Source organism: Pandoraea sp. XY-2, assembly GCF_004193915.1.
In the GTDB taxonomy this organism is placed as follows: domain Bacteria; phylum Pseudomonadota; class Gammaproteobacteria; order Burkholderiales; family Burkholderiaceae; genus Pandoraea; species Pandoraea cepalis.
The window spans coordinates 1-57671 of record NZ_CP030849.1 but is presented as its reverse complement, the minus strand read 5'-3'; the positions used below and the strand labels follow the sequence as shown (position 1 = coordinate 57671).

Genomic DNA, 57671 nt, shown 5'->3' with positions numbered 1-57671 from the left:
CGAAGATGTCGACAACGTGGTTGAAATCATTCGACGAAGGTTGGAAACAGTGGGGGCCGGGACACCTGCACGTTGATTTCCGCTTGCTGTCCAATCGGCGGAGCTTGGTGTGTCCCGAGATACTGCTGCCGAGCCAGTCTTGCAATGGTGGAGCTTTCGGCGCCAACGAGGCAAGGTTGCGGCAGCAATGGACCGTCAATGGCTTTTACTCGACCCGCAACGTGCCCTTCATGGTTCGGTGAAATCGACAGAAGTAGGGAAAGCTTCCCTTCCTTGTCGCCGTGAACCGCCATGACTCGCCTGGCGCTATGTCCTTCGAGTCGAAGCCCCCCGATTGCGCGCTGACCGTGTGGGGGTAGGGGTCATGGTTGACCCACATGACCGTCTCGCCCACCTTGACGGTCAAATCCGGCGGTGCGTATTGCATGCTGTCTATCGTGACGGTGTGGGCCGCCGGCTCGGCGCAAACGGTCTGCGCCGCGCTCACCGCCAAACCCAGGCTCAACGTCATCAGCAAAGCGATCGATGGGTATCGCATGGCCTAGTGATACGACTTGGTGGCCAGTTCGCTTTGGATATGTTTCGCGTGTTCCAAATGCGCGACGAAGGCCGGCCGAACCTTGACCAGCAGCGCCTTCAACTCATCATTCTTGGCGCTTGGAATGAGGGTTTTGTCCATCACGTCGATCACCGCCTCGTGATAGGCAACTTCGTGGTCTACGTAGGCGCGATCGAATGTCTTCCCCTTGAGTCCCTTCAGCGACTGGATGTTCTTGTCGCCGCCCGCCTTCAGGCTCTGGCTCGTGGGGTTGTCTTCAGGCGTGACCTTCAGCTTCTCGACAAGGGCCACGGCCGATTGATTGACACCGGTATGGTCGACGACCATCCGCTTGGCAAACGCCTTCACGTCTTTGCTTGCTGCCTTGGACTCGGCGAGTTTGCCGGCGTCGATATCGACCTGATTCGCCGTGACGACGATCGATGCAATCTGGGCATCGTTTGGCGCAGCATCCTGCGCCATGGCAGTTTGCGCCGCAACGGCGAACATGCCGGATAAGAGAATGCTTGCAATCTTCATGATATTGAACCTCCGTTTTCCTACCCGTGAAAAAGTCCCCTGTGATCCCGATCAGTGCGATCGAACCATCCCGCGCCGGCGAAGCGCGTCGAGAACGTGATGAACCACCGCGTCACAATCCGCCCCGGCAAAGCTGAAAGTACTTTGCAGGTAGGGTTTCACTTGCTCGGCCAGAGACTGACGCAGCATCGTGCGAGCGCGTAAGAACCGTGTCTTGACCACGTCGTCGCTGACGTCCAGGCAGTAGGCCGTTTGCGCGACGCTCATGTCCTCGACGGCGCGCAGGATGAACACGGACCGGTAGATGGCGGGCAGATTCTCGACCGCCGCCTGCAAAACGTCGCGCACTTGGCTGCGCTCGGCCATGACGTCGGGCGAGTCCCCGCTGGAGGTGCGCAAAGCCATGCTGTTCTCCGGTGAACGTTCGCTGGGCGAATCGTCGTAGTCGAGCGCCACTTCCCGCTGAGCAATCCGGCCTTGCTTGCGTTGCGCCGATAGCGCGGCGTTGATCGTGATACGCGCCAACCAGGTGCTCAATGCGGCCTCGCCGCGAAACGACTCAAGCCGAGTGAAGGCATGCAAGTAAGCTTCCTGCACGACGTCCCGGGCTTCCTCGTCGCTCGACACCACGCCACGCGCCGTGCGGAACAACAACCGGTTGTTGCGCCGCATGATGGCTTCGAAGGCGGCGCCGTCACCGGCGCGAGCACTGGCGACCAGTTCCGCGTCCGTTCTGGCATCAAAGGCCGGTGGCATAGGCAGACTCCGCTGAGGACGCAGTTGAAGAAATTGTTTGTTTTCGCCCATTAGACGCGCGCTGCGGCAAAAAAGTGACAACGAAAGCGGTGGAGGTCGGGGCCGGTCTTCGCCCGCCCCGCTGCCGCGACCCAATCCCCCAACCACGCAAGGCCCTCAAGTCTTATATAAGACATAAGACATAAGACGTTTGATCTTATTTGGCTTAAGGACTAAAATCACGGGAAACGCAGTCTTGGAACAAGCCTCGGAGGGCTGACCCCCTCCCCCCGAAACGAATTGCCAGCAGGTCTTCTCATGCTCGAAAACTATCGTGTTCACGTGGCCGCCCGCGCCGCGCTTGGTATTCCGCCCCTGCCGCTGACGGCACAGCAGACCGCTGAACTGGTCGAGCTGCTGACCAATCCGCCGGCGGGTGAAGCCGAAACGCTGCTCGAGCTCATCACGAACCGCGTCCCGGCCGGGGTGGACGAAGCCGCTCGCGTGAAGGCCGGCTTCCTCGCCGCCGTCGCCAAGGGTGAGACCGCCTGCTCGCTCATCTCGCGCGCCCGTGCGACCGAACTGCTCGGCACCATGCTGGGCGGCTACAACATCCAGCCGCTCATCGAGCTGCTGTCCGACGCCGAAGTCGGCACCGTCGCTGCCGAGGCCCTCAAGAAAACCCTCCTGATGTTCGATCAGTTCCATGACGTCAAGGAACTGGCCGACAAGGGCAATGCCAACGCCCGCGCCGTGCTGCAAAGCTGGGCCGACGCCGAATGGTTCACCAGCCGTCCGGAAGTGCCGCAGAGCCTGACCATCACCGTATTCAAGGTGACGGGCGAAACCAACACCGACGACCTCTCGCCGGCCCCGGACGCCACGACGCGCCCGGATATCCCGATGCACGCGCTGGCGATGCTCAAGAACGCGCGCCCCGGCATCACCCCGGAAGAAGACGGCAAGCGCGGCCCGATCAAGTTCATCGAATCGCTCAAGGAAAAGGGCCATCTCGTCGCCTATGTGGGCGACGTGGTCGGCACCGGCTCCTCGCGCAAGTCGGCCACCAACTCGGTGCTGTGGTTCACGGGCGAAGACATCCCCTTCATCCCGAACAAGCGTTTCGGCGGCGTGTGCCTGGGCAGCAAGATCGCCCCGATCTTCTACAACACGATGGAAGACGCCGGCGCACTGCCGATCGAACTCGACGTGTCGAAGATGGAAATGGGCGATGTGGTCGAACTGCGCCCGTACGAGGGCAAGGCCCTCAAGAACGGCGAAGTGATTGCCGAATTCCAGGTCAAGTCCGACGTGCTGTTCGACGAAGTGCGTGCCGGCGGCCGTATTCCGCTGATCATCGGCCGCGGCCTCACGGCCAAGGCACGTGAAGCGCTGGGCTTGCCCGCGTCGACTCTGTTCCGTCTGCCGCAGCAACCGGTCGACAACGGCCGCGGCTTCTCGCTGGCGCAAAAGATGGTTGGACGCGCCTGCGGCCTGCCTGAAGGCCAGGGGATCCGCCCGGGCACGTACTGCGAACCGAAGATGACCTCGGTCGGCTCGCAGGACACCACGGGGCCGATGACCCGCGACGAACTCAAGGATCTGGCATGCCTCGGCTTCTCGGCCGATCTCGTCATGCAATCGTTCTGCCACACGGCCGCGTATCCGAAGCCCGTGGACGTGAAGACGCACCAGACCCTGCCGAACTTCATCAGCACGCGCGGCGGCATTGCGCTGCGTCCGGGCGACGGCGTGATTCACTCGTGGCTCAACCGCATGTTGCTGCCGGACACCGTCGGCACGGGCGGCGACTCGCACACGCGCTTCCCGATCGGCATCAGCTTCCCGGCGGGCTCGGGTCTGGTCGCCTTCGCCGCTGCCACCGGCACGATGCCGCTGGACATGCCGGAATCGGTGCTCGTGCGCTTCAAGGGCAAGATGCAGCCGGGCGTCACGCTGCGCGATCTGGTCAACGCGATTCCGCTGTACGCCATCAAGCAAGGCTTGCTGACGGTGGCCAAGCAGGGCAAGAAGAACATCTTCTCCGGTCGTGTGCTCGAAATCGAAGGCCTGCCCGATCTGAAGGTCGAGCAAGCGTTCGAACTCTCGGATGCCTCCGCCGAACGTTCGGCCGCCGGTTGCACGGTGCACCTGAACAAGGAACCGATCATCGAGTACCTCAACAGCAACGTCACGCTGCTGAAGTGGATGATTGCGCAGGGCTACCAGGATCCGCGCAGCCTGCAACGCCGCATCGCGGCCATGGAGCAGTGGCTGGCCGATCCGCAACTGCTGTCGCCGGATGCCGACGCCGAGTACGCTGCCGTCATCGAAATCGATCTGGCCGACATCCACGAACCGATCGTGGCCTGCCCGAACGATCCGGACGACGTGAAGACGTTGTCGGACGTGGCTGGTGCGAAGATCGACGAAGTGTTTATCGGTTCGTGCATGACCAACATTGGTCACTTCCGTGCGGCATCGAAGCTGCTCGAAGGCAAGCGCGACATTCCGGTCAAGCTGTGGGTGGCGCCGCCGACGAAGATGGACCAGAAGCAGTTGACCGAAGAAGGTCACTACGGCGTGTTCGGTACGGCGGGTGCGCGCACGGAAATGCCGGGCTGTTCGCTGTGCATGGGTAACCAGGCACAGGTGCGCGAAGGTGCAACGGTCATGTCGACGTCGACCCGCAACTTCCCGAACCGTCTGGGCAAGAACACGAACGTGTATCTGGGCTCGGCGGAACTGGCGGCGATCTGCTCGCGCCTGGGCAAGATCCCGAGCAAAGAGGAGTACATGGCCGACATGGGCGTGCTCGCCACCGACGGCGACAAGATCTACAAGTATATGAACTTCGATCAGATCCAAGACTTCAAGGAAGTCGCCGACACGGTGCAGATGTAAGTTTGATGGCGCGTTACGGTACTTTGCTTGTGCCGTAATGCGATAAGCACGGCGAAATGGCGCCGCGAACTGAACGTTCGCGGCGCCATTTTTGCTTCAACTGCCGCATTTGCACTTGGAGCATTGGGTGCGATTGTGCGTGTGGTTGCACACGTAGCCGTTAGCGCGTTCACGTACCGCTCAGCACGTAAGTCTTGGTGCAGGACCGATCTATCACCGCTGGACGGGGCTGCAGCGAAGTTGGGTACCCAGCCGGGACTCAATGGAGGAAAACCCTGCCGGGCTCGAAAACGTTGACTTGGATTAATGATCGGCAGACCGCTGGCGCGTACAGTCCAGAAAAGGCGGACATATCGCGAGTCAAGGAGGGTTCAATGCAGCGGCATTCGACTGGCCTCACTCAAATCGTCTGGGTACTCGTATGCGTAATGACACTATGTTCCAGGTCAGCGGATGCAGTGCCCTCGTTCGCACGCCAGACGGGCATGTCCTGCGTGGCGTGTCACGTCAGCTTTCCCGAACTCACACCGTTCGGGCGATACTTCAAGATGACGGGATACACGCTGTCGAACTACGGCACAGTCCCGCTTTCGGCGATGTTGCAGGTTTCGCGTACCAACACGCAGACTATCGACCAAACGAACTACGATTTCGTCAGAAACGGGGGCTTGCGGTCCAGCAAGGCAGTATCTTCTATGCGGGACGCGTATACGACCATGTGGGCGCGTTTGCGCAATGGAGCTATGACGGTATAGGCCATCACAGCGCACTCGACAACACCGATATTCGAGCTGCCGGTCACTTCACTGCGGCGGATGTTGACTTCATCTACGGTATTACGATGAACAATAACCCGACCGTCTCCGATGTCTGGAACAGTACACCGGCTTTCGGCTTTCCCTATGCATCGTCCAGCGTAGGGGTGTCACCGTTGGCATCGACGCTAATCGATGGCAGTCTCGCGCAGCAGGTGGTTGGTGCGGCAGCCTATGCATTTTGGCAACGAAGCATTTACGTAGAGTTCGGCGCCTATCGAACTGCTGACCAGATTTTTTCCCTATTCCGCGCGGGCAGGACACCGCATCGCCTGGTGGCGTGGCGAGACTGAGTGGCGCGGCCCCGTACTGGCGGGTTGCCTACAATCGCGAGTGGGGCGGTCACTCATGGATGCTTGGAGCGATGGGATTGTCCGCCAACAAGTATCCCGACAATACGCTACCTGGCACCCCAACCGACCGTTTCCGTGATTATGCAATTGATACGCAGTATCAATTCCTGACACTGACTCACGCCGTGTCATTACAGTTCATGTGGATTCACGAACTGCAAGATTGGCGCGCAAGCTTTCCCGGCGGCGGTATCGGTGCCGGCCCCACGCCGGCCAATGCGGCCGACCATCTAGATACGATCAAGGCCAAGGCATCGTACATCTATCAGCGCAAGTACGGTGGCGCATTGGCCTACTTCTCGACAACTGGCAATCGCGATGTAGGCCTTTATGGGCCTACACCGGTGACGGGAAGCGCTAACGGGCTTCCCGATACACAGGGCGTCATCTTTGAACTCGACTATCTGCCGGTTCCACAGGTGAAATTCTCCGTGCAGTACACCGCTTTCCTCAAGTTCAACGGGGCGCGTTTCAACTACGACGGAAACGGTAGAAATGCCAGCGATAACAATACGCTTTACTTGCTAGGCTGGTTCATGTTCTGAGCACGCTTGCATCCATCCGAATGGGAGAGTCCTCATGAGCGCCAAACGTTTTACTCTCGGGGAATGGTCGTTGACGATTCTCGCGGTTTGTATGGCCGGGCTCAGCCAAACGGCCCTTGGGCAAAACGCAGAGAAGCTGGCGGCCCAACTGTGTGCCACATGCCATGGCGTGACCGGTCATAGCGAGTCGCCCATGTTTCCGCGACTGGATGGACAAACGCCCCAGTATCTTGAAGCCCAATTGAAGGGATTCCGGAATCATGCTCGGGGAGAGAGCGATGCCCGAGCGTATATGTGGGGTATCGCCTCACAATTGGACGACGGCACAATTTCGGCATTAGCCGAGTATTACGGACATCAAAACGCGCCTCCAGGCGCTGCCGGCGCTCCCGACCAGATGGCGATGGGCAAGGACATCTTCGAGCACGGCATTGCCGCGCAAGGGGTGCCCGCCTGCGCGGCGTGCCATGGCCCGCATGCCGAAGGTAACGGCACATTCCCTCGCTTGGCCGGGCAGCATCAGGCCTACCTGCTGCGGCAGATTGAGGTGTTCAAGGCCGGCACGCGAGCCAACGCACCCATGATGAGCGCAGTGGCGCACACGTTGACGGATGTACAAGCGACGGCAGTCGCGGCATACCTGCAGTCGCAGTAATGGCGCTATGACGATATGGCGTTCGTGGCCGCCCCAAGAAGTCGACCGACGTTTTTTCCAACGTGCGCATCATGGCAACACCTCCGAATGGATCTTGTCATTCCTTGGAGTGTTGCGTGCCGCGGACGCTAAAGCCGAGTGCCGCTCGAACCGGGGAGACGTCGTCGAGATATACGGCGAACAAGTCGCCTCTGTTTCAATGAGGCTTCCGGTTTGAGCTGCCAGGCGAGACGCATCGCAGCGCACTCATGCATTCAGTTCAGCGATGATGCGCTCCGCAAGAAAATCACAGGGCTGTCGGTTGGACGTGACACTTCGCGCAAGCACGATCTCGAGCGTGCCAATCTCCGGCAGACCATGCGCCGCCCCGAGCAAAGTAAAATCAGACGGCACGGCACATCGCGCTAGCGGCGTAATGGCGAGGCCGGCGCGCGCCATCGTCAGCAGGCCCAGCAGGCTCGGACTCTCATACGACGTTCGATAGGCGATCTTTGCGCGCTCCAGACTCCGAATCGCCTTCTCGCGCGCGACGCTTCCCGGCAAGAACACTGCGATGGGCAGTGGCCGCTCTCGCCAAATGTCGGTCGCGCCCGGGGCGGCCGCCCACACCATCGGCTCGTGCCGCAAGAACTCGCCGGTCAGTCCTTTGACCCGCGTTGCGCACACGAGGTCCACCGTACCGTCGCGCAGCATCGGCGCCAGTGCAACGCTGGGCAAGCCAATCACCTGGATTTCGACCTTGGGATAGCTCGCCGAGAATTTCTTGAGAATCGGCGGGAAGAGCGACGACGCGTAATCGTCCGGTACGCCGATCACCACGCGGCCCGTCACGTCCGGCCGCACGACCGCCGCCCAGGCCTCGTCGCGCAGCGCGATGATCCGCCGCGCGTATGCCAGAAGCACCTCGCCGTCTTGCGTCGGTACCACGCTGCGCGGCTTACGCACGAAGAGCGCTTTGCCCAGCGCCGATTCCAGCGCCTTGATCTGCATGCTCACCGCCGATTGCGAGCGGTGCACGAGATCGGCGGCTCGGCTGATCGTGCCCGTATCGGCCACGGCGACGATCATGGTGAGCACGCCAACGTCGAGGGCTTTCATCTCGGTACTCATGGGCACTGCCTCGCGTAGATGCATCAGAAAAACTGAAAGATTGCATCAATATTATGCGATTTTCTTTTCCATCGCGTTGGCGCAAAGTTTGGGAAAACGGAGTCTTGACCATGAATGCCCACACACCCCTGACGACGCTGGCCCTTGCCGGTGTGCAGCCGCAACCCAATTTTGCGGCCATTGCGTCAGGCGCCTCGGTGCCCTACGTGGAAGCCGGAAGCGGCGAGCCGATGGTCTTTGTGCATGGGTCGTTGTGCGATTACCGCTATTGGGATCCGCAGCTCGCCGCGTTGTCGGAGCACTTCCGGTGCTTCGCGCCGAGCCTGGGTCACTATTGGCCGGAAACGCACGCGTTCGGGCACGGTGACTTCAGTTGGGAGGCGCACGTGGTGGAGATGGCGGAGTTCATCGAGGCGTTGGGCCTTGGCGCCGTACATCTGGTCGGCCATTCACGTGGGGGCTGCGTGGCGTTTCATCTGGCGCGCCAATACCCCCACCTCGTGAAGACGCTCACGCTGGCCGACCCCGGCGGCCCGTTGCAGGTGACGCCGCAAGCGGACACCGGCAAATTGCCGCCCGCTACGCAATTGTTGAGAGCCACGGCGGCCGAGTTGATCGAGCAAGGCAAATTCGACGCCGGCCTGAACCTGTTCGTGGACTCGGTCACCCTGCCGGGATTCTGGAGCAAGAGCACCCAGAGCTTTCGCAGGATGGCGCTGGACAATGCGGTCACGCTGCCAAAGCAGTTGCGCGATCCGCTGCCCGCCTATACCCGTGAAGCGGCCCGTGAAATTCAGTGCCGAACACTGTTGATCGATGGGCAGAAGAGCCCGCGCATGTTCCGGAACACCGTCGAGAAACTTCACGAGTGGATCGGACATGCTGAACGTCAAACCATCGCGGGTGCCTCGCATGGGATGAACATCGCAAATCCTGGCGCGTTTAATCGGGCGCTTGTGCAACTGGCTGGGTAGTGGTTCTGTATGGGTTGTTGACAGTGGCACTGAACCGCCCCGGATTTGAAGCGCCCCCCAACACCTGAAATGGGTAGACTTACAACAGGCCGGCCGCCACCGTAGCGGCGAGCCGCCACCACGCGGCCAAGCCCTTTCCCATGATGTCCAACCCTTGAAGTCAAGCCCCCTCGTTCGTCATCACACCCGTGGCGCACGATCGCGCCCGGGGCATATGACGGTCTGCCCACATTCCTTATGCATACGTCGGCTTCCCGCCCGTGCGCCCCCGGTTCCTTCATTGTCAATCGTCCAGCGACTGATCGTTGGGCGATTGGAACACTGCTTTGAGCTTCTGGCTGAGCGGCAGATTCAGGTTGATGTTCTGCGGCGGAATCGGCGACATGAACCACTTCTGATAGAGCTTGTAGGCGTCGCCGCTCGTCTGCATGCGGGCAATCGTCCGGTCGACGATCGCCTTGAGCGCGGGGTCGTTCTTCGGCAGCATGCAGGCGATGGCCTCGAACGTCTGCGGCTCGCCGGTAACGATGTACTCGTCGGACTTGTTCGCCTTCGCCAGTTCGGCCGACAGAACGTCCGAGTCCATGAAGAACGCCGCCGCCCGGCCTTGCTGCACCATCATGAAGCCCTGCGCGTGATCTACGGCCGCCACGATCGCCACGTTCAGCTTGTTATCCGCGATGCGCTTGCGCAGATAGCGCTCCGACGTGGTGCCCGCGGTCACCGCGATCGTCTTGCCGTTGATATCGTTGAACGACTTGATCCCCGAGCTTTTCTTCGTGAGCAGACGCGTTTCCGTGATCGAGATGGTGTTCGAGAACTCGACCTGCTTGCGGCGCTCCGCATTGTTTGTGGTACCGCCGCATTCGAAGTTGATGGTGCCGTTCTGCACCAGTGCAATGCGGTTCTGCGCCGTAATCGGCATCATTCGTACTTGCAGATTGGGCGCGTCGATTTCCTTCCGGATCTCGTCGACGATCCGCATGGCAATGTCCTGCGAATAACCGATCACCTTCTGACCGTTGTCGTAGTACGAATACGGCACTGACGACTCCCGGTTGCCCAGCACGATCACATTGTTTTCCTTGATCGTCTTAAGCGACCCGGTGAGCGGCGTGGCGGCCTGGGTATTCGCCACGCTGCCCATCAACGCCAACAACACAACCCCGTAGTTCGTGAATTTCATCGTCTCGTCTCCACCCGCCTTCGACAGCGGTCACTTATGGTTATGGACCGACGGATTCGCCGGCCGGAATGCGCGTCACCGCATCACTTCAATGCGGCGCACGCGCGTGCGATGCGTGTGCACGCCTCGCGCAGGTTCTCCATCGACGTGGCAAACGAGAGCCGGAACGACGGCGATATGCCGAATGCCTCGCCCTGAATCACGGCCACGTCCTGCGTATCGAGCAGGTACAGAATGAAGTCGGTGTCGTTGGTGATGACCTTCCCTTCCGGCGTGGTCTTGCCGATCACGCCCGCGCACGACGGGTAGGCGTAGAACGCCCCGACCGGCTTCGCGCAGTGCAATCCCTCCACCGCATTGAGCTGATCAACGACCAGATCGCGGCGCGCCGTGTACTGTGCCTTCCAGTCGACGAGGAAGTCGCGCGTGCCGGTCATCGCGGCGAGCGCGCCTGCCTGACTGATCGCCGATGGGCTGCTGGTGCTCTGCGACTGCAACTTCGCAATCGCCTTGATGAGATCGCGCGGGCCGCCTGCGAAACCGATGCGCCATCCGGTCATCGCATACGCCTTCGAAACGCCGTTCACGGTAAGCGTGCGATCGAGCAGATGCGGGTTGACCTGTGCAAACGTCACGAACGCCTCGTCGTCGTAGACGAGGTACTCGTAAATGTCGTCCGTGAGCACCATCACGTTCGGATGGCGAGCGACCACGTCGCCCAGCCGTTGCAGTTCCTCACGCGTGTAGGTCGCACCCGTCGGGTTGCACGGCGAATTCAGGATGAGCCACTTGGTGCGCGGCGTAATCGCGCTTTCCAGTTGCGCGGCGGTGAGCTTGTAGCCGTTCTCGGCGAGGCAATCGACGATGACCGGCGTGCCGCCATTAAGCAGCGTCATGTCGGGATACGACACCCAGTAAGGTGCGGCGATGATGACTTCGTCCCCGTCGTCCACCGTGCTCGTGAGCGCGTTGAAGATGATCTGCTTGCCGCCATTGGCAACCGTCACCTGATCGACGCCGTAGTCGAGTCCGTTCTCGCGGCGGAATTTCTCGCAGATGGCCTGCTTGAGCTCCGGCGTGCCGTCGACGACGGTGTAGCGCGTCTTGCCCGCCTTCATGGCGGCGTAAGCGGCTTCGATAATGTGGTCTGGCGTGTCGAAGTCAGGCTCGCCGGCGGTCAGGCCGATGATGTTCCGGCCTTGCGCGCGCAGCGCCTTGACGCGTCCCGTCGCCATCGAACTGGGCGACGGCTTGATGCGGCCCATGCGGGTAGCCAACAAACTCATGATGTTTCGATTCCGTAGAAATGAGAGGCAGGGAAGCGGGGGACAGCGATCAGGCGATCACGCCGAGCTTGCGCAGACGTTCGTCGATCCACTCGCGCTTGTCCTTGCCCGCTCGGATGGCGATCTTGCGTTGATCTTCGCGAGCGGCCTGCTCGCGCGCCTTGCCGAGCACATAGGTCCACTGATCGGGAGGAACGGCCACGACGCCGTCTTCGTCGCCGACGATGAGATCCCCCGGGTTGATGACCAGCCCGCCGATGCTCACCGGCACGTTGACCTCGCCCGGGCCTTCTTTGAAAGGTCCCCGGTGTGTGTTGCCACGGGCGTAGCAGGGAAAGTCGGCCGCACGGAACGCGCCGATGTCGCGCACGGCGCCATCGATCACGAAACCGGCGATGCCGCGCACTTCGGCGTGGATCTGCATCAGTTCGCCGACCAGCGCCTGCGTCACGTCGCCGCTGGCGTCGACGACAATCACGTCGCCGGGCGCGGCCATGTCCATGGCCTTGTGAATCATCATGTTGTCGCCCGGCCGAACTTTCGCCGTAATCGCACGCCCCACGAGGCGCTTGCCTGCGTGATAGGGACGCAGCCCCTGCACACCGCAGATGCGCTGCATGCTGTCGCTGATGTGCGACGTGACGATGTTGGCGTAGGCATCGAGAATGTCGGCGGGGATCGGTGCGGGCATCGGCAACACGCGGAATCCGGCCTGATGGTGTTCGTTCATGGTGACCTCTTCGGAAATGGGAAAGACGTAGGGTGGATGCCGTCCGTCAGAGCGTGCGGTGTTCGCGCAGGTAAGGCACCAGCCCACCGGCGTTCAGAATCTGAAGAATCTCCGGCGCAATCTGTGCGCCAGGCAACGGGGTGGCGTCGTCGTTGATCCAGACTTCCGTGCGCTCGCCGAAGACGACGCGCACCGTATCGCCCTCACGAATGTGCGACGTGTCGCATTCGATCGCGTACAACCCGTTGTTGATGGCGTTGCGGAAATAGGTGCGCGCAAAGGTCTGCGCCAGCACCACGCGAATGCCTGCCCCGACGACAGCCGTCACGGCAACTTCCATGGCCGAGCCGCAACCGAAGTTCTTGCCCGCGACGATTACGTCGCCTGTCAGCACGCTCTGTGCGAACTCGGGATGCGTGGTTTCGAACAGGTATTGACGCAGCACTTGCGGGTCGAGCGAGTCGCGCTTTCGGCGCGAGGAGATGATGTAGTCGGTGTTGACGTCGTCGCCAAAACAGCGGGCGCGACCTTCAAGGGTTTGGGCGTGAGTTTGGGCTTGAGCGTTCATGAGCGATGGCGTATTGGATTCGGGAACGGGAACGTCACTCGCTCAGCGATGGCCGAGTTGCGACGGCGCCACGAGATAGCCGGCCACTGCACTGGCCGCGCACACCTGCGGCGAGGCCAGATAAATGTTTGCGGTGGCGTTGCCCATGCGGCCCTTGAAATTGCGGTTGGCGGTCGACACCACGTTAATGCCGTCGCCCGGGATCGCACCACCGGTGCCACAGCATGAGCCGCAGCCAGGCGTGACGACAATCGCGCCGAAAGCGAGGAAATCTGCCAGTTCGCCGCCACGCACGAGGTCTTCCATGACCTCACGCGATGCGGGCGTCACCACGAGCTGAACGCCCGGGGCCGGGCCGCCGTGCTCGCGCAGCACCGCGAGGGCTTCGCGGAAGTCCTTGACGCGTCCGCCCGTGCAGGTGCCGAGATACGCCATATGGATCGGCGTGTGCCCGAGTTCGGACACCGTCACCACGTTATCGACCTGATGCGGGCGCGCCACGTTGGGCTCGACCGTCGACAGATCGAGCATGAGCCGCGAGGCGTAATCGGCGTCGTCATCGGCGAACAGGTCTTCCAACTCGTCCGGATCGCCTTGCCACGGACGTTGCGCAAGATAGGCACGTGCGATGTCATCGACGGGAAACAGGGCGTTCTTCGCGCCCATTTCGATGACCATGTTCGCGATCACGAGCCGGTCGTCGAAATCGAGTGCAGCGATGCCGTCGCCGTGGAATTCGAGCGTCTGATAAGCGGCACCGTCAGCGCCGAGTCGCCGCGCCAGCGCGAGTGCAATGTCCTTGCCTCCCACGCCTGCGCCGGGTGCGCCGGTCAATTCGACGCGAATGCTCTCGGGCACCTTGAGCCAGACCTTGCCCGACATCATGACGCCTGCCAGATCGGACGATCCGATGCCGGTGGCAAAGCAACCGGTCGCGCCGTACATGACCGAGTGGCTGTCGGCGCCGACGAGCAGGCGGCCTGGTCGCGCGTAGCCATGTTCGACCATGAGCTGATGGCCGATGCCTGCCCCGACGTCAAAGACCTTCACGTCGTGCGCCGAGGCGAAGCGGCGGATGCGCGCCTGCAACAGTGCGGATTTCGCCGACGGCGCGGGCGCGTAGTGATCGAACGCGAAGATCAGTTGTTCGGGGCGCAGCGGCGCGGTGCCGCCCATGGCGTCGAAATAATCGAGCGCCATCGGCACGGACGCGTCCGTGCCCAGCGCGAAGTCGACCGTGCAGATGGCAATCTCGCCGGCGCGCACCGTCCGGCCCGCTTTACGGGAAAGCAACTTTTCGGAAAGCGTCTGACCTGCCATGTCCCCACTCCTTGCGACTCGTTTGCCGCACGTATGCTTCGTGCGTCTCTTGCAGACAAGTATGGGGATGACGCCGTTTTGAAACTAGCGAATAAAAGGCGTCTTCAAGCCGGAAAAATTTTCACGCTTCGCGCGCAGAGTGGCGGGAAGCCGCGCCGGGTCAGCTCGCAGAGGGGGAGGTAGGGGCCGACGGAGGCTGCGCGGGCTGGAAGGTCGGCTTGCGGAAATCGCACAGGCGCTGCGCCAGCGAGGCGATATCGGCGTTGAATGCCACCGGACCGTCGTTGCGATAGACGGCGTAGTACCGCACGGTCGGCAGCGGCTCGTCCGCGGGCATGCGCTTGAGCAGCCCCTGCTGCACCAGATCGTCGAAATACAGGTCGGGCAAGTAACTCACACCGAAACCGGCCACGGTGAGCGCACTGAGTGCATTCAGGCTGTTGCCCGCGTACATGCGGCGAATCGCCAGCCCTTTGGTCTGAAACCAGCGATCGAACACGGCGTCCACGCCGGAGGTGTCGATCTGCATCAGGATCGGATGTTGGGCGATTTCGTTCAGGGCAAGCGTGCGCGACGTGTCGACGAGCGAAGGGCTGCACATCCATTGCAGCGCCATCGTGTCGAGCGGCACGGCGGTGAAACCGGGACCGGTGGCCGTGAGCGGAATGATCGCCAGATCGATTTCGGCGCGCTGCAACTTCACCGTAAGCGCCGTGCTCAGATCGATCTCCGGCTCGATGGAGACGAGCGGATACGTTTCGCGCATCTCCTGCACCAGCTTCGGCAACCATGTCAGGCCGATCAGCTCCGTGACACCGATGCGATACCGGCGCACCACGTCCACCGGCTTGCCCATGCGCTCCAGCAGACGGTCGCGCAGTTGCAGGATCTCTTCGCCCAGTTCGAGCACCTCGCGCCCTTTCGCCGTGAGCTGCATGGTCCGGCCGCTGCGGTCGAACAACGTCGCCCCAAGAAACTCCTCGACCTCGGCAATGCGCTTCGACACGGCGGACTGCGTGGTGTGCAACCGCTCGGCGGCCGCAGCGTGGGTGCCGAGCTTGTTGGCCCAGTAGAGCGCTTCGATTTGCTTGAAGGTGATCATGATCGTTCGTCGGCGATAGGCGTCACGGCGAATTGCGCAACGCGCGCGGCAGCGCAATCTCGGGCAATCCCGTGAAGTTATCGCGTCATGATACGCAAACCGTCGCGGCGTCACCTACTGCGACGCTCACCACACGATCACATACGGTCCGGCTCGTCGTCGTCCACTGCCGACTTGTCGAGATACCCGTTTCACGGCTGCTTGGTCACAAAGCCCGTGGTTCCCTACAGATTGACGGCAGGGACTGATCCGCTCGGCCAAATTCGGATTAAAGAAGAAGTGATTGAAACGTGTCGTTGCGCTATTGCAATGACGTGGCGGGCTGATGAAATGTGTTACTTCGGCCATCGCCAGGTCGGTTCGCTCAGGTGCTCGGCAAAGTAGTCCGACAACGCGCTCACCTTCGCCGGCCGTGCCCTCGTCGACGGCGTCACGAAATACAGGCCGCCCTTCGTCAACGACCAGTCGGTGAGGATCGCATCGAGCCGTCCGTCGCTCAGATATTCGCCCGCGATGAACTCCGGCAGCTCTGCGATGCCGAGCCCCTCCAGCAGCATCGGCAGGAGCGCATCGGAATTGGTCACCCGCAGCGGGCCGGTCGGCAGGACATCGCCTCGGTCGCGGGCCTGAGATTAGTGCTTGGCCAATACCACCTTGAGGCGTCGGACGGACGCCACAGCTTCTTCAGCTGTTTCGAAGTTGGCGAACCCCATCAACAAACCTTGTTGCGGTGACTTGCGCATCCGCCAGTTGCTCAGTGCCTGAATGGCGAGCCCTTTAGCTTGAGCAGCCTCCGCCAATATCCGGTCATCCTGCCCGGTATTCAGGCTAGCCAAAACATGGATGCCGCCTGCTTGGGACTGGATATGCAAGAGTTCTCCCATCGTCTGACTCACTGCATCAACCAAATAGCTGCGGCGGGTCGCATACAAGGTTCGCATTTTACGTAGGTGCCTGCCAAAGTGCCCCTGTTCCATAAAATCTGCCACCATGGCCTGGAGAAGAATTGAGCCAGGGCCGGGACAGTGGTTCACAGTATCTCTAAACCTGCCAACTTGAGATGCGGGTACAACCAGATAGCCTAGCCGTAAGCCAGGGAACAGAACTTTGCTAAAAGTACCGGTATAAATTACCCGCCCATCACGATCCAGACTTTTCAACGCCGGCAAGGGGCGACCGTGATAACGGAACTCGCTGTCGTAATCGTCCTCGATAATCCATGCTTCGCTACGGCTCGCCCATTCTAGAAGTTCCAGTCGCCGCGGCAACGACAAGGCAACGCCCATCGGACTTTGGTGCGTAGGAGTAACCACGACGAAACGCGCATGAGCCGCACGTCGTTGACCGATTCTCACGTTCAAACCTTCCTCATCGACCGGCACAGGCTCTAAGCGCATTCCTGCGCGCTCCAAGAACTGTCGGGCGAAGATATATCCTGGCTCCTCGTACCAGCCCAAGTCTCCGGCCTTCAACAGCGCGTGGCACACTACTTCCAGTGCTCCTCGATAACCCGTCGTCACGAACACCTGCTCATGTGAACATGTAATGCCGCGTGAGATGCCCAAATAGGCGGCAATGGCGCGACGTAGGGGTTCATACCCCCCTGGATCGGGATAGGTCATAGCCATCGTCTCCAGAGCCCGCAGGCTTCGTCCAGCTAGACGCGACCAGGCCTTTCGCGGGAATGCATCTAATGCCGGCAAGCCGAGTTGAAACGGGAGCGCTTCACTAAATGCAGCCTGAGGGCGAGGCGACGCTGAGACAAGCGGCACTGACACCTTGGCGTGACTTGGTTCAGCCATGCTCCCAAGCCGGGGGGACACGACTGTTCCGGCAGCGCCGCGCGCTACGAAATAGCCTTCGTTCGCCAACATCTGATAGGCCAATTCGACGGTGCCACGCGCCAGGTTCAGCTCGCTGGCAAGGCTACGCACGGACGGCACGCGATCTCCGGGACGGAGCTTGCCGCTAGCAATCGCCTCTCGGTAGCGCCGATACAACTGCAGATAGATCGGCGCATCGCGCTCTTGGCTCGGTCTCAGGTGCTGCGAGTCCATACGAAATGCCCCATGAAATTATTCAATTCTTACACCTATTCGGTAGGCCATAATTTTCCTAAAGTACTGGCTATTCAACAAGGACTTCACATAAGGAATATCCATATGAACACCTTGCAATTGAGGCATGTCGACGGTGACCAGGATTGCCAGGCGTGCTTTAACGTCATGCGCGAATTGCGCCCTCATTTGACCGATACCGCTACATTTGCCGCGCAAGTGCGTCGTCAGGCTGAACACGGATATCGTCTGCTGGCTGCATGGCAGAACGAACAAGTCAAAGGTTTGGCCGGCTATCGCATCTACGAGAATCTGCTGTATGGACGATTTCTCTACGTCGACGATTTGGTGATAACTTCCGACGCCCGCGGCGAAGGCCTTGGTGGAAAACTGATCAATACGTTGCGCGACGAAGCAAAAAAACAAGGTTGTGCGAATTTCGTTCTGGATACCGCCTTGGGAAATTCCTTTGGGCAACGATTTTATTTCCGTCAAGGCCTTTTGGCCGTGGGGATGCATTTCCGCCAACCGCTGTAATTCGCCCAAGTAACGAACGCGATTGCGCTCTAACTTTTTTATAGGAGTTTTTTTATGAGTATCCCGAAACGTTTGCCTTATCACACGCTCTCTCCCGAAGCCTACCGTGGGTTCGGTGCTACGAAAGTCGCTCTGGAGAAGAGCAGCCTCGGCAAGGAGCTGATCGAGTTGGTCTGGCTGCGGATGTCGCAAATCAACGGCTGCGCTTTCTGCTTGGAAATGCATGCAAAGGCACTACGTGCCGGTGGCGTGCCGGATGCCAAGCTGGACAGCCTCGCCGGATGGCGTGTGGGCGAGCATTTCACCGAACGGGAGCGCGCCGCACTGGCCTGGACGGAGGCGCTGACACATGTGGACCAGACGCATGCACCTGACGAGGATTACGAGCCACTCAAGGCGCATTTCAGCGATGTCGAAATTTCGGACCTGTGCTTTGCCATTGCGTTGATGAGCGCATTCAACCGACTGGCGGTCGGGATGCGGCAATAACGGCACACAGCCCTTGGAAGAGCCATCTGGAATGTTCCAGAGGTGATATCGGGACTTCGCCGCCTACGCTAAGCGTCGAGGAATGCTGCAAACGACTGGTTCTTGATACGGCCGCGACAAATATTACGGCGCGTCGTTTTTCCTTGTGCGAAGGTCTGCCTGACGCAATTGTCGGTTTCGTAAAGCCATTGGAGAGTGCCCTATGAAAATTCTGCACATGGATTTCAGTCCTAGAGAAGAGTCGCATAGCCGGAAGCTTTCCGCCGCGATTGTTGCCCGACTTTTCGCCATTGATCACGATGCCTGCGTCATACGTCGTGATCTGGGTCAGGTCCCCATACCCCATACGGAGGCCGGCTACGCCGCAGTTCTTTCCTCGCCAACGGCATTGACCTCTGAACAGTCGAGCGTGGCTACAGTCTTGTCGGAAGAATTGATCCAGGAGGTTGAGGACGCCGACGTTCTTGTCATTGGTACGCCGATGCACAATTTCACGGTCCCTTCTGTACTCAAGGCCTGGATCGATCAAATTCTTCGGATGGGGCGCACGATTGGAGCATCACCAACAGGAGAGAAATTTGGCCTGCTGCAAGACAAGCCCGTTTATATCGGTATCGCGTCCGGAGGCGTATTTACAGGTGATCGTGCAAAGCAGCCAGACTTCCTGAAGCCATATTTGATAGCCGCGTTTGGCTGCATTGGTTTGACTTCGCTGCAATTCTTTCCCCTCCAGGCGACCGCGTTCCTCGATAGCGACCAGTTGATGGCGAGTCAGAATGCTCTGATCACCACAATGGATACAATGAAGATCGACTCCAGAGTGGAGTGAGAGACCCGATGAGGAATCAAGTCGATCACCCGTTTGTTAAACCAAATGGTCTGGTTGAGTAACCCCTGCCGATCTGACCACCCCCAGAACTCCCCGCAGCGGGGGATTTTTTCATAACTCCACCTTCGCCGGACTACGCGCCTTCAGCGTCTCACACTGAAGATTTATGGAACATTGCCGATGCGGCGCGCGCAAAGGAATCGCCCATAATTTTTGACTATAAATAAAAATGACCCATAAGCTTCTCAACTTATGGGTCCCAAATTCTCAGGTTATGCGTCTATCTACGGCACCAATCTGTAGGATCCGATTTTAACTTAGATTGGTACCTTTCAAAATCAATGCACTAGAAACGTAGAATCGGACGGTTTTGGTCGCTTTGTCCCAATTTGTTAGATTTCCCTACTCGATGCAAATATTGTGCTGACAACCTTTCGGTACCGCTTTAAATTGAGTAGCTGGTTAGCGAAGACTAATCGGAGCCCTAGTGTTAATTTTCGCTTAGCACAGGGAGGTATGTCCGCCTCCGACCTACCCCAAGCCGGCATAGAGATTTCCCGAAAGCAGCCATTCAATGTTTGAGCTTAGGCCGTGGCCCGCCAGGGCCGTCGCACCTGCAGCAAATAGTTCGACAGCACAAGGCCCCATTCATCTGTCTTGCAATTTTCAGGAACGTCCTGATTCTAGTGCTCATCGTCGGTTCGGTTCCAAAAGTCGTGAAGGTGGAGCGTGGCGCCGGTCACTCGTATCGAAGCCGGCATCGGATGGACGTCGGGCACCTGCCCGTACTCTTGGAGAAGTCGCGCATGGATGTCTCGCAAGGACCGCCCCGAAGGGCCAATTTCCATGCGTGTGCGAACAAACTGGGGCCACACCGCCATAGCCAGAGAAGGCGCATCGGTCCTGACACCGTAACCTTGCGTGCGAACAGACGACCTTGAAATGGCGAAGAGCATGATGCTCCTGACCGCTTCCCGACGTTTCTGTTTGAGCCGCAGCGACTTGTCGAGTGCCGAAACGCCGTTTTCCTCAATCCACGACATGATCTTACCGTACCAGTCAGTCAGCTCGGCTGAGAGGTTTGCAGCCTTGCTTCGGAGTTGGCGAACGTCGTTGGTGGAGTAATCTTGCCACTTCAACTGGAAGATCCCGACATCGCCGGTGAGCCGGTCGTAGACGGCCGCGTCGATATCCGTCAAGACTACGCCTCCGCGGCGCAACTTGAGGTTGCCTGGGAAGCAAATGTATCGCCGACCACCAAACATAGCGTAGAGATGCTCCCGCATCCAGCCCTCGCGGTCGGCCGCAACGGCGTGTTCAGTGCGCGGGTCTAACCACTGATGCTGGGTTCTGGCCGCTGTGAAAGGGTTACGGGTCAGGCACGACACCGGCCGCAGGATTAAGCCGTTGCCTAAGTCGAAGAGCAAAGGAATCAAGGGTGTCGAGTGATCGGCTAGCTTCTTTGCCTGCTTTGATGTCATCGCCAGCGCATTGAAGACGCTATGGACGACAGGCCCGGGGCGTCCACTCATGATGGAGATCGACTCTTCCAGCGCGACTCGTGGACCCCAGATGGTCAAGCTTTGACCGACGGACACATGGTCATACATCTTCTTCGCAACCGACACGCAGCCGAAGTGCTTGGCGTGAAGGCTAATGAGCGAAGCGCCCACGCCTGTGATGTCGGCTCCTGTGATTGAGCCCAACATGGCCTTGGGGTGTATGCCGGAGGCCTCGCGCCAATGAGTCGCTAGCGACAGAGCTTCAGCCATGTAGTGCTTATCGACCTCAATGCGAGCGTCATAGGCCACCATCACGCCTCGCCCAGTGTCCCAAGGCCTCACCAGTCGCTTGATGAGCTCCTCAATGTCGGGCCTGAGCCAACCTTTGACCGGCGCGTCACGCGCAGCCATGTAGTTGCCCGGCATGTTGGGGAAGCGCAAGGCGTCGCGCATCGAAGCCGTGGTCCAACCCTTGCTCGACGACGGCAGCAGCGCTTCTGCGGCTTTGAGGCGATCCGACTCTGCGGCGTCAGCGAACTGCGTACGCGTATCCTCGCCCATATGAATTTGGAATTCGTCACCATCCCTTGCTATTTCCACGATGCCTCGCTCACTCATGTCAGCCAAGCGGCGCAGCAGCGAAACCTTGCCAAACTCTTGCATGAGCCCAGCAGCGAATACACGCGATTCGTGTGTGCTTTCCATCAGGGGGAAGGAGCCTGGCTGGTCTAGAGGCTCAAAGAGTTCGGCGACAGCTCTGTTCCATCCCCAATACATCAGGTCGATCGATTGCGCGATTTTCTCGCTGTCGCCGATCAGAGCCGGAGCATGCGTTCCCCAGTAGTCCATCGCTCGGACCATTTCGATGAACAGGACAAACCGACCTATACGGTCACTCGGCAATTCCTTGAGGACGGCTTCAAGATGGATTTCCGCCAAGTCCCTAAGGGCCTGGGCACTAGAATCGGTCACGGTTCCAACTTTCAACGCGGCGCCTATCTCGCCGAGCAGCTTGCCGCCCCCGACCCACGAAGTCAGGCCGACTTGCAGACCGGCGGTGGTTTCGGCGTCGCGCGTCAAGCATTCCCATACGCAAGCCTCCTTCTTTGGACGTGTGGTCTATCGAATAGTGTTTACCTCTCACTCCGGCGAAGCCAGTCAAGTGCACTATCGCTCCAGCGACAGATAAACGCCGTTGGACTGAACCGCCATCGCCGAAGATGGTTATGAGGATTGTAAGCCGGAACGATACTGGTCTGGCAACGACATAGCGGGCGGGGGTAGCACGCGCTGCAGGCCGAACGCTGCACACTCACGATGGCATGCATTGCAAGTGCTACCTGATGCTGTCACCGGGCCGCGGGTCAATTGCGGCGAAATCTGCACTTGGCAGAGAAACGTTCAGGGTTGCGAGAAAATCCATCAATGCTTTACTACGTGCATAGAAAATTTTTCCACACTTCTCCAATCCCTGGCCAGATGCCGGAACAATTTCCTGCTCTGACAACAACGCGCTAACTTTCCTGGAAGTGGTCTTGAGCGCTTCCGCTATTTCCGTGGCAAACACGTACGACTCCTTGAATCGTTCAAACTCCGTGCGGCTGACTCGCGCCCCGCAGCCCCTAAGAGTACGAAGCTTTTCTGCCGGAATGAACTCATTCCTGACGAGCCAGTACGCCACCTCCTGCTTCAGGCCTAGCAGTTTGGCTACGTGCGGCACGCTCAGCCAGTTCGACAATTCAGGATTGCGGCGCTGTCGCCAAATCTTGAGCGACTGGCTGTCAAAGATCCACCGTGCCAGCCCGACAGCACCATCCAGCAAGCCTTCGAGCGCGATCTCACCATCACGCACATCCTCGATCAGGTCGACGATCTGATTCTCGCTCCACGCCCAATACTTCAAGACATGAAACAGGGACACCTGCGACTCTTCGGGAATGGCCAAAACAGGTAGGCCATCGCCGATTGCCAGGTAGCACTCGACATCCTGTCGACTGATTCGCCATGGCGGAAAGCCATACTCGCTCAAAGGACGATACGCGGAGGGGAACAAAAGTCTTAGCAATTCTCGCATTCGGACCTTGCCCAGTCCGAGATATTCCATCGCAGTGGTCAAATCGACTTCGGAAAGATCAGCGTGCGTGAGCTCATCGACCTGTTCCTTACGGATTAACAGAAAGCGCCGGCCTGTGGAGCTGTAGGATTCGTGACCATCGATCACCCCCTCCGAGACAAGCCGCCGAATACGCGCTACTCGCACGCCTAACCGCTCGGCCGCTACGTTGGCCGGAATCCAATGGACACGATGCAGTAACTGCCCGGCCAGTCTTCGGTTTCGAAGTGCCAAACCTCCACGCCAGTTTTCCACCAGCCACTGCTCGAAGGAGTACCGCACTGCATCGAACGCAGGCTCTTTTAATCCCTTGTACAGATAGCTGTAAGCCCTCTGGAACAGCTTTGGTAGCCCAACCTTTTTGCCGCCTGACCGCTCCTGGATTTCTGAAAACCGCACATGAAACGCCGTTGGCCAGCCAGACAAGATCGCTGCCGCAACTGACGTCACAGGCCACGAGACTTCCATGCGACCCACGTTGCTCAATTTCAGAGACTTGGACACCCCGGCAGGATCCAGATGCATACCAAGATATCGAATCAACCGCTGGGTCTGATCCACATTGAGATCACGCAGTGGCTCCGGCATGTCGGCCGCACCGCGCCCTGTCAGTTTCCGCGACAGGACCTGGGACAACTGCGTTACTTCAGCTGGTGCCAGGTGGGATGGCTCCGCACGTAGATCTGCACCACAGCCACATCGAACGACCTGTGAACGGCGCCAGGACACTGGCTCATGGCATGACGAACAGCGGTCAACCATCCACACCCCATGCTGGGCGCAGGCATCATAAAAGCACAACTCCCACTCTGCACGTCAGGTTGGTTCCTCTTTGAGGCATAAAGGACAGAAGCGCGAGTAGCGCATATTCCATACTCGCGATGTCTTCTGCCTCAATGTGGCAATGTTCTGCTGACCTGCCCCCTACAAACAGGGCCAGCCGGAGTCTAGTAAAGTTCGTTTTCGGAGAAGAAGACGAACATGAAGAAGCGATTTACGGAACAGCAAATCATCGGGTTTCTGAAGGAAGCTGAAGCCGGCATGCCGGTCAAGGAACTGTGCAGGAAGCACGGGTTCAGTGACGCGTCGTTCTACACCTGGCGCGCAAAGTTCGGCGGCATGGAAGTCTCGGAAGCGCGCCGGCTCAAGGACCTCGAGGTGGAGAATGCCCGGCTGAAGAAACTGCTGGCCGAAGCAATGCTCGATATGGAAGCGTTGAAGGTCGTCGTCAAGGGAAAGCCCTGAGCCCGCAAGCCAAACGCGAAGCAGTGTCGGCGATTCGGGAGAAGGTCAACATCTCCGAGCGCCGCGCCTGCCGGCTTGTCGGGCTTTCTCGCAGCGTGCTGCATTACGACGCGAAGTCGGACCACGAGAATGAGGTGCTAGCGGCGCGTCTGGTGGAGTTGGCGCACGAACGTCGTCGATTCGGCTACCGCCGGCTGCATGCCCTGGTGGAACGCGAAGGCATGCACGCCAATCACAAGCGCATCTACCGCCTGTACCGTGAGGCAGGGTTGGCTGTGCGGCGCCGTCGCAAGCGCCACGGCGTCATGATTGAGCGCGAGCGACTGGCATTGCCGGGCGCGCCCAACGAGGTGTGGTCAATCGATTTCGTGATGGATGCGCTGTCCAATGGCCGGCGCGTGAAGTGCCTGACCGTGGTCGATGACTTCACGAAAGAGGCTGTCGACATTGTCGTCGACCATGGCATCTCAGGTTTGTATGTCGCTCGGGCATTGGAGCGTGCAGCTCGCTTCCGTGGCTCTCCCAAGGCGGTGCGCACAGACCAGGGACCCGAATTTACGAGCCGCGCGCTTGACCAGTGGGCGTATGCAAACGGCGTCACGCTGAAGTTGATTCAGGCGGGCAAGCCAACGCAGAATGCGTACATCGAATCGTTCAACGGCAAGTTCCGCGACGAATGCCTTAACGAGCACTGGTTCACGACGCTCGCGCACGCTCGGGCTGTCATCGCGGCATGGCGTCAGGACTACAACGAGCAAAGGCCGCACAGCGCACTGAACTACCTTGCGCCGTCAGAGTTTGCGGCGAAACATCGAGCAACCGCGGATGCTCCTGCCGCTTTCCAGGAGCTGGTTTAACGGGACTTTGCTAGAAGCCCATTGGCCCTATTGAAGGGGGCAGGTCACTGCACCCAGGCCAGCAACGCTGGATCCAGGCCACGCTCTGGCAGCAAGTGACTGCGCAGCAGTGCATCGGCATCGTACGTCACACCAAGATCCGGCAGATCGGAATACTCCAGCTTGTTCGCCTCTGCCAAGCGCAATAAGTATCCGTTGGGCCCTTCGGTGCGATAGGGCGCTAGCTTGATTAACAACCCGCCTGTCATTTTGCTACCTTGACGGCGTTTAGGCTGATCCGCCTGGCTAGAGCCGAGCCCACCGGATCATGGCGGGTGTGCAAGTAAAACACCTCTCCGCTGCGATCCAACGACCTGAGATAGGATTCCGGATGAAAAGGATTGAGCCTGTCCGGGACTTCACGCCAAACACGGTCGCGGAACCCTGCGGCCAATACATCAAGGTCAACTTCTTTGAGCCCAAGGTTGGCCGCAACACTGATGGCACCTTCCAGTATCTTGCGAACGTAATCCAGCAGGCCATGGCTGGCTATGAGCATTCTCCGCGCCATATTGGCCTCGTAAATCGGCGTTTCGAACGGTACCGGAAGATATTCCTGAAGCAACTTCAGAATGCCGCGAAATTCGGTGAAATCCTCAGTAGTCGCGCCATCGAACGGAGACAGCGCAAACCTGGCGGAAAAGCGCCTTGCCAACTGCTCGTTCGCATCCACTACGGACTGCGCTTCCGGCAAGCCGCAGGCCACCACCGCGATATTCGTCAGGCTGATCAAGTTCTTGAGCCAATCAGTGACATCCCGAAAATGTGTAATGGTCGGGGCGTAGAACAAATGGTGAAACTCATCCAGGATCAGGAGCTCCACACCACAGCGCTCGAATAGCTCGTGAATCAAAACGGTCTTTTGCGGGCCGCTTCCACGATAGGCTTTCGGATAGCCGAGTGCGATTAGAATCGCTTCCCCTAAACTTTTGGCGGTAGGAGATGAAGGAACCGTCACGACCAGCACTGGAATTTTGGTACTCCCCAGCGTTGATTCGCGTTGAAAGCGACTGGCGTACGAAGAGACGAGCACCGTCTTGCCAGCACCTGCTGGCCCCGTAATCAACACGCCACCTCCGCTGCCCTTGACCTGCCGGGCATGGTGAAGCTCAGCCATTTTGTACAGGCCGGTATTGAAACGTCGGTGCTGAATCGGGTCGGAAATCAGCCGAAACCCATGTAATGCCTCGTGTTCGCTACCCGCCCGAGGAGCGATCATATGGATCAGATCAATGGGCTTCATGCTGCGCTCCTCTTGTGAACACGCTCAATGTCGGCAGCACGTCATCGAGGCCCGCCGGAAGATTCTCGGGTAGCTCAGGCGCCAGTTCTTTGATGGGTTTGCGTGCCTTAGCCAACGGATCCTCGTTGTTCAGCACAGCCTCACTGTCATGCATGAGCAAACCGCTGGCGTTTTTGCGCACAGCCATTTTCTTGTTCTTGATCGCTTGCTCGATGATTTCTTCCAGTTCCGCACGGACCTCGAGCATTTGAGTGGACGATGCGTTTTCACCAAACTGTTGCTTTGCCCGCTCCCTTATCAGGCGATGTACCTCCCTGGGAAGATTGTTTGCGTAGGCCGGATCAACACAAGGAACCTCCAGATATTCCTTGGCCATTGGATCGAAGACATGGATGAAGTTAATCGAATGCTCATAGAACTTCAGATCAACCACCATGTTCTGGCCAGATTGGCGTCGCAGCTCCTGCAATTGACGGCTGTTGTAATGCTGCCCTTCAAGCTCAATACCGTAATGAAAAAGTGTGCGTTTGGCCGGAATGCCACTGATCACTTCAAGCTGTTTAGGATAAAGCGGCAACTCGATGGAACGCCGTCCGGCCAGTTCGGACCACTTGGCGAGCGGGGTTGCGCCAATTCCGCGATGTGGGCGCACCAGGTAGATGTCGACGATCCATTTGGTGATCAAGTGGACAAGGTCTGTGAGCGTGATCGCGGCAAGGTTCTCAGCAGGATAGTCCCCGCGCTCACCGACATTGGAAAACGTAGTGCCAGGTAGCCGATGGATCAGGCCTTGATTCATCGTCCTGAAAAACCGCTCAATGCTGCCTTTGTGTTCCGGCGTACGTGCACCACAAAAAAGCATCTGGATACCCATCTCTTCACAGGCTTTCTGCAACCCAGAGGCATGAAGGTCCATGCCGTTGTCGATCGCAATCAGATCCGGAATCCCTTGAGCCGGCCATGCACCTTTGATATCAGGGAAACGAGCCAACCATTCCGTTTTGGGCAGAATCGCCCGTCGCAAGCATTGGAGTACTGAGTGGGCGCTGGGCGTGTTGAAGCTCAGGTAGAAACCCATGATCATCCTGGATGCCTTGTCGGTTGCTATCGACAGCCAAGGTCTACCCATCTGTAATCCCGTCACCGCATCGATTACGATCAGGTCGATCGGGGTATGGTCGATTTCGATACGCTCAAGGATCCCGCTGACCTTGAGCCCACCTACTGCGATGCGATATTTTGCCCGGGCAACCTCGGCACCCAGACGAGCACCGTCCACAATATCTTGGCGAAGACCATCGAGCCAACGATAGACGGTTGAACGCGCTGGGCACCGTATATGCAAATCTGGCGGCAAGGACACATTCAAGGAATTGGTGTGACGCAGCACACGTTCATAAACCGCGGACTTAGGTTGTTTTTGCAGGGTGAGGTAAACATCAGCGACCGCCTCTTCGAATAGGGCGTAGCGATCCCCATGGTACGGTTTTGCACGACCTTTCTTTTGAGGGATCAGCGCATGGACCGATTTTGTTGTGCGATACCTGCGCCACCAGTTCTGTACGGACGACGGACAAGGTGGTTTTGTATCTCCGGTTTCCGCTGCATGTGCGTCAATGAGCCTTTTCCATAGAGCCGGGTTGTAGCGATTCTTTTCGGGATCAATGGCCAGTAGATAACCTAGCTTGCGCAACGCAACTTTTTGCTGATGGGCTGTGTACGTAGACAAGTCGCGCGGCGTCACCAAGTAGGTTGCATTGGCTAAGGTGCCCAGGCAAGCCTCATCAATTACCCATTCCCCTTTAAGCCACCGGGCGTTTAATTCGTCGGGGAAGAAATTCCGAATTTCGCCGGCATCGGAAATCAACTGGTATTTTCCGGTGGCCAGCAAACGCTCCAGCGTCCAGCGCATCTGGCCCTCAATGAAGACCAAGCCGCGTTTATAGGTAAAGCGAATCATGCGCTGCCTCCTGTGCTGTGAAAACCATGAGATCACCCTGAAGCGGGCTGGCGAGGTTGCACACTAGGTTGCCCAAGGCGACCTGCTTCAACAGGACATCGCGACCTACCGTGGCTTCTAGGGCATGCCAGAATTTGCCATGAAGGCGCACGGGAAAGTCTTGAGGCGAGGCTTCCGGTTTTGCACGCAATGGGCTGAGCGTTTTCAAGTTGGAATGCAGCGGCTCCTTGCGGGCATCAAGTTCAGTAATGACACGAAAATGCTCGTCGCGGTGCTGGGCGTAATGCGCCGCGATCTGCTGAAGTTTCTTAGCGATTTTTGGGGAGTCGAGTTTTGCGCTGGGCTTGACCTCAATGTGTACCCGCGGGCCTGAAGTCAGCCGTGCCTCGAAATCCGGGTAGTACTCCCGCATAGCTTGCCCGTCACTGTAGACAATTCGCTCCGGTTGCTCTTGGTAGCTTTGAACTCCTCGGGAGAACTCTAGCAACAGGATCACGTCGCGCTCGATCAGCGACTCAAATGCCACCATCCGTCCTAATTTTCGCGATGGGTACCTTCCTCTGAAGTGCCGGCCACTTCTCGTGATTACTCGTCTGGATAACATGTTTGCTTTCTCCTGGCGGCAGGCAATAGGGGGCCCTGCGCCTGTCCGCGCATAGTCGTAATTCGGTGAACCACGCTGAAAATTCGGGCAAAAGTGAACCCTCGCGGAGTTCAAAACTCGCGAAAAATCAGTGTGGAAAGGGAATCCGGCCTTGACGCCTCGGAGGGAGCAACCGATACTGTAGGTGTCGACTTCAGTATCAATCGCTACATCGGAAGGCGGGCCTCAAAGGCTCGCTTTTTCGTTTACGTCATCACCACCTCCGTTTGGCCAGCGGACATCTTGGCTGTACCCTCCTCGGGCACAGTTGTGAAAAATGCTTGTGGAAGCGACAAGACCTGCCGAATCATTTTGATTTGCACGGGGTGCAGTCGTCCGAGTTGGGGCTCCAGCTCCCGCAGCAGCTCATATTCTTCCGCCGGAGCCGAGCAAGGCAGCGAAACCTGTCGCTTGGATTTGCGCAACGCTTCTTCGAGCTCTACGCGCTCGGCGGCACTAAGCTTCAGCACCCGAATCAAGCGGGTGACAAAATCTTGTTTTGGGGGACCTTTAGCGCTGCGCTCGAGTGCGGAGATATAGCTCTGCTCATACCCGAGCAGTTCTGCGGCGTCCTTCTGTTTAAGTCCCCGCCGACAGCGCAGTTCGCGAAGGTAGGTGGCAAAAGGACTCATCGGTACTGTGACCATATCCGCAGTCAGTGCTCGCCCACGGTCATACCCGCCCATCTGCCGAGACTTTTTTTCATACCCTTTTCCTTCAGACAATAATGGATAAAAGGGTACTCGTCTTTGCCTGGAAACTCAACTAACGTGTTTAAAATCAAATACTTAGTATAATCAGGACGTGTTCTTTGTCTACTTGGAGAGGTTTTGTCGCAACAAGTTTGCTATAGCTCAGTGCACTGGTTGTGCATTGCAGCGCTCATGAAATCATAGACGGAAGGTGTCGTCGCGCTATTAAAGCGACGCTCATTGGTAACCGCCTGAGCTATACCTTTTATGACCTTCGCTCAAAGGTAGCCCCTAATGTCTGATTTCTGCCCGATTGCCTTGCAAAAGTGGGCAAGAATGTCTGAAAAGTAGTGGATTGGCGCCTGATTTGTCTGAAAACTAGTCGATTAGCGCCTGTTATGTCTGAAAAGTACCGAATTCTCGCGTGACGACGGGGGGATGGGCGGTACGAAAACGGGCACATTGGCACCCCATAGCAGCAATTAAAACCTGTGGGCGGTTTATCAAACCATATTTCGAGTCCTCCCCCTCCCCTATACCCTCCATTCTCGGGCAGGTTTCCGTCCGGTCTGCGTATAAGACTACCAAATTCGATCATTGACAAAGCCGATTGGAAAATCGGCAACAACCGCAACAAAACCGCCTTAATCGGTCCAAACCGGCTTATTTCACATTTACCATTAGCATAATCCGTGCGATCATCGTCAAACTGCCCTAATTCCCACTTTTGATGGAACCCCATGTCATGCCAGATCGCTGGTTGTCGGTCGAAGAGATCGCCGAGTACCTCGGCGTGAGCAAGGACACCGTTTATGCCTGGATCAGCAAACGGAACATGCCTGCTCACCGAATCGGTCGACTTTGGAAGTTCAAGTCAGAGGAAGTCGATGAGTGGGTGCGCTCTGGTGGCGCAGCAGAAAACGAAGGTCGAGGCAAAGAATGATTGGCTTGCTATCGACGAGTTTCGATCGCGTCATCCTGTGGTCGAAACAATAAGAGGATTGTTATTAAATGACAAAAATTTCTTGTGTTGATTTGTTCTGCGGAGCTGGCGGGCTGACGCATGGCTTCGTGCTCGAAGGCGTACCGGTCGTTGCTGGTATCGACATGGACCCCGCTTGCCGCTTTCCTTATGAGGCCAACAACAGCGCCAAGTTCGTAGAGCGAGACGTCAGCAAGGTCACCGCCGCCGAATTAAATACGCTGTTCGGCGATGCCGACTTGAAGATTCTTGCAGGGTGCGCGCCTTGCCAGCCTTTTTCTACCTATGCGCAACGCTACGAGCTCGATGGTAAGGACGGGAAATGGGGGCTCTTGTACGAGTTCGCTCGTCTGGCCAAGGGCACCCGGCCAGATGTCATCACGATGGAGAACGTCCCGACCGTTGCCAAGCACGAGGTGTTTCATGACTTCGTCGATACGCTGAAGCGACTCGGTTACAACGTGTGGTTCGATGTCGTCGATAGCTCCCAATACGGCGTGCCACAGACTCGCCGACGCATGGTGCTGCTGGCATCCCGGCACGGTGAGATCACGATGATCAAGCCCACGCTCGAGAAGCCCAAGACCGTGAGGCAGGCGATTGGCCGCCTGCGTGCGTTGAGCGCTGGCGAAGCAGCACCGAGAGACAAGCTGCACGTCTCATCCACGCTGTCAGAGAAGAATCTCAAGCGCATCAAGGTTTCAAAGCCTGGCGGTACGTGGCGTGACTGGCCGGAGCATCTCGTCGCCGATTGCCATCGAGCAGAAAGCGGCAGGACTTATCCGGGCGTCTATGGCCGCATGGAGTGGGACAAGCCTGCACCCACCATGACGACTCAGTGCTACGGATTTGGGAACGGCCGGTTCGGGCACCCTGAACAGGATCGTGCGATCACCTTGAGAGAAGCCGCAATCATCCAGAGCTTCCCGCGTGACTACGCGTTCATTCCCGATGACGGTGAGGTCAGCTTCAAGGTTCTCGGACGCCTCATTGGCAATGCCGTTCCTGTTGACTTGGGTCGCGCGATTGCGCGCAGCATCAACGAGCACTTGGCATCGACCAAATCCAGATGATCTGACGAGACTCGATCAATGCCACGCGTTCAGCCCTCATCTCCAGAAGCCAGTCGCCGAATGGCGAAAGTCCGGCAAAAGGGAACCGGTGCTGAGATCGCATTGCGTCGAGAGCTGTATCGGAGGGGCCTGCGCTACCGAGTCGATTTCGAGGTACTGAAGAAACCTCGTCGGGTCGCGGACATCGCTTTTCCGGGGAGGATGATTGCCATCTTCGTCGATGGTTGCTTCTGGCATGGGTGCCCGGAACACGCCACATGGCCGAAGCAGAACTCGGATTTCTGGCGGCAAAAGATCGAAACGAACCGCGCCAGAGACGCCGACACGAACGAACGGCTTCGGAGCATCGGGTGGACGGTACTGCGATTCTGGGAGCACGAGCCGCCGACCGATGCAGCCGACATCGTCGTCCAGACGGTCGCCATGGGCAGATCGAAGCGTAGCGCTTCGTCACCTGGTCCGCATAAGAAGAACTGAACGGGAAGATCGCAGACCTCATGGAAATCGCAACCGAGAAGCAGAACCAGACCTATCGCACCCGTCCAGAGCCGGGGCAACTGGTCGGGGTCAGGCGACGCCAATGGGTCGTTGCCGAAGTCGTCTCATCAAAACTGACATCGCTGTCTGCACAGCAGAATGCCGTCACTCTCTCCTCTATTGATGAGGACGGGCTGGGTGAAGAGCTCGAAGTCATCTGGGAGATCGAGCCCGGTGCGCAAGTCATCGAACGCGCGGGCCTGCCTTCGATTACCGGCCAGGATGACTCCGACACTCTCGAGGCGTTTCTCGATGCAGTGCGCTGGGGTGCCGCCACCAACGCGGACAGAGGCTTTCTGCAAGCGCCGTTTCGCAGTGGCGTCAGCATCGAGGACTTCCAGCTCGATCCCTTGGTGCGCGCCATCGACATGGCCCGCGTCAATCTGCTCATCGCCGACGACGTCGGCTTGGGTAAGACCATCGAGGCTGGCCTCGTCATCCAGGAGATGTTGCTGCGGCACCGTGCCCGCACCATCCTGATCGTCTGCCCCGCTTCTCTGCAGGAGAAGTGGCGTGTCGAGATGCTGGAAAAATTCGGCCTTGATTTCAGGGTCGTCGACACGGCCTACATCAAGCAGTTGCGTCGAGAGCGCGGCATCCACGCCAATCCGTGGACTTCGCATCCGCGCCTGATCGCCTCCATGGACTGGGTCAAGAGCGGCGAAGGACTGCGTGCCATGCGCGACGTTCTGCCAGCGCACACCAGCTATCCACGCAAATTCGACATGCTCGTCGTCGACGAAGCGCACAACATCGCTCCCGCTGCCGGTGCGAACTACGCGCTGGAAAGCCAGCGGACGCGCTTCATTCGCTCCATCAGCCCGCATTTCCAGCATCGCCTGTTCCTCACCGCAACCCCGCACAACGGCTACACGGAATCCTTCACCTCTCTGCTTGAGTTGCTGGACGACCAACGCTTCGCCAGAAACATCCTGCCCGATGAAAAGCAGTTGAGTCAGGTGATGATCCGTCGCCTCAAGAGCGACCTGGTCGATGCGGGAGGCAAGCCGCTCTATGCGCAGCGCAAGCTGCAAGCATTGCTCGCCTCGTACTCCGCACAAGAGCGCGCCATTCACCAGAAGCTGAACGACTATTGTGCGAGCCGGGAACTGGACGCAGAGAAAGCAGGCAATGCTTTCGGCACGTCGTTCGTCAACCAACTGCTCAAGAAACGGCTCTTTTCCTCTCCTGCCGCCTTCGCGTCCACCCTCGAGAAGCATATTGCCAGTCTGGCCAATGGCCACCAGCGCAAGGACAAGGACGCAATGGCGGACCGCATCTTGCGCAAAGCCATCCAGCGGGTCGATGAAGACTACGCCAACGACCAGGAGGTCGAAAACGCCCAGTCCGAGGCCGTCGAAGAGGCTTCACGACGTGCGCAACCGCTGACGGCAGACCAGCAACAAATGCTGAACGAACTGCGGTTGTGGGCACAGACTGCCAAGAACCAGGTCGACGCCAAAGCCAAGGCTGTCCTCGACTGGCTCAGGACCAACCTCAAGACCGAGGGGCAGTGGAATGATCGTCGGGTCATCTTGTTCACCGAATACCGCACCACGCACCAGTGGATGCACGAGATCCTGGCCAGCCACGACTTCGGTGGCGATCGACTGGCCATCCTTCACGGTGGCATGGCGCAGGACGAGCGCGAGAAAGTCAAAGCGGCCTTCCAGACCTCGCCCAAGGATTCAGCGGTGCGCATCCTGCTGGCCACCGATGCCGCATCCGAAGGTATCGACTTGCAGAACCACTGTAATTGCCTCATCCATCTGGAGATCCCTTACAACCCCAATGTGATGGAGCAGCGCAACGGCCGTATCGACCGGCATGGTCAGCGCCAGAAGGAAGTGTTGATCTGGCATCCCGTCGATGGCGGCGAACATGGCAAGGCAACCATTGGCGGCCACGGCGATGACATCATCCGGGCACTGCGCAAGCTCGAATCCATGCGGGCGGACATGGGCAGCGTCAATCCGGTCATCGCGCCACAGATGTCGGGGCTGATCGAAGGCTCGCTCAAAGACCTCGACACCCACCTTGCTGAAGCCAAGATCGCCAAGGCCAGACGCTTCGTGCGCGCCGAGCGCGAACTCAAAGACCGCGTCGCCAAGCTGCACGAACGGCTGCTGACCACGCAGCAGGACTTTCATCTCACGCCAGAGCACATCCTCATGGCGGTCAAGACGGGCCTCAAGTTGGCAGGCCGCCCGCCGCTCGAACCCTTTGCCTTGGCCGATGCTCCGGCGGGCACCGTATTCAAGATGCCCGCACTGTCGGGCTCGTGGACGCGCTGCCTCGAAGGCTTACGTCACCCCCACACCCTGCAGATTCGACCCATCACATTCGATCACGCCGTCGCCACCGGTCGTGACGACGTGGTGCTGGTTCACCTCAACCACCGATTGGTGCAGATGTGCCTGCGCTTGCTGCGCGCCGAGGTCTGGGCACAAGACGACGTGAAGAAGCTGCATCGCGTCACCGTGCGTTCGGTGCCGGACGCACTGATCGACGGCCCTGCCGTGGTCGTCATTTCGCGGCTGGTCGTCACTGGCGGCAACCATCATCGCCTTCACGAAGAACTGACCGTGGCCGGAGGTTATCTGGGCGACAAATCGTTCCGGCGAGAGGACAGCGTCACCAAAGTCCAGCAATGGCTGGATCAGGCCAAGCCACTGACGGCTACAGACTCTCTGTTCGATGCCATCCGTGTGCGCTTTGATCGCGCGCAGAGCGCCATCCTGCAATCGGTCGATGCCCGTTCGAAAGACCGACTCAAGTTCCTGACCAACACCCTTCAGTCCCGCAAGCAGCAGGAAGTGGCCGACATCGGCACAGTGCTTGATGAACTGGAAAAAGCCATTCAAGCCGAGCTGAAAAAAGATCAGCAACCGGCGCAGCTCTCCCTGTTCTCGGAAGACGAGCGAACACAGCTCAGGCGCGACACCGCCGCACTGGAAGCACGTCTTGCCCGCATTCCAGCCGAGCGCCAGCAGGAGGCCGAGGCCATCGAAACCCGTTACGCCAAACTCAATGACCGTACCTTCCCGGTCGCTGTCATCTTTCTCGTGCCTGAATCGGCAGCTCAGGGAGGTGCCGCATGAGTACGATCAGCGTGCATGATGATTGGCTGTCGCTGATCGAGATATCCGGCCCTTTCCTCGCCGTTCCCGTTCTGAAGGAAGCCTTTCCGCAAGGACTGGAAGAACTCAATGGCATCAAGCGCAAACGCCTTCGCCAAGCCTATGAGGAATGGCGTGAAGCGCTGGAGTTGGAAGACGCGCAGTTCGCCGAGTTACACGCGGCCTGGATCGACGAAGTGCTGTCGCGAGGTCTCGAACTCGATGAAGACGGCAAAGGCGACGTTCTCAAGCGCACTGATTGGTGTGCCGCCAACCTTCAAGCCAGCTTGCCCGAACACGGCGTGACGCTGTCGCCTGAACTTGCTGTGATTGATGAGCAACGTGCCAACAAACCGCTGCTGCTGATCCAGACCTATGCGCAGGATGTCGATCTCGATGCCACCCTGAAGCAAAACGGCTGGGCCGCCACACCTGCCGATCGCATGGTCGCGCTGTGCCGCGCGCTGGGCTGCCGCCTCGGCTTGGTGAGCAATGGCGAACGCTGGATGCTGGTGGATGCTCCGATCGGCGCGGTCACCACCTTTGCCAGTTGGTATGCCCGCATCTGGAGCCAGGAGCCCATCACCCTACAGGCCTTCGTGCATCTGCTCGGCATTCGTCGTTTCTTTGTCGATGAATCCGAACAACTGCCCGCATTGTTCGATCGCTCACTGAAATTCCAGGATGAAGTCACCGATGCCCTCGGCGAGCAAGTACGCCGCGCCGTCGAAGTATTGATTCAGACCCTCGACAAAGCCGACCAGGACCGCAATCGAGAGCTCCTGCACGACGTCAACGAACCCGAGCTGTATGAGGCCGCGCTGACGGTGATGATGCGCTTGGTGTTCCTGCTCTCCGCCGAAGAGCGTGGTCTGCTCCTGATGGGCGACGAACGCTACGAGACCAACTACGCGCTCTCCACCTTGCGCATGCAGTTGCGCAAAGAATCCGAGGAAATTCTCGAGCGCCGCTGGGACGCCTGGTCACGTCTGTTGGCGATCTTCCGCGCCGTGTTCGGCGGCATCGAACACGAGAATCTGCGTCTCCCTGCGCTGGGCGGATCACTGTTCGATCCGGATCGTTTCCCTTTCCTCGAAGGTCGTGCCAAGGGCTCGAGTTGGCGTACTGATGCGGCCACACCGCTGCCCATCGACAACCGCACCGTGCTGTTGTTGCTGGAGGCTATCCAGCAATTCCAGGGCCGCACGCTGTCCTACCGCGCACTGGATGTCGAACAGATCGGCTACGTATACGAGGGTCTGCTCGAACGCACCGTCAAACGCACCGATGAAGTCACGCTGGAACTGGATGCCACCAAGAGCGCCAAGACGCCGTGGATCAAACTGGCCGAGCTGGATTCGGCACGCTTGGATGGTGCCGCGCGATTGGCTGAGTTACTGCAAGAGCGCTCCGGCAGTTCTGTCAGCCGGGTGCGCAATGATCTGGCCAAACCCGTCGACGACACCTTGGCCGATCGCCTGCTGACTGCTTGCCAAGGCGACACCAAACTCCGCGATCGGGTCAAACCCTATGCTCATCTGCTGCGCACCGACCCGTGGGGCTACCCGCTGGTCTATCCCGCTGGCGCTTTCATCGTCACCACCGGCTCCGACCGGCGTGAAACCGGCACGCACTACACCCCCAAGTCCCTGACCGAAGCGATCGTCGCCGAGACTCTCACGCCGGTGGCCTATGTCGGCCCGGCAGATGGAACACCGCGCGATCGATGGGCGCTGAAATCGCCCGCCGAACTGCTCGACCTCAAGATCTGCGATCCAGCCATGGGCTCGGGCGCATTCCTGGTGCAGGCCTGCCGCTGGTTGTCTGATCGTGTCGTTGAGTCATGGGCGCTGGTCGAAGCCGCGGGCAAGGCCGTAAGCGTGGACGGTGAAGTTCTGGATGTCGGACCGGCCAAGGAACCTCTGCCCCGTGAAAGCGAAGCCCGCACCGTAATTGCGCGCCGTCTCATTGCCGAGCGTTGCCTGTACGGCGTCGATTTGAACCCGCTGGCCGTCGAGCTCGCCAAGCTCTCGATCTGGCTGGTCACGCTGGCCAAGGGGCGTCCCTTTGGTTTTCTTGATCACAACCTCCGCTGCGGCGACAGCTTGTTGGGCATCCACCGGCTGGATCAGCTCACCGAACTTTCAATGACACCCGGCGGCAAAGGGCAGCAGCGTCTGTTTGGCAAGAACATCGAAAAGGCTGTTCACGAAGCGATCGGACTGCGCCAGCGACTGCGCGAGATGCCGATACGGGACATTCACGATGTCGAGACCATGGCGCAATTGGATGCTGATGCGCGAAAGAAGCTCGAAGTTCCGGAAGCAATTGCCAATGCGTTTATTGGAGAGGTTTTGGCTTCGGGCGGCTTGGAAAGCTCATTGGATAACGCAATTGCGTCTCTAACTATTAAGGCAGATCGCGCCGTTAATGGCGCCCAAGATGCCTATGCGTCAATCATTCAACGTATGGGTACAACTCTTTCGGCCAATTCGACCCAAAACAAGTCACGGCGTGAGCCTTTCCACTGGCCGCTGGTTTTCCCGGAAGTGTTTTTGGCCGGCGGATTTTCTGCGGTCCTCGGAAATCCACCTTATATGGCGGGTAGATTAATTTCGGGAAAAATGGAAGGTTTGTACTTAACGTACCTTTCTACACTTATCGGAGAAAATCCAGGACAAGCAGACCTATGCACCCATTTCTTAAGGCGTGCATTTACGATCACTAGAGAAAAGGGGGTGTTAGGGCTGCTCACCACGAATACTATATCTCAAGGTGATTCGAGCCGCGTTGGTCTTCAGAGGATTATTGAGGCGGGGGGGACGTTGATTCTTGCACTCGCCTCAATGCGCTGGCCCGGGAAGGCCGCAGTTGTTGTTAGTTATTTTGCTATTTGCAGGGGTGAGTATCTTGGCAGGAAATTTCTTGACGGTCAGCCGGCAAAGAGTATTGATCATCAGCTCAAAGACGCTCTGCCACTTGCCTGGGAACGAAAAATACTCGAAGAGAATATTGGGCTTGCTTCAAAAGGATTTGACATTGGGGGAGATGGATTTCTTCTCTCGGATCAGGAGCGCCATGAAATCATCGTGCGGTCACCACACGAAGCTGCATTAATCCATCCTCACCTGAATGGCAAAGAGCTTTATAGCTTTCCGGATCTGCAACCCAAAAGGTTCATCATCTCATTTCTGGATTGGCCCGTTACGAGAGCTCAGCTATACCCTGTGTGCTTGGATAGGATTGAGAGAAAAGTAAAGCCGTACCGAGATACGGTTAATCGAAAATCCACGAGAGAAAAATGGTGGATTTTCAATGAGGATCGGCCGACTTTAAGAGCGGCGCTACAGCGCTTGCCACATGTTATTGCGAAAGTTTTGACTAGCAATACGTGGGCGTTTGCACGGCTTCCTAGTAGCTATTCTTTCGATCAAGCATTAATAGTGTTTTTCTTCGACTCATACGCGCATTTTTCGCTTCTTCAGTCGACGGTTCATGAGGTATGGGCAAAATGGAATCCGTCAACAATGAAAACAGACGCGCGCTATACGATTGCAGAGTGTTTTTCGACATTCCCAATGCCTGCGCAACTAGCGGACAACGAAGGTCTAAAGAACGCTGGGGATGCCTATGACCTACAGCGTAGTCGTGTGATGGCTATGACTAACGAAGGGCTGACCAAAATATATTCTCGATTTCATAATCCGTCAGACAATGATCCTGAAATATGCAAGCTTCGCGAGTTGCATGCCAAAATAGACAATGAAGTGGCGTTGGCTTATGGCTGGAGCTTGGATCTTGAACATGGATTTCACGAAGCGTCGTATCTCACCCAGAAAGGGCAGGTGCGTTTCACCATCTCAGAGAATGCTCGCTTTAAAGTACTGGGCAACCTCTTGGAAATCAATCGAGAACGCTTTAATGCAATATCAGCTGCTGGAGGCGGTGCAAGCGCTACTACAAAGCCAAAACGTGTTCGTCATAAGGAGACTGTCTCTCAGAAATCCCTCCCCGGATTGTTCACTGAGAAAACACAATGACCGCGCTCTCCGCCGATCGCCCCAGTTCAAACCCGCAAGACGATCTGTTCGGGCACGCTCCGTTCGCTGAAAGCCTTGCCAATAGCATTTGTCGATATCCGGGCAATGATGGCTTGGTGCTGGCTCTCTATGGCCCATGGGGCTCGGGAAAATCCACGGTGCTGAGTTACGTGCGGCACTTCTTGGAACAGCGCCCGGAAACCGAGCAGCCTGCCATCGTGACATTCAATCCGTGGTGGTTCTCTGGGCAGGAAAACTTGGCTCGAGCTTTTCTGGGCCAGATGCAAGCCGTACTACCTGCCAAGAACGCGAAGTTCAAGAATCTGGGCGATCTGCTCGGTGATTTTGCCGAAGGGGTCGGTGGCCTGATCGACCTGAGCGGCATGACCGGTGGTGCCGGCAGCAAGATCGGCAAGTTGATCGGCATGATCACCAAGCGCAAACCGAAAGATGTTCCTGCGCTCAAATCAGAGATCAGCAAGATCCTGCGGGATGCACAAACTCGGATTTTGGTCATCATCGATGACATTGATCGGCTGACGCCCGAAGAAACTCGTCAGCTATTCACCGTTATCAAGGCGTTGGCCGACTTTCCCAACGTCGTCTACTTGCTCGCCTTCGATCGCGAGGTCGCTGCACAGGCCATCGAACAGCAGAGTGGCATGCCGGGCGAGCGCTATCTGGAGAAGATCATTCAGGTGCCGTTCGAGTTGCCACCCGTTGATCGTGTGGCGTTGCGGGCAGCCTTGTTCAAGCGTCTCGACGAGATTCTTGGTGACACCTCAGACGGCCTGTTCGACCAATCCTATTGGACGAATGCCTTCCACGAAGGCATCGATCCGCTGATTCAGGTTCCGCGTGATGTCGTCCGTTTCACGAACACCTTGGCAGTGACCTATCCGGCGGTACGCGGCGAAGTGAACCCTGTGGACTTCATCGCGCTTGAGGCGCTTCGCGTCTTCCTGCCCAGTCTGTACGACGTCATCCGCACGAACCAGGACAAGTTTTCTGGCCACAGCCGAGACAACCGGTACGACGGTGATCAAAGAGCGATTGCAGCCTTCCATGAGCAATGGGTGCAAGCACTGCCGGAGTCGCTGCGTTCGAGCACGAAGGCACTGCTTGAACGCATCTTTCCGAAAATTGGGCAAATGGGCTACGGGACCGACTGGTTGGCGCAATGGCGGAGAGGTCTTCGCGCATGCCACCCCGACGCATTCCCCACGTACTTCCGCATGACCGTTCCTCCTGGCACTGTCCGCCGCAGCGAAATGCTGGTCCTTTTGAGCTTGGCGGAAACGCCAGCCGCATTGGGCGACACACTGGTTCAAGCCACGAACGTGAAGCGTCCTGATGGCCTGTCGAAAGCAAGGGCTTTGCTTGAACGGCTGATGGATCATGTCGCAGAGGACATCCCCGATGCACACATCCCGGTGTTTATCGGTGTGCTCTTTGATATCGGCGACTCGCTCGTACTGGACAGTGATGAACGCGGTTCCTTCGATTTTGGCAACGAATCACGCGTCACACGCGTGGTGTATCACCTTCTCAAACGCGTCGACCGAACGCAACGGCATGCCCTGCTCAAGTCCGCGATAGCCCAAGGTCGTGCCCTCGGAGTGCAGCGCTATCTGATCGCAGCATTGTTCGATGAGGCCAAGAAGGAGGCCGAGAGCGGCGAAGAGGCACTCGTTGATGCCAGCACTCTTGATGACTTGAAAGCCTGCTGGCTCGACGGCTTGAAAACCAAACTCAGTCAGAACGAACTGCTGGCACATTTAAAACTTGCCCGCCTTCTGGCTGCATGGTGCCTATGGGGCGACCCTGTCGAAGCCAAAACATGGTGTGAAGCGGCAACTTCATCAAATGATGGTCTCTTGGCATTCCTGCCGAAGTTCTGCTCGCACACACGATCGCAGACGATGGGGGATTGGGCCGTGCGCCTTCAACCACGATTGAATCCGACTTGGTTGGAACGGTACGTGGATACCACGGCCTGCGCACAGCGCTTGATGGCCCTGCAGCAGGCGGGTTCCGTTCCGGACTCGGCACGCGAATCCGTCGATCAGTTCCTGAAAGAGTTCGAGATGCTCAAGGCCGGGAAGAATCCTGATGGCGTCGGCGCGTTTGATGAATAGGTGGAGCAAATGACTGACATATACAAAATGACGGTTGATCTGAATGTACTCGACCATCTTGGGATCAACCTCTACAGCAACATCGCCGCCGTTCTGACAGAGGCTGTTGCGAACGCGTGGGATGCCGATGCCGAGACGGTCGACATCAAGATTGACCCCGACGGTAGCTGGATCGAGATCATAGATGATGGCATCGGCATGTCGGTCGATGACATGAATGGCAAGTATCTTCGGGTCGGTTACAGACGGCGTGACGAGGATGTCGAGCATGGCAAGACTACTGCGAAGGGCCGACCTGTTATGGGCCGCAAAGGTCTCGGCAAACTATCTCTGTTTTCGATTGCCAATGTCATTGAGGTCGAGTCCGCCAAAAATGGGGCGGCACACGGCCTTCGTATGACCGTGGAAGGTATCCACGAATCCGTGCAGAAGAAGGAGCCGTTTTATAGCCCCGAATCCCTGCCTGCTGACAAGATCGGAGTCACCAAGGGCACGCGCATCGTTTTGCATGACATCAAACGACAGCGGCTCGGGCGTGGCGTGCTTGCGTTGCGCAAGCGTCTGGCTCGTCGTTTCTCAGTGATCGGCGAAGTCCATGGGTTCAAGATCGACCTCGACGGTCGCCCCATCACCTCCGCCGATCGCGGCGACTTGCCCATGGTGCAGTTTCTCTGGCAGCTCGGCGATGACCCCCTTGACCTGACTCCCGCCACACAACTCTTGGAACAGGAATCGTTGCCGAATCGATTCGATACCTGGGATACAGGCTGGAAGGTCAGCGGCTGGATTGGTACTGCGCGATTCCCCAAACAACTGGACAGTGAGGATGCTGGCAATCTGAACGGCATCGTCGTGTTCGCTCGTGGCCGCCTGTTTCACGAGAACATCCTCGACAGGCTGAACGATGGGCGGCTCTACACGAAGTACCTCACTGGGCAGATCGAGGCTGATTTCCTCGATGCGGACGATGCGCCTGACATTGCGACCAGCGATAGACAGCGCGTTCAGGAGGATGACCCACGATATGGGCAGCTGATCGCATTCCTGAAGTCACGCCTGACGCAGGTCGAAAAACGCTGGACAGAATGGCGCAAAAAGCACGAAGTCGAAAAGGCGAAAGAAACCTCTCCCGCCCTTGCTGAGTGGCTCGACACGTTGCCAGAGGGATACAAGAAAAGCGCGGAGACGCTGATCGCCAAACTGAGCGCGCTGCCGGTTGATGAAGAAGAGGATCGAAAACTCATGTATCGGCATGGCATCCTGGCGTTCGAGCGCATGAAGCTTCGTGGCTCGACTGAGGAATTCGTGACGAGCATTGAGAGTGCGGACAGACTATTGGCCGTTCTCGCCGACAGGGACTCTCTCGAAGCTTCCCTCTACCGGGACATCGTCAAATCTCGTTTGGATGCGATCCGGGATTTCCAGGCCATCATTGATGAGGACGCAAAGGAGCGGGTGCTCCAGAAGTATCTGTTCGATCATCTCTGGCTACTAGACCCGGCTTGGGAGCGTGCTACAGGCAGCCCGATCATGGAGTCACGCCTCACAACGGAAGGCGTGCTGATCGAGGACATGACTGAGAAGGAGCGCCTGGGCCGCGTGGACATTGCCTATCGCACAAATGCTGGCAAACACGTCATCGTCGAACTCAAGAAAGTCGGCCGCAAGATGGGATTGCGCGAGCTGGTCGAGCAAGGTCAAACCTATGTCGACAAACTGACGAAAATTCTGCGTGAGCAGAACCAGACCAGCCCCGATATTGAGGTGATCTTCGTCATTGGCAAGACCGTCGATGAAGAGGCGTCGAACCCAGACCGCCTCAAATCATCAATGACGTCGATATCGCCGGGCAGCCGCATCGTTCATTACGACACCCTGATTCGCGGTGCCCAAGAGGCTTATTCGGCATACATCGAAAAAAGCAAGTCACTCGACAAGCTCGAAAAGATCGTGGACAGGATTTGAGGTGGCCAACGTATGACAAAAACACCCAATGCATGGATCGCCATCGATCATGGCCTCGTTGCAGACCTCACTCTTGCACCTTATACGTTGCGACTGAAAGGTGAGCATTCGCTGTATCAAGCCATCGCGGATGACGATTGGGTCTTGATCCTAAATGCCGCCGGTCACATCACACGAGTCGGGCGAGTGCTGCGAATCCGTTCCGATCTGGAGACCAGCACGATCTACTTCGACCGCATCCTGTTGGTCGATCCGGCGGTTTCGATTGGTACTACTTCGCTCACCCCGCCTTCGTCCGGCAGCGTTGGCCGCATTCAATGGACGGATTTCCTTGAGTCGCTCCCCAAGGCGTTGCACAAGACGATCGCCGAAGTGCCGATCATCGAGGATCAGGCCTACATTCGCGAACTGCTGCAGCTGGCAGTGGTGGACGACCTGCTGGGCCCCGCTGGTGGCCCCCGCGAACGGATCGTCGACATGGGTGTGCGGGATCGCTACTTGGTTGGCAAGCTGGCCCCTCGTGAGGCCGCACAGGGCGGCATCGAGGGGCTGGACGGGCCACTGGCCAATGACGACGCCGAAGAGCCCACGGAGACCAAGGCTCCCGGACGTCACGAACCGGGGGCGGAATTTGGAACGGCCACCGGGCGTGTAGAGCCGGAATCGGATTCGGCTGACGAAATCGATGCCGCCAGCAACCAGTCTCTGGTGCCCAGCAGTTTGGGCATGACTTTCTGCGTCGATGGTGACGCCGACCGGATAGAGATTGAAGCGCACTGGGGCCGGTACGAGCGTGTACTGAATGATGAGCATGAACTGCTCAAGTCCAACGGGCAGAAGGCCAAGGTGTGGCAGCGTATTCCTTGTGGCGGCAAGATCGTGCTGCCGCTGACCGAAGGCGTGATTCCACATCAGGCACCCGACAACGAGTTTCCCGAGGTGCGCGTGCAGGGTTCCATCCGGCCCAAGAATGCCAATGGCGATCGGCTGGTCACCTTGTTTCTGGTGAACGCACAGGAAGAGCCGGATACCAACCGCGATACGGCATGGGTGTTTCAGCCCGAGCTGATCGTTCGATCGGAGAAGGGAGCCGCCAAGCGCGCCATCTTCCGGCGCAGGCCGGTGCTGGACGCCGACGGTATGGACCCCGAACGCGAAGCACTGGAGATGATCTACCGCAACCGCGTCGAATTCGCCGTCGGACATGGCGTTGCCATCCACGCCGAAACCGCAGACGACGTGACGCTTGCCACCCAGGTGCGTACCACGGTGATGCCGCAGTACGAGGTGCAGGTGACGGAGACGCCGGGCCTCGATCCATCCGATCGCCCGGCGATGCGCCAGATGGTCAGCAGTGGCCTGCTTGATATGCAGCGGCTGGCGACCTTGGACATCGACCCACTGGTCGACGCCTTGAGCCTGCTGACGAAGGACTACTCCGCATGGATCGATGAACAGCGGGCTCGTGTCGGGGCAGAAGTGACCGGCTACGACACCCAGTCGCAACAAGCGATGGATCGTTGCCAGGAGATCCACACACGTCTGCAGCAGGGTATCGACACGCTGAAAGCCGATGAGAAAGCGCTGGCTGCCTTTCGCTTCGCCAACCGTGCGATGGCGACGCAACGCGTGCGTAGCCAATACGCACTGGCCATGCGCCGGGGTGAGGATGTCACCCTCGACAAGTTCGATGTGTTGAAGAACCGCAGCTGGCGTCCGTTCCAACTGGCGTTTCTGTTGCTCTCGATCCCGTCTCTGGCAGACCCGAGTCACCCGGATCGCGTCCAGCCCGTCGAGGCATATGCTGATCTGCTGTGGTTCCCCACCGGTGGCGGCAAGACTGAGGCCTATCTGGGCGTGGCCACCTTCACCATGGCCATTCGGCGCATGCAGGGCAATCTCGGCGGCTACGACAGCTCTCGCGGTTTGGCTGTGATCATGCGTTACACGCTCCGTCTGCTGACGCTGCAACAGTTCCAGCGTGCCACGGCGCTGATCTGCGCGATGGAAGTGCTGCGGCGCGAGGCGCTGGAAAAAGGCGATAAATCCCTCGGCACGGAACCCTTCACCATCGGCTTGTGGGTTGGCAATAAGGTGACGCCGGGTACGACCGAGGATAGCCACCGTGCCATTGAGGATGTACGCAACCCCGGCAAATACAACGCCGGAGCAGCATCACCCGCGCAGCTCACTAGTTGCCCGTGGTGTGGCTCGGAAGTGGCCCCTGGGCGCGACGTCGAGGTCGACAAAGGCACTGGCCGTACCTTCGTCTACTGTGGTGAAAAGAAAGGCCGCTGCGATTTTTCCAAGGGCAAATCCAGCAAGCAGCCACACCCGGGGATTCCGGTACTGGTTGTGGACGAAGAGATCTACCACCGCCCACCCACGATGATGATCGCCACCGTGGACAAGTTCGCCATGATGGCGTGGCGTGGTCAGGTGCGCACACTGTTTGGTCGCGTGGGCCAGGAATGCGAGCGCCACGGCTTGCTTTGGCAAGGTGCCGATTGCAATGGCAATCACCAAGCGGGCAAGGGCTTCCCTTCATCCAAGGTGAAGGTCATCAGCCCCATCCGCCCGCCTGACCTGATCATTCAGGACGAGTTCCACCTGATCAGTGGGCCGCTGGGCACCATGGTGGGCTTGTATGAGACCGCCGTGGATGAACTGTGCGGCTGGACGCTCGATGGCAAGACGGTCAAACCGAAGATCATTGCCTCCACGGCAACGGTGCGCAAAGCCAAGGAGCAAGTGAACAACGTCTTCATGCGTCGTGTGTCGGTGTTCCCACCGCATGGTCTTGACGTGGAAGACAACTTCTTCTCGGTGCAACGTCCGATCGAAGAAAAACCGGGCGGCGTTACCTTGGCGTGTGCTCGCCCGGTAGCTCTCGCCCCGCGATGCTGATCCGCGTCTATACTGCGTTCCTGACAGCAGCACAGGAGCTGTTCGACCACTTTGGCGAGCCTGCTGACCCGTACATGACCATGGTCGGCTACTTCAACTCCCTGCGTGAATTGGGCGGCATGAAGCGGCTGGCAGAGGACGACGTGCAGACACGTTCCTACCGCGTGCAGATGAGCATGGTGGATCGTCCCGCGCTGGCACAACGCAGCATCAGCAACATTCGCGAGCTGACGTCGCGGGTATCGAGTCAGGATATTCCCAAGTACCTCGACAACCTGGAGGTCAAATTCAAGTCCGAGTTCGACACTGCCACCGGAAAGTATGTGACCCGCTGGCAGGAAGGTGACACACGCGCCATCGATGTGGTGCTGGCAACGAACATGCTGTCAGTGGGTGTCGACGTGAATCGACTCGGCCTGATGGCTGTAAACGGGCAGCCCAAGGGAACCGCCGAATACATTCAGGCCACCAGCCGTGTCGGGCGCTCCTTCCCCGGCTTGGTCTGCACGGTGCTGACGTGGGCCAGACCACGCGACCTGTCGCATTACGAGACCTTCGAGCACTACCACGCCACGTTCTACAAGCATGTAGAGGCGCAATCGGTAACGCCATTCTCGCCACGCGCGATGGATCGTGGTCTGACGGGCTCGCTGTTGAGCCTGATGCGTCTGGAGAACGACGAATTCAGCCCGAACGAAGGCGCTGGCCAACTGAGCATGTCCAATCAGGCCGAAATCGTCGATGCCATCAAGGTCTTGGCGACACGCGCAGGCAATGTCGCTGAAGACAACTCGCGCAAGCTGTTGGCTGAGACTGAGCTGAAAGAGCGCGCCGACGAATGGGCGAAAGAAGTCAGCAAGGGTGGACGGATCTTGGCCTACGAGAAGCGCGGCCCCGAAAAAGACAAGACCGTTGCATTGATCAAGTCTCCAGGACTTCAAGCCTGGGACAACTGGACCGTGCCGATGTCGATGCGAGAGGTCGAGCCCGGCGTACGTCTGATCATGAATACGAGCCATATCACGGACGATCACGATTGGAAGCCTCGTCCCGCAACGAAGGATGAGGATTGAACATGGTCATCAACAACAAAACGCCAGTCGGCGAAGTACGCCCCAGTCAATTGCTGTGGACTTATGGCCCCGGTGCGCTGATCGACCTGCCCAGCCTGTCAGTCGTGACGCTTGGCATCGACCGATGGGAAAAGGATCGCTGCCAACCGATTCAAGAGGCACGGCTGCTCGCTGCCGTTCGAAAGGTTCTGGGGGCGCAGGTCGAGAATCTGCGGATGCCTCCATTCCAGAAAAGCGAACTCGTCGATGTCTGGTCTGCCGAGGCCAACATCGGCGTTTCTGTTCGGCCATTCCCGCGCTGGATGCGCTGTGTGAAGTGCGGCCTGCTGTCGCCCTTTGATGCCGGTCTGTTCGAGATCAAGGAGAACCGCTTCAGGCCGGAGCGAACCCGCTTCGTTCACAAAGGCTGCCGTGGTTCTAAAGGCGACCAACCAGCCAAGGATGCGGATGCCGTTCCCGCACGTTTCCTGCTGGCCTGCCGCGACGGTCACCTCGACGACTTCCCTTGGCACTACTTCGTCCATGGCGGCAACAGCTCGTGCAAGGGCACGCTGCGCTTCTTTGAGAGCGGTGCATCGCTGCAAACCGAAAACCTGTGGGTGAAGTGTGATGCCTGTGGGGCATCCAGAAGTATGGCGCACGCCTTTGGAAAGGCCGGGAAAGAGAATCTGCCCGGTTGCCGAGGGCGTCACCCACATCTCGATCACTTCGATAACAAATGTGATGAAGAGGCTCGCGCCGTTCTGCTGGGTGCCACGAACAGCTGGTTCCCCATCACGCTCTCGGCGCTCGCGATTCCTCAGGCCAACGACCCGCTCAGTCAGCTGATCCAGGATGGCTGGGAGTTTTTCGAAGATCTCGACTCCGAAGCCGAAGTGTCGGTGACGGTGAAGACTTTGAAGAAGACTGGTGCGCTGCCAGGAATAGACAAGTATGCGGCGGCCTCGATCTGGTCGGCCATCGAGGCACATCGCTCCGGCGGCGAGCAGGATGTCGTGGGTGAGGCCGACATCAAAGGGCCCGAGTGGGATGTGCTGACGGAGGCCAACCCGCCCACGGACTACCCGCACTTCATGAGCAAGAAGGTCGGCACGCCACAGGGCCTCGGAGGCCATATCAGTCGAGTCTTGCTCCTCGAGCGTTTGCGCGAGGTGAATGCGCTGCTGGGTTTCACCCGGGTCGAGGCACCTGAAGAGTCTGGCGACCCCAATGAGCGTCCGCAGATGGCCAGCCTGTCACGCAGCAAGCCGGATTGGGTGCCAGCCAACCAGGTTCATGGTGAAGGAATCTTCATCCAGTTCGACGAAGCCGCGCTCGTCACGTGGGAGGCTCTGGATGGTGTGAAGAAGGTCGACCAGATGCTTCGTGGTGGTCACAAGGGGTGGCGCAATTCGCGTCATCTCGACCCGAACGAAGGCTACCCCGGCATTCGTTATGCGATGCTGCACACGCTGTCTCACTTACTGATTCGTGAGCTGGCGCTGGAGTGCGGGTACAACGCCGCGAGCATTCGTGAACGCATCTATGCCGATACGGCGGACGCTAGCCCGCAGGCAGGCATCCTCATCTACACGGCAGCAGCCGATTCGGATGGGACGCTAGGCGGCCTCGTTGATCTTGGCAAGCCAGAAAATCTTGGCCGCTTGCTGGAGCAAGCGTTAAATCGCTCGAAGATATGCTCCTCTGATCCTCTCTGTTCGGAACATGATCCAGAAAAGGATCGATCACTGCATGGTGCTGCCTGCCATGCGTGCAGTTTGGTAGCGGAGACCTCTTGTGAGCGAGGCAACCGCTATCTGGATCGATCGCTGCTCGTACCAACACTCGAACGCGCCGACGCTGCTTTCTTCAAGGGTTTCTGACATGGATGAACTCTTGGATGCCATTGCAGCCTTGGTCTCTCTGGTTTCGCCGGAAAAGGTACAGGCCGTTGCCGCTTGCGTTCGTCGAACCGAAGCCAGCAAGGCCGCAACCGCGTTGCCGAGTGTGGTGGGAACCCCTGTGGCCAGCACCGTAGTCGAGCAACTTGCGGCAGCCTGGCAAAATACCACGGTCGGTTCAGACCAACTGGCATCGATGCTTCTTGCTGCCAGCCACGTTTACACCAAAGCGGCATCTGAGCAATACACCGAACTCGTGTGGACTGGCCCGACAACGCCTTTCGTATCGGCTCGTCGAACAGAGCAGGCACTTCTGCAGGTCATCAATTCCGCTGAACAGTCCCTGTTCATCACCAGCTTCGTAGCCTACGACGTGTCGTCCATCGTCAAAGCATTGAATGCCGCCACTGAGCGCGGGGTGAGCATCACTATGTTGCTGGAGTCCTCGCAAGACCATGGCGGCAGCATCAACATCGACGTCATTGGCAAGATGCGAGGCTTGGTACCTGGCGCACAGCTCTATGCATGGCGCGACAAGACCGGTGATTTTGTGAATGGCCGTGTGCATGCCAAAGTCGCTGTCGCCGACAAGGCATCCTGTTTCATCACCAGCGCCAACCTCACTGGCCACGCGATGGAGAAGAACATGGAGGCTGGCGTGCTCATCTCGGGAGGGCGCATCCCCAGACTGCTGGACGACCACTTGCGATCCTTGGTCGACACGAAATTGATCGCCTCGGTTTGATTACGCTGCGTGTGAACCGCCCTCTGGGCTTGTATCGAAATAAGGAATCTTGAATGTCAGGCGAGTACGAAAAAGCCATTTCTATCGGCAAGGCAATCCAGAATATTGTCTCTCGCCGGTACCTGCTGCCCGCGATACAGCGAAAGTTCACATGGAGCACATCCCAGATTGAAGTGCTGTTCGACTCGATCATGCGTGGTTATCCCATCAACACATTCATGTTCTGGGAGGTAACCGATGCGGAGGTCAAAACCAACTTCCGTTTCTACCAATTTCTGGAAAAATACTGTGAACGTTTCGGCGAGAACAACCCTGACTTCGATACCAAGGGCCATGGAAACTTCCAGGCCGTCATCGATGGCCAGCAGCGACTGACTTCGCTGTACATCGGCCTGAAAGGCACCTACGCATACAGGCTGCCGCGCAAGTGGTGGCCAAAGACGCAGGATGATTCCATTCTGCCTCCGAGGCGGCTCTATCTGAATATCGCTGCCCCCTTGGACGAAGAGCGTAACGAGGAGATGATGTCCTTTGAGTTCTCCTTCCTAACAAAGCAAGAGCGAGATAGAGCCACCGACGACAAATGCTGGTTTCTTGTCGGCGATGTGCTGGACCTCGAAGAGGCGGAGACGGCAGATCAGGTACTGGACGTAGTCATGGCCCACCTGGAAAAGGTTGGCATGTCATCAAACGCGTATGCCAGAAAAACACTGACGCGGCTCTATTTCGCCGTTCGGCGCGACACCCTGATTCATTACTACAACGAGACCAGCCAAAAAATCGACCACGTCCTGGATATCTTTATTCGCACCAATCACGGTGGGACACCATTGTCATTTTCCGATTTGCTGATGTCGATTGCCATTGCGAACTGGAAGAAGGATGCGCGTCAGCAGATCGACGATCTGGTGGACAAGGTCAGGTTTGGCTCTGACATGGAGTTCTCAATTGATCGTGACTGGGTATTGAAGGCGGCACTGGCGTTGACGGATGCCGATATCCGCTTCAAGGTCGAAAACTTCGCCGGTGCGCAGGTCGCCCGAATCGAGAGTGAATGGGATGAGATCAGCGCCTGCATCTTGGAAACGTTTCGATTGATCCGGTCTTTTGGTCTGAACGATGCATCTCTCCGTGCAAAGAACGCAGCCATTCCCATTGCCTACTACCTGTATCACAAGGGTCGCGATGCCTCGACTGGTAAGAAGGGGGTGTTCTCAAGCATCAACAAGCAAGCGTTTCACGTTCAAGATCGGAAACTGATCCGACAGTGGTTGCACATGTCGCTGCTTAAGGGCGTTTTCGGCGGCCAAGGCGATGCACTGCTGACAAACTTGCGCAAGATTATCAAAGCCAATATGTCGGCAGAGTCGTTCCCACTGACGAAGATCATCGAAGACTACCGAGGGCATAGCAAGGATCTGCTTTTCGATGATGACTTCATCAGCCGATTGCTCAAAACCCAGAAAGATGATGCGTCGTGCTTTTCGATCTTGGCGTTGCTCATGCCGGATCTCGACTACACGCGAGCACTGCAGAAGGATCACATCCATCCAGCGGCATCTTTCAGCCCGGACAAGCTATCTCAGTGCGACTTTTTGAAAGGGAAAACAGAGGCGTTGGAGTTTTTTCTGAACCGCGAAAACTGGAACAGCATCGTCAACCTCCACCTCTTGGAGGAGTCCAGAAACAAGTCGAAGCAAGACCGGCCATTCGTTGATTGGTTCAAGGAGCAAGAGGGGCTCAGCCTTGACGGACTCCTGATCCCCGCAGACGCACCACTTGATTTTGCGTCGTTCCGAACCTTCGTTGAAAAACGATCCCAGCACCTGTCCAATATCTTTAAGGAACTGGGAAAATCAAGGCACTCTGTGGACGCGGATTCAACTCTGTGAATGTGGAAGTGAGTTGGCGGTCGGTGTCAGGCCAATAGCTAATGCCTGCTGCAATTGGGGGAACGAGTGAGATTCTGCCGCAACAGCTGAATTGTGCTCTTTGATGTAGCGTTTCACCACTAGCCAAAACAAAACCCCAACCGTTCTCGGCTGGGGTTTTTCCTTGTGATATCTAAATTTTTTGGGAAAAATCTAAACTCCAACGGGATCCTACACAATCAAACATCAATATTTCCAGCCCTCAACGCATTCGACTCAATAAACGCGCGACGCGGCTCAACATCATCCCCCATCAGCGTGGTGAAGATCCCGTCCGCGGCGATCGCGTCTTCGATCTGCACGCGCAGCAGGCGGCGGACGGTCGGGTCCATCGTGGTGTCCCACAGTTGCGCCGCGTTCATCTCGCCCAGGCCCTTGTAGCGCTGCTTCGAGACGTTGCGCTCCGCATCCGCCATCAGCCACTTCATCGCGGCCTTGAAGTTCGACACCGTCTGTGACTTCTCGCCACGTCGAATCGTCGCGCCGTCACCGATCAAGCCCTTGAACGTCTCCGCCGTCTTCTGCAACTGCGCATAGTCCGCCGTTTGCAGGAAGCCCTGGTCGATCACGCTCAGCTTCACGTTGCCATGATGACGACGTTCCACGCGCAATGACGCCACCGGCTCCGCATTCTCGACGTCTTCCATCACCGCCGTAATCGTGATCTCCGGTGCCAACGGATCGTCGCTCAGCGCCGCCTGCAACGCCGCAGCCGTGCGCTTCGCCGATTCCTCGTTGTCTAGCTGGATCTCCACGCCTTCCGTCACCGCCGTGAGCACCGACGCCTCGTAAATCCGGCTCAGACGATCGATCACGCCATCGGCCAACTGGTAGCTGCGCGTCAACTCGCCCAGCGCATCGCCAGCAATCGGCGCTGCCCCCGTCGACGGCGTCAGCTCGGCATTGTTCATCGCCAGCTTCAGCATGTACTGCGCCAGCTCGCCTTCGTCCTTGATGTAACGCTCGTCCTTGTTGTGCTTGACCTTGTACAGCGGCGGTTGTGCGATGTACACGTAACCACGCTCGATCAGCTCAGGCACCTGACGGTAGAAGAACGTCAGCAACAGCGTACGGATGTGCGCGCCGTCCACGTCAGCATCGGTCATGATGATGATGCGGTGATAACGCAGCTTGTCGATGTTGTAGTCGTCCTTGCCGATGCCGCAACCCAACGCGGTAATCAGCGTCACGATCTGCTCGCTCGAAATCAGCTTGTCGAATCGCGCCTTCTCAACGTTCAGCACCTTGCCGCGCAACGGCAGAATCGCCTGGAATTTACGGTCGCGCCCCTGCTTCGCCGATCCGCCCGCCGAGTCGCCCTCGACCACGTAGATCTCGCACAGCGCCGGATCCTTCTCCTGACAGTCCGCCAACTTGCCCGGCAGACCCACGCCGTCGAGCACGCCCTTGCGTCGCGTCATTTCACGCGCCTTGCGCGCCGCATCGCGCGCACGCGCCGCTTCAACGATCTTCGAGCAAATGATCTTCGCGTCGTTCGGCGTCTCTTGCAAGAACTCGTCGAGCGCCTTTGCCACGTACTCTTCCACCGGCGCACGCACTTCCGACGACACCAGCTTGTCCTTCGTCTGCGACGAGAACTTCGGCTCCGGCACCTTCACCGACAACACGCACGTCAGACCCTCGCGCATGTCGTCGCCAGTCGTCTCGACCTTGGCCTTCTTCGCCAGCTCGTTCTCGTCAATGTACTTGTTGATGACGCGCGTCATCGCCGCACGCAGACCGGTCAAGTGCGCGCCGCCGTCACGCTGCGGAATGTTGTTCGTGAAGCACAGCACCGTCTCGTTGTAGCTGTCGTTCCACTGCATTGCAACTTCCACGCCGATACCGTCGCGCTCGCCCGTCACGTGGAAGATCGTCGGATGCAGTACGGTCTTTGTCTTGTTGATGTACTCGACGAAACCCTTCACGCCACCGCCAAACGCGAAATCGTCTTCCTTGCCCGTGCGCAGATCCGTCAGGCGAATACGCACACCGTTGTTCAGGAAGGACAGCTCGCGCATACGCTTGGCGAGAATGTCGTAATGAAATTCGACCTTGCCGAAGATCGTTTCGTCCGCGAGGAAGTGAACCTCGGTGCCGCGCTTGTCGGTGTCGCCCAGCAGCTTCAGCGGCGACGTCTCAACGCCGTTGACCACCTCAAGCTCGCGGTTCTGCGGCACGCCCCGGTGGAACTCCATGAAGTGCTTCTTGCCGTCGCGACGCACGGTGAGCTTCAGGTACGTGGACAGCGCGTTCACGCACGACACGCCCACACCGTGCAGACCGCCCGACACCTTGTAGCTGTTCTGGTCGAACTTGCCGCCCGCGTGCAGTTCCGTCATCACGATTTCCGCCGCGCTGCGCTTCGGCTCGTGCTTGTCGTCGAACTTGATACCCGTGGGAATGCCGCGACCGTTGTCCGTCACGGAAATCGAATTGTCCGCGTGAATGATCACGTGGATGTCGTCGCAGTAACCGGCAAGCGCCTCGTCGATCGAGTTGTCCAGCACCTCGAATACCAGGTGATGCAGGCCCGTGCCGTCCGACGTGTCGCCAATGTACATGCCGGGACGCTTGCGCACAGCCTCCAGACCTTCAAGGATCTGGATGGAGGCTGCACCATAGCCGCTATCGGCCTGCTTTTGCTGTTCGCTCATGACAATCTTCCGGTTACTGCGTCATTAACTGACGAATTACTGCTTCATGACCTGCCCCCTCCGCGCGCCATTGGCGCCGCGAAGGCGGCTTATCCCGCAAAAGGATAATTCTCTAGAAACGCCAAAGGGGCGCTCGGCCCCTTCGCGCATGTGACGGCGCGTACGGCGGAATATCCGCTCAAATGCGCATCGGCATCACGACATACTTGAATTCGTCGTTGTCGGGCAAGGTGATCAACGCGCTCGAATTGGCGTCGCCCAGACTCACCTTCACCTGTTCGACCTTGAGGTTCGACAACACGTCGAGCAGGTACGTCACGTTAAAGCCGATATCCACCGACTCGCCCGTGAAATCGATCTCGATCTCTTCCTGCGCTTCTTCGTTTTCCGTGTTGTTCGCGCTGATCTTCAGCAAGTTGTCGCTGACCAGGAAACGCACACCCTTGAACTTGTCGGACGTGACGATGGCCGCGCGCTGCAACGAACGATGCAACTCTTCACGGCTGATGACGAAGCTCTTGTTATACCCTTTCGGGATCACGCGATTGAAATCGGGGAACTTGCCCTCGACCAGCTTCGACACCAATTCGACGTTCGCAAAGCAGAATTTGACCTGGCTCGGCGCCACGTCGATCTTCACCGGGTCGTCAATGTCCTCGAGCAAACGCTGCAACTCGAGAATCGTCTTGCGCGGGATGATGACTTCCTGACGCGCAAACTTTTCGCCGGCAATCGTCGTGTTGCAGTACGCGAGACGGTGGCCGTCCGTTGCGACCGCTTCGATCTTCTCACCCTCGACCACGAGCAGCATGCCGTTCAGGTAGTAACGGATGTCCTGCTGCGCCATCGCGAAGTGCACCATGCCCAGCAGTTGGCGGAACGCACGCTGCGGCAGCGAGAAGCTCGCGGCGTAGTCCTTGGCCTCGGCCACCGTCGGGAAATCTTCCGCCGCCAACGTCTGCAACTGGAAACGGCTCTTGCCCGCCTGCACCGTCAGACGCTTGTCCGAGAGCGACAGCGCCACTTCGGCGTCGGGCATGTTGCGCAGAATGTCGAGCAGCTTGCGCGCCGCCACGGTCGTCGCCACGTCATCGGCGCCGGCACCGCAGTCGGCGGTGGTCGTGATCTGCAACTCAAGGTCGGTCGACAGGAAGGAAATGTCCTGTCCGTGCTTGCGAATGAGCAAATTGGCCAGGATCGGCAACGTGTGGCGACGCTCGACGATGCCACTCACAATTTGCAGCGGCCGCAGCAGATTGTCTCGTTGAGTTTTGACCAATTGCATATTTATCCTTCGTAGTAACTGTTAACGGGTGCCAGTTTCTGCTGAAAACCCGAAGATTCCCTTATCGATCAAGTGCTTGCAGAAGGGATAACAGGGCGGAAAACGCTGTGGACGAACCGGGGACGCTTTGTGCGCCGACCCGCTATTGTGCCCGAAAACCCCAGTTTCCCCCAAACCGCCCCCGCTTATCCACAGGGATGCCGGCTACCCCGCCCGCCGCCCCGCGCATCCGCCCGGCTTTACCCCTTGAGCGTCTGCTCCAGCACGTGCAACTCATGATTGAGCTGCGCATCCTTGCCGCGCTCTTCTGCGATCTTGCGTACCGCGTGAAGCACCGTCGTGTGGTCGCGCCCGCCGAACAGCTCGCCGATTTCGGGCAGACTCTTCTGCGTCAGCTCCTTCGCCAGATACATGGCGATCTGCCGCGGCCGCGCAATATTGGCCGGGCGCTTTTTCGAATACATGTCCGCGACCTTGATATTGTAAAAATCGGCCACGGTCTTTTGGATGTTTTCGACAGAAATCTGACGATTCTGAACCGTCAGCAGATCTTTCAGCGCTTCCTTCGTCAGTTCGATGGTGATCTCGCGACCGTGGAACTTCGAGTAAGCCAGAATCTTGCGCAGCGCGCCTTCGAGCTCACGCACGTTCGAGCGCAGATGCTTGCCGACGAAGAACGCCACGTCCTCCGACAGCCCCACGCCCTCGACCTGCGCCTTCTTGATGAGAATGGCCACGCGCATTTCCAGCTCGGGCGGCTCGATGGCCACCGTCAACCCGGAATCGAAGCGCGAAATCAACCGATCGTCGATGCCGGTGATCTCCTTCGGATACGTGTCGCTCGTGATGATCACCTGCGCACGGTTCGCGATGAGCGCCTCGAAGGCATAGAAGAATTCTTCCTGCGTTCGGCTCTTGCCCGAGAAGAATTGAATATCGTCGATCAGCAGCAGATCGAGCGAGTGGTAATAGCGCTTGAATTCGTCGAATGCCTTGCGCTGGTAGGCCTTGACCACGTCGGACACGTACTGCTCGGCATGGATGTACCGGATGCGCGGATTCTGTTTCTCGGCCAGCAACTGGTTGCCGATGGCGTGGATCAAGTGGGTCTTACCCAGGCCAACGCCGCCGTAGAGGAACAACGGGTTGTACGACGTGCCGGGATTGTTCGCGACCTGGATCGCCGCGGCGCGCGCAAGCTGGTTCGACTTACCGGTCACGAAATTGTCGAAGGTCAGCACGGGATTGAGCTTCGAGCGCTCGTAGATCGACTCGACTTCCCCCAATTGCACCGGCTCTTGTGGCGTCACCCGCCAATTGCGGCGCACCGCGTCGGCTTCGCTCGCTTCCAGATCGGGGCGCTCACCGTCGAGCGACGCCGAATCGGCGCCACGACCGCCATTCGCGGCCGCCTGCGACGCAGCCACGGCCGGATTCGCACGCGCGCCGCCAGCAGGCGCCGGGGCGGGCGCTGCGCTCGGCGCAGGCGTGGGGGCGGGGGTCGACGACGGCACGCGCATGCCAGCCTTCGGATCGAGCACAAACGTTACTTCGATCGGCGCATTCCAGAAGTCCGACGCCATGCTCTGGATTCGCCCGGAGAACTGGCTCTTCACCCAATCGAGCTTGAATCGATTGGGTGCGCCGATCTTGAGCGTGCGCGCCTGTTCATCGAAGTCGAGCGGCGCCAGCGGTTTGATCCAGGTACGGAATTGCTGGGGCGTCAGCTCTTGTTCGAGACGTGTCGCGCAGTGTTGCCAGAAGTCATTCAT

The 57671-nt window shown here is 58.3% G+C and carries 43 protein-coding genes and 1 pseudogene (1 of these 44 running past the window's edge); 22 read left to right on the top strand and 22 right to left on the bottom strand.

All coding sequences use genetic code 11. The features are described from left to right. Window positions 1-76: the end of an aminotransferase class V-fold PLP-dependent enzyme gene (locus DRB87_RS00205; protein ID WP_240756121.1), read on the top strand. The gene continues 1124 nt to the left of window position 1, outside the view; the window shows 76 of its 1200 coding nt (coding positions 1125-1200); its start codon lies off the left edge, out of view; the stop codon is at window positions 74-76. A 129-nt stretch (window positions 77-205) separates the two neighbouring features. On the opposite strand, the gene DRB87_RS00200 is transcribed toward DRB87_RS00205, so the two are convergent. Genes DRB87_RS00200 through DRB87_RS00190 form a run of 3 tightly spaced genes read right to left on the bottom strand, consistent with a single transcriptional unit; the run spans window position 206 to window position 1834 of the window. Beyond that, a complete protein-coding gene (locus DRB87_RS00200; protein WP_130024412.1) occupies window positions 206-511 on the bottom strand; it encodes a cupredoxin family copper-binding protein in 306 nt (101 codons plus the stop codon). Between the two features lie 30 nt (window positions 512-541). Then, window positions 542-1078: a DUF4142 domain-containing protein gene (locus DRB87_RS00195; protein WP_130024411.1), complete on the bottom strand. Its 537-nt coding sequence runs from the start codon at window positions 1076-1078 to the stop codon at window positions 542-544. 51 nt (window positions 1079-1129) lie between these two features. Continuing rightward, window positions 1130-1834, bottom strand: coding sequence for an RNA polymerase sigma factor (locus DRB87_RS00190; protein ID WP_130024410.1), 705 nt, complete (start codon window positions 1832-1834; stop codon window positions 1130-1132). Between the two features lie 297 nt (window positions 1835-2131). On the opposite strand from DRB87_RS00190, the gene acnB reads away from it, so the two are divergent. The 4 genes from acnB (at window position 2132) to DRB87_RS00175 (ending at window position 7085) form a co-directional block, all read left to right on the top strand. Further along, the gene (gene acnB / locus DRB87_RS00185; RefSeq protein ID WP_130024409.1) at window positions 2132-4717 is read left to right on the top strand and encodes a bifunctional aconitate hydratase 2/2-methylisocitrate dehydratase; all 2586 of its coding nucleotides are present in this window, start codon (window positions 2132-2134) and stop codon (window positions 4715-4717) included. Window positions 4718-5138: 421 nt separating this feature from the next. Then, on the top strand, window positions 5139-5825 hold the full coding sequence (locus DRB87_RS23340) for a hypothetical protein (protein WP_240756120.1): 687 nt from the start codon (window positions 5139-5141) through the stop codon (window positions 5823-5825). A 77-nt stretch (window positions 5826-5902) separates the two neighbouring features. After that, window positions 5903-6430: a hypothetical protein gene (locus DRB87_RS23335; protein ID WP_240756119.1), complete on the top strand. Its 528-nt coding sequence runs from the start codon at window positions 5903-5905 to the stop codon at window positions 6428-6430. Window positions 6431-6521: 91 nt separating this feature from the next. Next, window positions 6522-7085, top strand: coding sequence for a cytochrome c (locus tag DRB87_RS00175; protein ID WP_240756350.1), 564 nt, complete (start codon window positions 6522-6524; stop codon window positions 7083-7085). 246 nt (window positions 7086-7331) lie between these two features. Here DRB87_RS00175 and DRB87_RS00170 read toward each other — a convergent pair whose 3' ends face one another. Continuing rightward, window positions 7332-8183 carry a LysR substrate-binding domain-containing protein gene (locus DRB87_RS00170; protein WP_174966511.1) on the bottom strand — a complete coding sequence of 284 codons (852 nt, stop codon included), beginning with the start codon at window positions 8181-8183 and terminating at the stop codon, window positions 7332-7334. Between the two features lie 122 nt (window positions 8184-8305). Between DRB87_RS00170 and DRB87_RS00165 the strand changes: the two genes are divergently transcribed. Next, window positions 8306-9169, top strand: coding sequence for an alpha/beta fold hydrolase (locus tag DRB87_RS00165; RefSeq protein ID WP_130024406.1), 864 nt, complete (start codon window positions 8306-8308; stop codon window positions 9167-9169). 283 nt (window positions 9170-9452) lie between these two features. On the opposite strand, the gene DRB87_RS00160 is transcribed toward DRB87_RS00165, so the two are convergent. The 8 genes and pseudogenes from DRB87_RS00160 to DRB87_RS00125 all read right to left on the bottom strand — a co-directional run bounded on the left by DRB87_RS00160 (window position 9453) and on the right by DRB87_RS00125 (window position 17418). Next, window positions 9453-10355: a glutamate/aspartate ABC transporter substrate-binding protein gene (locus DRB87_RS00160; protein ID WP_130024405.1), complete on the bottom strand. Its 903-nt coding sequence runs from the start codon at window positions 10353-10355 to the stop codon at window positions 9453-9455. A gap of 83 nt (window positions 10356-10438) precedes the next feature. Then, the gene (locus DRB87_RS00155) at window positions 10439-11641 is read right to left on the bottom strand and encodes an aminotransferase class I/II-fold pyridoxal phosphate-dependent enzyme (protein WP_130024404.1); all 1203 of its coding nucleotides are present in this window, start codon (window positions 11639-11641) and stop codon (window positions 10439-10441) included. A 49-nt stretch (window positions 11642-11690) separates the two neighbouring features. After that, window positions 11691-12371: an RraA family protein gene (locus DRB87_RS00150; RefSeq protein WP_130024403.1), complete on the bottom strand. Its 681-nt coding sequence runs from the start codon at window positions 12369-12371 to the stop codon at window positions 11691-11693. Between the two features lie 46 nt (window positions 12372-12417). Then, window positions 12418-12939 carry an alpha-IPM isomerase gene (locus tag DRB87_RS00145; protein ID WP_130024402.1) on the bottom strand — a complete coding sequence of 174 codons (522 nt, stop codon included), beginning with the start codon at window positions 12937-12939 and terminating at the stop codon, window positions 12418-12420. Window positions 12940-12981: 42 nt separating this feature from the next. Then, complete coding sequence (locus tag DRB87_RS00140) at window positions 12982-14259, bottom strand: aconitase/3-isopropylmalate dehydratase large subunit family protein (RefSeq protein WP_130024401.1); 1278 nt, start codon at window positions 14257-14259, stop codon at window positions 12982-12984. A gap of 160 nt (window positions 14260-14419) precedes the next feature. Next, window positions 14420-15361 (bottom strand): LysR family transcriptional regulator, encoded by a 942-nt coding sequence (locus tag DRB87_RS00135; protein WP_130024400.1) that lies wholly within the window; start codon window positions 15359-15361, stop codon window positions 14420-14422. Between the two features lie 335 nt (window positions 15362-15696). After that, window positions 15697-15972 (bottom strand): annotated as a pseudogene (locus DRB87_RS00130) (LysR substrate-binding domain-containing protein); the annotation flags it as partial. A 21-nt stretch (window positions 15973-15993) separates the two neighbouring features. Next, entirely contained in the window at window positions 15994-17418 is a 1425-nt protein-coding gene (locus DRB87_RS00125) for a PLP-dependent aminotransferase family protein (protein WP_130024399.1), read from the bottom strand. A gap of 105 nt (window positions 17419-17523) precedes the next feature. On the opposite strand from DRB87_RS00125, the gene DRB87_RS00120 reads away from it, so the two are divergent. From DRB87_RS00120 to DRB87_RS00110, 3 genes are all read left to right on the top strand, one after another. After that, the gene (locus tag DRB87_RS00120; protein ID WP_130027630.1) at window positions 17524-17955 is read left to right on the top strand and encodes a GNAT family N-acetyltransferase; all 432 of its coding nucleotides are present in this window, start codon (window positions 17524-17526) and stop codon (window positions 17953-17955) included. Between the two features lie 54 nt (window positions 17956-18009). Then, on the top strand, window positions 18010-18444 hold the full coding sequence (locus DRB87_RS00115; protein WP_130024398.1) for a carboxymuconolactone decarboxylase family protein: 435 nt from the start codon (window positions 18010-18012) through the stop codon (window positions 18442-18444). A 202-nt stretch (window positions 18445-18646) separates the two neighbouring features. Beyond that, on the top strand, window positions 18647-19273 hold the full coding sequence (locus DRB87_RS00110) for an FMN-dependent NADH-azoreductase (RefSeq protein WP_130024397.1): 627 nt from the start codon (window positions 18647-18649) through the stop codon (window positions 19271-19273). 683 nt (window positions 19274-19956) lie between these two features. Here the strand turns inward: DRB87_RS00110 and DRB87_RS00105 are convergent. Both DRB87_RS00105 and DRB87_RS00100 read right to left on the bottom strand, forming a co-directional pair. Then, window positions 19957-21855, bottom strand: coding sequence for a hypothetical protein (locus DRB87_RS00105; protein ID WP_130024396.1), 1899 nt, complete (start codon window positions 21853-21855; stop codon window positions 19957-19959). Between the two features lie 256 nt (window positions 21856-22111). Next, window positions 22112-23524, bottom strand: a complete 1413-nt coding sequence (locus DRB87_RS00100) for a helix-turn-helix domain-containing protein (protein WP_130024395.1) — start codon at window positions 23522-23524, stop codon at window positions 22112-22114. A 345-nt stretch (window positions 23525-23869) separates the two neighbouring features. Between DRB87_RS00100 and DRB87_RS00095 the strand changes: the two genes are divergently transcribed. Then, a protein-coding gene (locus DRB87_RS00095; RefSeq protein ID WP_130024394.1) for an IS3-like element IS407 family transposase occupies window positions 23870-24990 on the top strand; the annotation gives its coding sequence in 2 pieces (ribosomal slippage) (window positions 23870-24128 and window positions 24128-24990; 1122 coding nt in all). Between the two features lie 44 nt (window positions 24991-25034). Here the strand turns inward: DRB87_RS00095 and DRB87_RS23885 are convergent. The 5 genes from DRB87_RS23885 to DRB87_RS00075 all read right to left on the bottom strand — a co-directional run bounded on the left by DRB87_RS23885 (window position 25035) and on the right by DRB87_RS00075 (window position 29507). Beyond that, window positions 25035-25169, bottom strand: a complete 135-nt coding sequence (locus DRB87_RS23885) for a hypothetical protein (RefSeq protein WP_255501382.1) — start codon at window positions 25167-25169, stop codon at window positions 25035-25037. A gap of 65 nt (window positions 25170-25234) precedes the next feature. Continuing rightward, window positions 25235-26272 (bottom strand): TniB family NTP-binding protein, encoded by a 1038-nt coding sequence (locus DRB87_RS00090; RefSeq protein ID WP_130024393.1) that lies wholly within the window; start codon window positions 26270-26272, stop codon window positions 25235-25237. Next, the gene (locus tag DRB87_RS00085) at window positions 26259-28232 is read right to left on the bottom strand and encodes a DDE-type integrase/transposase/recombinase (RefSeq protein ID WP_130024392.1); all 1974 of its coding nucleotides are present in this window, start codon (window positions 28230-28232) and stop codon (window positions 26259-26261) included. Before DRB87_RS00085 ends, DRB87_RS00090 begins: the two co-directional genes overlap by 14 nt. Beyond that, window positions 28213-28761 (bottom strand): TnsA endonuclease N-terminal domain-containing protein, encoded by a 549-nt coding sequence (locus DRB87_RS00080; RefSeq protein ID WP_165385211.1) that lies wholly within the window; start codon window positions 28759-28761, stop codon window positions 28213-28215. The genes DRB87_RS00085 and DRB87_RS00080 overlap by 20 nt, the downstream gene beginning before the upstream one ends. Before the next feature lie 320 nt (window positions 28762-29081). Next, window positions 29082-29507 (bottom strand): helix-turn-helix transcriptional regulator, encoded by a 426-nt coding sequence (locus tag DRB87_RS00075; RefSeq protein ID WP_165385210.1) that lies wholly within the window; start codon window positions 29505-29507, stop codon window positions 29082-29084. Window positions 29508-30312: 805 nt separating this feature from the next. Here DRB87_RS00075 and DRB87_RS00070 point away from each other — a divergent pair. From DRB87_RS00070 to DRB87_RS00020, 12 genes are all read left to right on the top strand, one after another. Beyond that, the gene (locus DRB87_RS00070) at window positions 30313-30510 is read left to right on the top strand and encodes a helix-turn-helix domain-containing protein (RefSeq protein WP_206100048.1); all 198 of its coding nucleotides are present in this window, start codon (window positions 30313-30315) and stop codon (window positions 30508-30510) included. 68 nt (window positions 30511-30578) lie between these two features. Next, complete coding sequence (locus tag DRB87_RS00065; RefSeq protein WP_130024388.1) at window positions 30579-31622, top strand: DNA cytosine methyltransferase; 1044 nt, start codon at window positions 30579-30581, stop codon at window positions 31620-31622. Window positions 31623-31682: 60 nt separating this feature from the next. Continuing rightward, window positions 31683-32099 carry a very short patch repair endonuclease gene (locus DRB87_RS00060; RefSeq protein ID WP_240756118.1) on the top strand — a complete coding sequence of 139 codons (417 nt, stop codon included), beginning with the start codon at window positions 31683-31685 and terminating at the stop codon, window positions 32097-32099. 20 nt (window positions 32100-32119) lie between these two features. Next, the gene (gene drmD, locus DRB87_RS00055; RefSeq protein ID WP_130024386.1) at window positions 32120-35260 is read left to right on the top strand and encodes a DISARM system SNF2-like helicase DrmD; all 3141 of its coding nucleotides are present in this window, start codon (window positions 32120-32122) and stop codon (window positions 35258-35260) included. Then, window positions 35257-39318, top strand: coding sequence for a type IIL restriction-modification enzyme MmeI (locus DRB87_RS23165; RefSeq protein WP_206100047.1), 4062 nt, complete (start codon window positions 35257-35259; stop codon window positions 39316-39318). Before drmD ends, DRB87_RS23165 begins: the two co-directional genes overlap by 4 nt. Beyond that, window positions 39315-41456 (top strand): P-loop NTPase fold protein, encoded by a 2142-nt coding sequence (locus DRB87_RS00045; protein ID WP_130024385.1) that lies wholly within the window; start codon window positions 39315-39317, stop codon window positions 41454-41456. Before DRB87_RS23165 ends, DRB87_RS00045 begins: the two co-directional genes overlap by 4 nt. 27 nt (window positions 41457-41483) lie before the next feature. Then, window positions 41484-43421: an ATP-binding protein gene (locus DRB87_RS00040; RefSeq protein WP_240756117.1), complete on the top strand. Its 1938-nt coding sequence runs from the start codon at window positions 41484-41486 to the stop codon at window positions 43419-43421. A 12-nt stretch (window positions 43422-43433) separates the two neighbouring features. Then, window positions 43434-46328, top strand: a complete 2895-nt coding sequence (gene drmA, locus DRB87_RS00035; RefSeq protein ID WP_240756116.1) for a DISARM system helicase DrmA — start codon at window positions 43434-43436, stop codon at window positions 46326-46328. After that, complete coding sequence (locus DRB87_RS23325; protein WP_240756115.1) at window positions 46322-47401, top strand: helicase-related protein; 1080 nt, start codon at window positions 46322-46324, stop codon at window positions 47399-47401. Before drmA ends, DRB87_RS23325 begins: the two co-directional genes overlap by 7 nt. A 2-nt stretch (window positions 47402-47403) precedes the next feature. Further along, the gene (gene drmB, locus DRB87_RS00030) at window positions 47404-49263 is read left to right on the top strand and encodes a DUF1998 domain-containing protein (protein WP_130024383.1); all 1860 of its coding nucleotides are present in this window, start codon (window positions 47404-47406) and stop codon (window positions 49261-49263) included. A 1-nt stretch (window position 49264) separates the two neighbouring features. Further along, entirely contained in the window at window positions 49265-50026 is a 762-nt protein-coding gene (gene drmC, locus DRB87_RS00025; protein WP_130027629.1) for a DISARM system phospholipase D-like protein DrmC, read from the top strand. A gap of 53 nt (window positions 50027-50079) precedes the next feature. Beyond that, entirely contained in the window at window positions 50080-51918 is a 1839-nt protein-coding gene (locus DRB87_RS00020; RefSeq protein ID WP_130024382.1) for a DUF262 domain-containing protein, read from the top strand. 218 nt (window positions 51919-52136) lie between these two features. Here DRB87_RS00020 and gyrB read toward each other — a convergent pair whose 3' ends face one another. The 3 genes from gyrB to dnaA form a co-directional block, all read right to left on the bottom strand. Further along, on the bottom strand, window positions 52137-54614 hold the full coding sequence (gene gyrB, locus DRB87_RS00015; RefSeq protein WP_130024381.1) for a DNA topoisomerase (ATP-hydrolyzing) subunit B: 2478 nt from the start codon (window positions 54612-54614) through the stop codon (window positions 52137-52139). 178 nt (window positions 54615-54792) lie between these two features. Continuing rightward, complete coding sequence (gene dnaN / locus DRB87_RS00010) at window positions 54793-55899, bottom strand: DNA polymerase III subunit beta (protein WP_017232945.1); 1107 nt, start codon at window positions 55897-55899, stop codon at window positions 54793-54795. Window positions 55900-56138: 239 nt separating this feature from the next. After that, window positions 56139-57671: a chromosomal replication initiator protein DnaA gene (gene dnaA / locus DRB87_RS00005; protein WP_130024380.1), complete on the bottom strand. Its 1533-nt coding sequence runs from the start codon at window positions 57669-57671 to the stop codon at window positions 56139-56141.

Coding starts and splice junctions, on each gene's coding strand:
- DRB87_RS00200 (WP_130024412.1), bottom strand. CDS start 511: ATGACGTTGAGCCTGGGTTTGGCGGTGAGCGCGGCGCAGACCGTTTGC.
- DRB87_RS00195 (WP_130024411.1), bottom strand. CDS start 1,078: ATGAAGATTGCAAGCATTCTCTTATCCGGCATGTTCGCCGTTGCGGCG.
- DRB87_RS00190 (WP_130024410.1), bottom strand. CDS start 1,834: ATGCCACCGGCCTTTGATGCCAGAACGGACGCGGAACTGGTCGCCAGT.
- acnB (WP_130024409.1), top strand. CDS start 2,132: ATGCTCGAAAACTATCGTGTTCACGTGGCCGCCCGCGCCGCGCTTGGT.
- DRB87_RS23340 (WP_240756120.1), top strand. CDS start 5,139: ATGCGTAATGACACTATGTTCCAGGTCAGCGGATGCAGTGCCCTCGTT.
- DRB87_RS00175 (WP_240756350.1), top strand. CDS start 6,522: ATGGCCGGGCTCAGCCAAACGGCCCTTGGGCAAAACGCAGAGAAGCTG.
- DRB87_RS00170 (WP_174966511.1), bottom strand. CDS start 8,183: ATGAAAGCCCTCGACGTTGGCGTGCTCACCATGATCGTCGCCGTGGCC.
- DRB87_RS00165 (WP_130024406.1), top strand. CDS start 8,306: ATGAATGCCCACACACCCCTGACGACGCTGGCCCTTGCCGGTGTGCAG.
- DRB87_RS00160 (WP_130024405.1), bottom strand. CDS start 10,355: ATGAAATTCACGAACTACGGGGTTGTGTTGTTGGCGTTGATGGGCAGC.
- DRB87_RS00155 (WP_130024404.1), bottom strand. CDS start 11,641: ATGAGTTTGTTGGCTACCCGCATGGGCCGCATCAAGCCGTCGCCCAGT.
- DRB87_RS00150 (WP_130024403.1), bottom strand. CDS start 12,371: ATGAACGAACACCATCAGGCCGGATTCCGCGTGTTGCCGATGCCCGCA.
- DRB87_RS00145 (WP_130024402.1), bottom strand. CDS start 12,939: ATGAACGCTCAAGCCCAAACTCACGCCCAAACCCTTGAAGGTCGCGCC.
- DRB87_RS00140 (WP_130024401.1), bottom strand. CDS start 14,259: ATGGCAGGTCAGACGCTTTCCGAAAAGTTGCTTTCCCGTAAAGCGGGC.
- DRB87_RS00135 (WP_130024400.1), bottom strand. CDS start 15,361: ATGATCACCTTCAAGCAAATCGAAGCGCTCTACTGGGCCAACAAGCTC.
- DRB87_RS00125 (WP_130024399.1), bottom strand. CDS start 17,418: ATGGACTCGCAGCACCTGAGACCGAGCCAAGAGCGCGATGCGCCGATC.
- DRB87_RS00120 (WP_130027630.1), top strand. CDS start 17,524: ATGAACACCTTGCAATTGAGGCATGTCGACGGTGACCAGGATTGCCAG.
- DRB87_RS00115 (WP_130024398.1), top strand. CDS start 18,010: ATGAGTATCCCGAAACGTTTGCCTTATCACACGCTCTCTCCCGAAGCC.
- DRB87_RS00110 (WP_130024397.1), top strand. CDS start 18,647: ATGAAAATTCTGCACATGGATTTCAGTCCTAGAGAAGAGTCGCATAGC.
- DRB87_RS00090 (WP_130024393.1), bottom strand. CDS start 26,272: ATGAAGCCCATTGATCTGATCCATATGATCGCTCCTCGGGCGGGTAGC.
- DRB87_RS00085 (WP_130024392.1), bottom strand. CDS start 28,232: ATGATTCGCTTTACCTATAAACGCGGCTTGGTCTTCATTGAGGGCCAG.
- DRB87_RS00080 (WP_165385211.1), bottom strand. CDS start 28,761: ATGGTGGCATTTGAGTCGCTGATCGAGCGCGACGTGATCCTGTTGCTA.
- DRB87_RS00075 (WP_165385210.1), bottom strand. CDS start 29,507: ATGAGTCCTTTTGCCACCTACCTTCGCGAACTGCGCTGTCGGCGGGGA.
- DRB87_RS00070 (WP_206100048.1), top strand. CDS start 30,313: ATGCCAGATCGCTGGTTGTCGGTCGAAGAGATCGCCGAGTACCTCGGC.
- DRB87_RS00065 (WP_130024388.1), top strand. CDS start 30,579: ATGACAAAAATTTCTTGTGTTGATTTGTTCTGCGGAGCTGGCGGGCTG.
- DRB87_RS00060 (WP_240756118.1), top strand. CDS start 31,683: ATGGCGAAAGTCCGGCAAAAGGGAACCGGTGCTGAGATCGCATTGCGT.
- drmD (WP_130024386.1), top strand. CDS start 32,120: ATGGAAATCGCAACCGAGAAGCAGAACCAGACCTATCGCACCCGTCCA.
- DRB87_RS23165 (WP_206100047.1), top strand. CDS start 35,257: ATGAGTACGATCAGCGTGCATGATGATTGGCTGTCGCTGATCGAGATA.
- DRB87_RS00045 (WP_130024385.1), top strand. CDS start 39,315: ATGACCGCGCTCTCCGCCGATCGCCCCAGTTCAAACCCGCAAGACGAT.
- DRB87_RS00040 (WP_240756117.1), top strand. CDS start 41,484: ATGACGGTTGATCTGAATGTACTCGACCATCTTGGGATCAACCTCTAC.
- drmA (WP_240756116.1), top strand. CDS start 43,434: ATGACAAAAACACCCAATGCATGGATCGCCATCGATCATGGCCTCGTT.
- DRB87_RS23325 (WP_240756115.1), top strand. CDS start 46,322: ATGCTGATCCGCGTCTATACTGCGTTCCTGACAGCAGCACAGGAGCTG.
- drmB (WP_130024383.1), top strand. CDS start 47,404: ATGGTCATCAACAACAAAACGCCAGTCGGCGAAGTACGCCCCAGTCAA.
- drmC (WP_130027629.1), top strand. CDS start 49,265: ATGGATGAACTCTTGGATGCCATTGCAGCCTTGGTCTCTCTGGTTTCG.
- DRB87_RS00020 (WP_130024382.1), top strand. CDS start 50,080: ATGTCAGGCGAGTACGAAAAAGCCATTTCTATCGGCAAGGCAATCCAG.
- gyrB (WP_130024381.1), bottom strand. CDS start 54,614: ATGAGCGAACAGCAAAAGCAGGCCGATAGCGGCTATGGTGCAGCCTCC.
- dnaN (WP_017232945.1), bottom strand. CDS start 55,899: ATGCAATTGGTCAAAACTCAACGAGACAATCTGCTGCGGCCGCTGCAA.
- dnaA (WP_130024380.1), bottom strand. CDS start 57,671: ATGAATGACTTCTGGCAACACTGCGCGACACGTCTCGAACAAGAGCTG.